The sequence below is a fragment of the Corynebacterium glyciniphilum AJ 3170 genome (genome assembly GCF_007673095.1).
GTDB lineage: Bacteria > Actinomycetota > Actinomycetes > Mycobacteriales > Mycobacteriaceae > Corynebacterium.
The window spans coordinates 1-44,818 of sequence record NZ_VDYZ01000019.1; the positions used below are offsets into that span (position 1 = coordinate 1).

A 44,818-nucleotide genomic window follows, 5' to 3' on the forward strand; every position below is an offset into this window, starting at 1 on the left:
CGGCTCGGGGTCAGCCACTTAGGGGGTCACACCGGCTCCCACACCAACCATCATCTACGCCACGTTCGCCACCTCTGCCGTCCCGGTGATATTGCCGGTGAAAGTGACGTAGGCTCAGGGAGTATGGAACGTCACCAGCACATCATTCCGCGCATACGCCTGCAGGCGGGGGACCACGGCGTGGTCGGTGCCGCCCGTTTCTACACCGACGTCTTCCGCCCCTTCGAGGAGGCGGGCCTGGAGCTCGGCGCGGCCGGGGTGGTGGGGACCGACGACGGGGTGGAACTGGCCGTCGCAGGTCTCCGACTCCACCTCACCGACGCCGCAGACAGCCCCGACGGGGCACCGGTCACACCGGCGACGAACTTCCTGGTGAACATCGACCCGGTGTTCTTCGGCTGGTCCGTGGACGGCAGCGAGGACGATCGCCGTGCTGCCTCGGCCCGGGCCCGGGCAGTCCTGGACACAGTCTGGGAAGGACTTGTCGCTGACGGGGCGACGGTGCTGATGCCTCTGGGGGAATACCCGTTCAGTGCCCGCTACGGGTGGGTGCAGGACCAGTTCGGGATGAGCTGGCAACTCATGCTCACCGATCCCGCTGGTGCACCCCGACCGGCCCTGATCCCGTCCTTCCTGTTCTGTGGCGCAGCACAGAACCAGGCGGGCGAGGCGGTGGAGACCTGGACGCGGGTCTTCGGTGAGGTCTTCGACGGTGACACCTCCGGACGGTCCCGCCCGGGGGCACTGGCCACCTACCGTGAGGACACCGGACCGGCCGTGTCAGGATCGGTGATGTTCAGCGACGCGCAGTTGGCGGGCGTCTGGGTGTCAGCGATGGACTCCGGTGCGGAGCAGCCCTTCACCTTCACCGACGCCATGACATTCCGGGTCTCCTGCGACACCCCCGTGCAGGCGGAGATGCTACGACGTGAGCTCGGTCTCGACGGTGCGGGCCTGGACCGCTTCGGGGTGAGGTGGGAACCGGTCCTGTCCGACGGCTGAGACGACTGAGATGGACGACTGAGACGGCTGGGAGGCCCGCAGCGTCACCGCACCGGCAGCGGTGAGGCCAGGTAGTCGGCGCCGAGCAACGTGTCGTCCGCTCCGAAGTGCAGTACCCACACGCTGCCCTTCTTCGTGCGCAGATCCTCGATCTCGAAGCCGGCGTCCTCCGCCAGCCCGGCGACGACGGTGGGAATGATCTCCCCCTGTGAGCACACCACGCTCACCGGGGCGGAACTGGCCTGGACCAGTGCCTCCATGACCGTACGGGCGGAGTGCTGCAGCGCGGAATCGCCGAGGTTGACATCGGTCTCGATCTCGAGGCCGAGCTGGTCCGCCGTCGGTTCCACCGTGGCACGGCACCGCTCGGGCGCTGCGGTGAACACGGATTTCGGCTGGTACCCCTCCAGCACCGTGGGAAGGGCGGCGGCCTGGCGGTGCCCCTTCTTCGTCAGCGGGCGGAGAGCGTCGTCCTCTTCCCAGTTCTCCCGGGACATCGCCTTGGCGTGACGCACGTAGAGCACCCGCCGGGTGCACCCCAGTGAGAGCACCTCCTCGGCGGCCGCGATGACATCCCGGTCCGCGTCGTGGCTGACCTTCGCCTTGGCCTCGTCGGGGGAGAGCCAGCTCAACTCGTCGACCTCGTTGTTGTCCTGGAAACGGCCGTCGGTGACCTCGGCGGTCCAGTAGTAGACGACCTTGGTCTTGCTGCCGAGCGGGTAGTGGATGTAACCGAGGAGCCATCCCAGGGTAGGGGTGTACCCGGTTTCCTCGGCGATCTCCCGGGTGGCGGTGGCGACCAAGTTCTCGCCGGGGTCGACCTTGCCTTTCGGCAGGGACCAGTCGTCGTAGTGGGGACGGTGGATCACGGCGATCTCGATCGCGGCACCGTCACCGTTGCCGCCGCCGGCGGTTTCCGGGGTGCCGGGCCCGGCGGGGCTCGTGCGGCGCCACAGGACGGCGCCGGCGGCGAAGACGGGACGCTCGAACTCATCGGCAGGTGTGCTGCCGATCCGGGCGACATGGCCGACCGGGGCGTCACCCGTCCCGGCGGTCTGATCGTACGTCTCCTTGTCGAGGTTTCTCGATGCCAGGGAGGTTGACAGGTCTCCGGTGCCGGTGTGGCTGATCAAGGGGGGACGCCTTCCCGAGCACACCGGTCCGGTCGAGCCGTCACCACGGACCGGGTGCGTCATGGTTCAATGTTGGGGAGCAGAAGTGCCGGAACTTTTTCCGTCCACCAGCGTAGCGGTGATGGTCGCGGAGAACGTAATAGACGAGACAGAGGAGCGCACAAGAATGGTTCGCGTAGCGGTGATGGGGTCGGGCTCCTGGGGGACGACGGTGGCCAAGGTCTGTGCCGACACCGAGATCGGGGTGCGCCCGGCACCGACAGGGTCCGCGGCCAGCCCGTCGGTGACATTGTGGGCTCGGCGGGCGGAGATCGCCGCGGAGATCAACGACGAGCACCGGAACTCGACCTACCTTCCCGGGACCGTCCTGCCGTCGTCGGTCACCGCCACGACGGACCCCGCTGCGGCGCTCGACGGCGTTGACGTCGTCTTCCTCGGTGTTCCGTCACAGTCCCTGCGGGAGAACCTGGAGCGGTGGCGCGACCTCATTCCGCAAGAGGCCACCCTCGTCAGCCTCGCGAAAGGCATCGAGCACTCGACAGGTAGACGCATGAGCGAGGTCATCGCGGAGGTGGCAGAGGTCGACCCCGGACGTGTCGCGGTGCTGTCGGGGCCCAACCTGGCTGTCGAGGTCGCCCAGCAGCAGCCCGCGGCGAGTGTGGTCGCCTGCACCGACGACCGTCGTGCACGGCTGGTGCAGTCCGCGCTGGCCACCGACTACTTCCGTCCGTACACCAACGACGACGTCATCGGCTGCGAGGTCGGTGGTACCTGCAAGAACGTCATCGCCCTGGCCTGCGGCATGGCCGCGGGGATGGGGATGGGCCACAACACCATCGCCACGGTGATCACCCGCGGGCTCACGGAGATCACCCGGCTGACCGTGGCGCTCGGCGGACAGGAACGGTCCATGGCGGGCCTGGCGGGCATGGGCGACCTGGTGGCGACGTGTAACTCGCCGCTGTCACGCAACCGCACCTTCGGTGAGCGTCTCGGCATGGGCGAGTCACTGGAGCAGGCCAGTGGTGCGACCAAGGGGCAGGTCGCCGAGGGCGTGATCTCGAGCATGTCCGTCGCCGAACTGGCGGAGGCACACGGGGTGGAGATGCCGATCACCCGGGAAGTTGTCCGGGTGTGCCATCACGGCGGGGACGTGCAGACCGCGATCCGGGCCCTGATGGGCCGTATCAAGAAAGCCGAGTGACCCGGGACCCGGGTGCGACCGCTACACTTGGTCCCCGTGAATCTCCCCGTGAATACTCCCGCGACCCCGGCCGGCGACACCCCCGCAGGACACAACCGCACCACGGTGGCGGTGCTCTACGGAGGCCAGAACACCGAACACAGCGTGTCCTGCATCTCCGCCGGTGCGGTGATCTCCCACCTGGATCCCGAGCGGTACACCATCGTGCCGGTGGGAATCACCCGCGACGGGGTCTGGGTCAAGGGGACCACCGACGTGGAGCAGCTGCGTGCCCACGGCCGTGAGCTCCCGGAAGTCTCCCGGGGGCGGGCCGTCACTTTCGACCTGGGAGGGAAACGTGGTGCTCAGCTACGCTTCGGCGACGGTTCCCTGTACGCCGAGGTCGACGTCGTCTTCCCCGTCCTGCACGGCGTCAACGGTGAGGACGGCACCGTCCAGGGGCTGCTGGAGCTGGCGAACGTCCCTTATGTGGGCAACGGTGTCTTCGCCTCGGCGACGTGCATGGACAAGCAGTACACCAAGGCCGTCGCCCGGCATGCCGGGATCCCGGTGGGTGACGAGGTGATCGTCACTGAACGTCGGATCCTCACCGACGACGAGAAAGAGTCGCTGGGTCTGCCGGTGTTCGTCAAACCGGCGCGGGGCGGGTCGTCGATCGGGATCTCGAAGGTCAGTGACTGGGGGGACTTCCCGGCCGCCCTGGAGACCGCCCTGGCCGCAGACAGCAAGGTCCTGGTCGAAGCGATGCTGCAGGGACCGGAGGTCGAGTGCGGCGTTCTGCAGTACCCGGACGGGACGATCCAGGCGTCCTACCCGTCGATGCTGATGGGAACCGAGGACGGGCCCGAGGGGTTCTACGGTTTCGACACGAAATACCTGGACGACATCATCACCTACGAGATTCCCGCGCCACTGCCGGACGACCAGGTCGCCGAGGTCCGTCGTCTCGCCGTGGAGACCTTCCGGGCGCTGGGCTGCTCCGGCCTGGCGCGGGTCGATTTCTTCGTGACACCCGACGGGCCGGTCCTCAACGAGCCGAACACCATGCCCGGCTTCACCCCGATCAGCATGTACCCGAAGATGTTCGCCGCCAGCGGCGTGGACTACGCCGACCTGCTGGACATCCTGATCGCCCAGGCACTGGCGACGTAACGCCGGGGGACACCGTCATGTGGACGGTGCTGGCGGACCCGGGCCCCGTCTACTGTTCGGCGGTGCGCTCCAGGTTGTCGTCGATGGCCTCGGAGACAGCGGTGAGCACGCTGTTTCCGGCGTCCAGCGGCAGGGACACCGCCACGGTATCGGCGTATCCCAGCGCGTACCAGACTCCCGCGGTCGACCCCTCCGCCAGGGCGGTGTCCTCGAACCAGGGGACCTCGTCGATCTGGGTCAGCTGTGCACCGGCTTCGTAGCTGTCCGGAAGTTCCGCACCGCACCGTAGGACGACCGGTTCACGGCCCTCAGCGACCCACACCAGAGAGCCTTCGACTGCGTCGGCGGTCTCCGGGTCCATGGTGTCCGGGTCAAGGCGGCGGTACTCGCCGAGATCCTCCGGCAGCGCGTCCTCCAGTGCCGAGCAGTCGGAGCTGTGTGCGGCGGGCTGGTTGGCCAGGGGGGCATCGCCGGGCGCGGGGGCGTTGTCGCTGTCGCCGTGACGGGCGATGACCTCGCCCAGGTCACTGAGGTCACTGGCGGTGATCCGGCCGTCGGTGGTGACGGCGACCACGGGGGAGTGCCCGACGGAGTACCACGTGGTCAGGTCGGACCCCGGCGTGGCGTCGGCGATCTGCAGCCACTGTTCGCCACCACTGTCCTCGACCGAACTCAGCAGGGTGTACTGGGCGGGGGCGTTGACGCCGCACCGCAGGGAGAGTTCTGTGCCGCCGCTGTCCCGGTAGCCGGCGGTCCCGTCCGGCGCAGGGTCGGCCACGCCGACGTCCCGGTAGTCCCCGAGACGGTCAGGCAGATCGTCGGTGATGTCGGTGCAGACGGACGCGTCGGCGTCTGGTGCATCCACCGGTCCCATGGCCACCGGAGTGTAGACGCTGCGGTCCACCAGGATCTTCGCGCCGACAAGAACGAAGACGACGAACACCACCGCGATCAGCAGTGCCAGGACGGCTCCCCTGCGTCGGACGATTCCGTGTCCGGCGGTGCTGCTACCCTGATCGGTGACCTTAGACCGTGAAGACATGCGGATGATTCTACGGCCCCCGGGGCGAAAGTCCTGATCCCCGGGGGCGGTGGACCGGTTCGCTGTCGGCCAGGCACGGTGCGTGACGATTCGAGGAGACCGATGACGGGAAAGGCACCAGGGAAGCTCACCGTGGCGCAGGCGGGCGAGGCGGCGACCATCGCGGCGATTCGTGAGGCGGCCCCCAGCGAGATCAACGGTGACGATGCGGCGGTGCTCGACCCGGCGCCACCGAACTCCCGCCACCTCGCGACCACGGACGTCCTGGTGGAGGGCGTGCACTTCCGCTTCGACTGGTCCAGCCCGGTCGAGGTCGGTGCGAAGGCGGTGACCCAGAATTTCGCGGACATCCAGGCGATGGGTGGACGGCCGACAGCTGTGCTGATGTCCCTGGCCGCACCTGCGGACCTGGAGCTGGAGATCGTCTCCGAGATCGCCCGTGGAGTCGGGGAATGCGCCGCACCGTGGGCCGTGGAGCTCGTCGGGGGCGACGTGGTCTCCTCGTCTCAGCTCGTGGTGTCGTTGACCGCGATCGGGGTGTTGGCGGGGCCGGATCCGGCAATGACCATTGACGGGGCACTTCCCGGTCACGAGGTGATTGCCAGCGGGGTGATCGGACATGCTGCCGCCGGGGAGGCGATCCTGCGCTACTTCGGCTCGCGGGACGCCGTCCCGGACAACGCTGTGCTGCAGGACCTGGTGCGTCGGCACTGTGCACCGGAACTCGTGGTCGGGAGAGGCTCGGTGGCGCGCGCCGCCGGTGTGTCATCGATGACGGACAACTCCGACGGCCTGCTGCGCGACCTGACGACACTCGCGACCCGTTCGGGGGTCGACCTGGACCTCGACGGGGCTGCCCTGACCCCGGACGCCCAGCTCTACTACGCCGGAGAGGTGCTCGGAGTGGACCCGTGGGAGTGGGTGCTCACCGGCGGTGAGGACCACACCCTGATCGGCACCACCGCGCAGCAGGTGCCGGCCGGGTACCGGACGCTCGGAACGGTGCGTGAGGCCGGGGAGTTACCGACGGTCACCGTGGACGGTCAGCCACCGATCTACACCGGAGGATGGGATTCCCTTGGCTGAATCCGACACCGTCGCCGGGCGGATCCTCGCGACGATCCACCCCTCCTGGCGCAACGTGCTCGACGCCTCGGCCGTGGAGTCCGCGGCGGAGTGGACCGCCGCCAGGCTCGCGGAGGGGGAGCCTGTCCAACCTGCCCCGGAGAACATCTTCCGGGCCTTGTCGCGTCCGGTGTCCGAGACCAGGGTGCTGATCCTCGGACAGGACCCGTACCCCACGCCCGGACATGCGGTGGGACTGTCCTTCGCATCGACACCGCAGACCCGGCCGCTGCCGAAGTCACTGGTGAACATCTACACCGAGTACGAGTCTGACCTGGGTCTGCCCCGGCCGGGGTCAGCTGACCTGTCACCGTGGACAGATGCCGGTGTCATGCTGCTCAACCGGGTGCTCACCGTGCGGGCCGGTGCCGCGAACAGTCACCGGGGCCACGGGTGGGAGGAGATCACCGGGGCGGTGGTGAAACATCTCGCGGAGCGTCCGATGGTCGCCATCCTCTGGGGTAAGCAGGCGCAGGACATGGCCGGTGTGGTCGGCCGTGACCGGTGCATCCTCTCGCCGCACCCGTCACCGCTGTCGGCGTACCGGGGTTTCTTCGGCTCCCGACCGTTCACCAGAGCCAATGAGCTTCTCGAGGCCCAGGGTGCCGCCCCGGTCAACTGGGACCTCTCCGGCCAACGTGACGTCGCTTCCTCCGGCGAGGGGGCGTCATGCTGACGGGAGCGCACGTCGCCTCCTGGGCGGAGCAGGCCGCAGCCGGCCTCGCCCGGCACAAAGACGAGATCAACGAGCTCAATGTCTTTCCGATCCCGGATTCAGACACCGGGTCGAACATGACCGCGACCATGGAGTCGGCGGTCGACCGTATGCACCAGGACCACGGAGACGCGCAGTCCGCTGCCGTGACCCGGACGACTGTCGCCGATATCGCCGGGTCCCTGGCAGCCGGGGCGGTCACCGGTGCCCGTGGTAACTCGGGTCTGGTGCTGAGCCAGTTCCTCCGGGCACTGGCGGATTCTGCCGCGGCCTCGCGCCGGGACGAACTGCCTGTGACGGCGCTCCCCGGAATGCTGCACCGGGCAGAGAAGCTCGTGCGTCGGGCAGTGTCGGTCCCGGTGGAGGGGACGATCATCACGGTTCTGCACGCAGCGGCGGAACAGGCCTCGAAGAGTCTGGAGACCGCCGACACCCAGGAAACGGTCACCGCCGCAGACGTCGTCCGTGCCACCCGTGACGCCGCCATGGAGGCGCTTGCCGCAACCACCTCCCAGCTTCCGGAACTCGCGTCCGCCGGGGTCGTCGATGCCGGCGGACGGGGACTGGTGGTGATCCTGGACGCACTGGTCGATGCGCTGTCCGGGAAGGAACCGGTGCCGTCCGACGGCGGAGACGGTTCCGGCAGGGACGGTGGCGATGCCGGTGAGGATGCCGGTGACGGGCAGGACGCGGGCCGTTCAGGCCGGGCTCCGGTCGCCGAGATCGAGGTCATGTTCACCTACCAGGCCGATGACCGTCAGCTCGATGAACTGCGTGAACAACTCAACCTGCGGGGAAACAGCGTGGTGATCGTCCCCGGAGAGGCCACCGGGACGTGGCGGGTGCATGTGCACACCGCGCACGGCGGCGCCCTGATCGAGTTGGCCTACCGTACCGGTGTGGTCAGTGACCTGGTCCTGGAAGTCTTGCCGGCGGTCAAGGAACCTGAGCCGCCCAGAGCCACGGCCCCTGTCCTGGCGCTGGCTCCGGAGGGCGGCCTGCGCGAGATGTTCGCCAGCGCCGGGGCGACCGCCGGTGACACCCAGACGATCATCGCCGAGTTCGAGCGTCGGGGTACCGGGTGCATTGTGTTGACGAACGGGCAGGACACCACCGAACTCTTCGGTCGTCTGTCCTCCTCGACCGGGGAGGCGACGGTGGTTGACACCGAGTCCTTCGTTGGTGGCCTGGCCGCGCTGGCGGTCTACAGCCCCACCGCCGACCTGGACGAGAACGCCGAGGAAATGGCCGATGCCGTGTCCGCACAGCGGTGGAGGGAGACCGACGGTGGCCCCGGTGCGCTCGGCGCGATCGTTGAAGATCTCCTCGCTGACGGAGGAGAACTCGTCACGGTCCTCTACGACGGGCCCCGGGACGCAGACGAGGGCTCCGCAGACGCCGGTGACTCGGCGGGCGACGGTGACTCTGCGGGCGACGGTGACCCTGTCACCGAACTGGTGGAGTCGCTCCGGTCGCTCCACCCGTCGGTGGAAGTGCACTGCTACCGCGTCCCCGGACTGGGCACCCGTGCACAGGTCGGGGTGGAGTAGATGCTCGGGTGGGACGATCCGCGGCCACTGAGCCTGGTCATCTCCCCGGAGCGGGCGCGCAAACTCGCGGGCAAACCCGGGTTGGAGACGCTCGGACAGGCGCTGATGAACTTTCCGACCGGATATGTCCACACCAGCGGCACCGGGACGATGACCGGCGACGACACCGACCCGGTGCACGGCGGGATCTGGACCGACGCCCTCATCGAGGGAGAGCTCCTCACCTGTCTCGGCGAGGTGACCTGGGCCCAGCTGCAGGATAACCGGGCGAGGAAAGGCCCCCGGGAGATCCTCGCGTTCCGCTTCAGGGTCAACGGCGAGGACTTCTCTTCCGTGCTGTTCGGGGCTGCCCGGAGTCACCAGCCGTTCATCACCGTCGGCGCGAAACTGATGCTCTCCGGCAAACTCAAGCTGTTCCGTGACGAGTGGCAGCTGCGTAACCCGAGCTACATCACCCTGCACCCCGGGCCCGGCCCGGACGGTCAACCGCTAGAGGGCGAAGCCTATGACGCGGCTTTCGGTGCCTTCGGCCCGCTGGAGACCATCGTCGAGGTCGCCGGGGGAATGCGCGCCGCGCAGGAGCTCCTGTCCGTCCCGTGGCTGCCGACCTATCCGCGCAGGAACGGCACCACCGGGGCGGAGGTTCTCGCCGTTACGGGACACGTCCTCGAGGCCATGGGACGCCCGTCGGACATGCTGCCCGCTCCGACGGAGGTCACAGGTGCACCCGCATGGCCAGCGGTCGACGGTGCCCCACTCGTGGACTTCGCCACGGCTCTCCACGACATCCACCGCCCGCCTGAAGACGGGCCGCAGGATGCACGGACCCGACTGATCTTCAATGAGGCACTCGCCCTGCAGCTCGTCATGGCGTTGCGGCGGGCAGACACCACCGCCCGGCAGGGACGTGCGGTCGTCGACATTGATGACGAGTCGCGTTACTCGACCCTGGTCAGAGCCCTTCCTTATGAGCTGACTGAGGCACAGCAGGCGGCGCTCGACACCATCGGGCAGGCGATGGGCACCGATGTCCCGATGAGCATGCTGCTACAGGGGGACGTCGGGTCAGGCAAGACGATTGTCGCCCTGCTGTCGATGCTGCGCGTCGTCGATTCCGGTGCCCAGTGCGCGTTCCTGGCGCCCACGGAAGTGCTGGCGGCACAGCACTACAAGACGCTGACCGGTCTGCTCCAGGGAACCGGGGTGACGGTGTCCCTCCTCACCGGGTCCCAACCGGTGTCCGAGAGACGTGACACACTGCTCGACATCATCTCCGGAACCACCGACATCGTCATCGGCACCCACGCGGTGATCCAGGACGCCGTGGAGTTCTACGACCTGGGCATCGTCGTGGTCGATGAGCAGCACCGCTTCGGTGTGCGGCAACGTGACAAACTACGCGAGGAGTCGCCGGTCGACCGGACCCCGCATCTGCTGGTGATGACCGCGACACCGATACCCCGCACTGTGGCGATGACGATGTTCGGGGATCTGTCGGTGTGCACGCTGGACACGTCCCCGGTCGGACGCGGTGTGGTGCAGTCCCACGTTGTCCCGATGTGGAAACCCGCCTGGGTCGACCGGCTGTTCGCCGTGATCCGGGAGCAGGTCGAGGGTGGGCACCGCGTGTTCATCGTGGTGCCGAAGATCGAAGGCTTCGGTGGAGTCGACAATGTCGCTGACCGACTGGAGGCCGGCCCCCTGCAGGGGCTGAGGATCGGACGTCTCCACGGAAAGATGTCGGAGAAGACCGAGGTCATGGATGACCTGGCCAAAGGTGAAATCGATGTCCTCGTCTCGACCACCGTCGTCGAGGTCGGGGTGGACATCCCCGAAGCGACGGTCATGGTCGTCATGGACGCCGAGAACTTCGGAGTCAGTCAGCTCCACCAGCTACGGGGACGGGTCGGTCGTGGATCGGATGCCTCGTTGTGCTTCCTGACCACGATGATCAACCCGGAGGCGGAGGAGACCACCCCGACGGCCGCGGCATCGTACCGACGGCTGGAGGCTGTCGCCGGGACGACTGACGGTTTCGCCCTGGCGGAACTGGATCTGCAGACCCGTACCGAGGGTGACGTCCTCGGTGAGAGTCAGTCGGGGGCACGGGTGCGCCGCGCCCGGTTGCTCAACCTGGCCACCGACGGTGAGATCGTCGCCGAGGCCCGGCGCTACGCGGAGGACCTCGTTGACTATGACGAGGCACTGGCCAGGGCCCTGGTCGCGGATTTCACCGAAGGCGACCAGGAGTACATCGAGCGGAGCTGACCGGCACGATAGAATCCGGGGCATGGACATTCACGCCCCCTTTGCCGGAATCGTCAGATTCGCTGTCACCGACGGCCAGACCGTCGCCACCGGCGACCGGCTCGCCGTTGTCGAGGCCACCAAACTCGAGAGCGCCGTGGACGCACCGGGCCCCGGTGTCGTGCACCGTGGCGCGGTCGACGATTTCGCCCGCGTCGACGGCGGCGACCTGCTGCTGAGCCTCGGGGAGGACTGATCCCCGGTGACACGCATTATCTCGGGCGCCGCCCGTGGACGGAAGCTCCGTGTACCTGCCGACGTCACACGTCCGACCGCCGACCGCGCCAGGGAAGGCCTCTTCTCTTCCCTGCAGGTTCGTTTCGGGTTCGAGGGGGAGGTCGTCCTGGACCTCTTCGCGGGCTCCGGCGCGCTCGGGCTCGAGGCAGGCTCGCGGGGGGCCGCCGAGGTGACCCTGGTCGACGACAACCACCGGGCCTGTGAGACGATCCGGTCCAATGCTGCCGTGGTGGGTCATCCCAACGTGCACGTCGTTGAATCGAAGGCCTCCAGCTTCCTCGCCACCGCCCCACACAACCGGTTCACCATGGTGCTGGCAGACCCTCCGTACGAGCTCACCGATGAGGCGGTCGACGAGATGGTTGTCGCGCTGGTGCCGACCCTGATGAAGGATGCCGTGGTCGTCGTCGAACGTCATGTCGACTCCGCCGAGGTCACGTGGCCGGACGGCTTCGAGAAGACCAACCAGAAACTCAAGAAGCGCACCTACGGGATCGCCCGCATGGACATGGCCATCTGGCGGGGGACCGCCTGAGGTGCAAGGTAGGATCAACCCCATGCGAGTCTGCTGCCCCGGGTCATTCGACCCCGTCACCAACGGTCACCTCGACATCTTCACGCGTGCTGCGCGGAACTTCGACGAGGTGACTGTCCTGGTCACCTACAATCCGAACAAGTCCGGCCTGTTCACCGCGGAGGAGAGGGTGTCACTGATCCGCGAAGCGCTCGACGCCAGCGGTGCGCCGGAGGCCGGGAGAATAACGGTGGATACCTGGGACCGGCTCCTGGTGGACTACCTCACCGACAACAACATCCCGGCGATGGTCAAGGGACTGCGCAGCTCCCTCGACTACGAGTACGAGTTGCCGATGGCGCAGATGAATCAGCGTCTCTCGGGGGTGGAGACCTTCTTCCTGTTGACGAATCCAGAGTACGGCTACGTCTCCTCGACGATCTGCAAGGAAGTTGCCAAGTACGGCGGTGACGTCAACGGTCTGCTGCCGGAGAACGTCGCCACCGCGGTGGCCACCAGGTACGGCAACTGACAGAGGCTGCGTCGACGCGTCTCGTCCCGGCTCTGCGTGTCACATCCGTACCGTCCGCCACATTTCTGGCATGCTGGGACGCATGTACAAGACTTTCCAGGGCCTCGATGATCTCCAGAACATGGTTGACCAGGCGTACGGCGTTCCCATGACGTCCAACTGCATGGTCCCGCGCCGCGAGGTCCAGGACCTGCTGGACGAGGTCCGCACCGCTATCCCGGTCGAGATGGACGACGCCCAGGACGTCCTCGACCACCGTGACGGCATCATCGCCAACGCTGAGGACGAGGCGGACACCCTGGTCCGCGACGCTGAGGCGCAGCGGGACCGTATCCTCGAGGAGGCACGTCGACAGGCCGAGGACATGGTCAATGACGCTGAGGAACGCGCCCACTCCACGGTGGCACGTGCCGAGTCCGAGGCAGACCGGCTGGTGTCCGACGCCCGCGCCGAGTACGAGCAGACCACCTCACGGGCCGAGGCCGAGGCCGAGCGTCTTGTCACGGCAGGCAACGAATCCTACGACCGGTCAGTCAACGAGGGCATCGCCGAGCAGCAGCGGCTTGTCGGCGAGTCGGAGGTTGTGCGCGTCGCGGAAGAGGAAGCCCGCCGGATCGTCGAGTCGGCACATTCCGACTCTGACCGGCTGCGGCGCGAGTGCGACCACTACGTCGACTCCACGCTCGCCCAGTTCGAGGAGTCGCTCACCGGCACACTGCGCACTGTTTCCCGTGACCGGTCGGCCCTGCGCAAGGGCGCCGGTGTGTCCGGGGTCCGCCACGGCGACAACGGGGGACGGGACACCGCGCGACGGGAGCCGCGCGGCGAGTACCGCGAGGAGTACCGGGACGGCTACCGGGACTGATTCGCACAACCCCCGGTGTCAAGGGTAGAAACATGGTGTGAGTAACGATCCTTTTCTCCTTGATGTCCGAGAGCCGCTCGTGTCCGTGGGCGCGCCGCACCATGTGACAACTTCCGGGGCAGCTCCCGTCCGCCTGGGCGGTGAAATGCTCGGCGTCGCTGAGGGGGCGCCGGTCGAGGTCGTGGCCGACATCACCAACCTGGGGGAGTCGCTGCTGGTGGACGCTACCGCGTATGCGCAGGTCAGCGGCCAGTGTTCCCGGTGTCTCAGCGAGATCAGCCAGGACGTCTCGCTCCATGTCAGTGACGTCTTCGGGACGACACCGGACTTCATCTCCGGTGATGATGCGGAAGACGGCGACGAGCCCCACATGGTGCAGGATGACCGGGTGGACATCACCCAGCTGCTCGTGGACGAGGCAGGGTTGAACCTGCCGTTCAACCCGGTGTGCGAGGACTACGGGCAGTCCTGTTCCGACGCGACCCCGGCACCTGACGGTGTCTCCGGTGAAGAGGAGGTCATCGACCCGCGGTGGGCCGCCCTCGCCGATAAATTCCCCGGTGCGGGGCAGGACACTCCGTCGGATTCGGAAGAGGATGCCTGATGGCACGCAAACGCCGTCTCACCGGTGAGGCAGCACTCGAGGCCGCTTACTCGAAGACCGACCACGCCCCACTACTTGAAGCGTGGGGTGTGGACCTGCCGGACGACATGCTCCGGCTGGCGCTCTCGCACCGCTCCTTCGCCAACGAGAACGGCAACCTGCCCAACAATGAGCGTCTGGAGTTCCTCGGCGACGCCGTGCTGGGGCTGAGTGTGGCCGAACAGCTCTACGTGCAGTTCCCGGAGCGTTCGGAAGCGGACATCTCCAAGATGCGCGCCGGCGTGGTCAACATGTACGCCCTGGCGGACGTTGCCCGCGAACTCGGTATGGGGGACAACATCCTGCTCGGCCGTGGCGAGATGCTCACCGGCGGCAGTGACAAGCACTCGATCCTCGCCGATTCGGTGGAGGCCATGCTCGGCGCGATCTATCTCGTCCACGGTTTCGAGACGGCTCGTCAGGCCGTGCTGCGAATCTTCGAGGACCGCATCACTACGGCACCGTCCACCGGTCTGACGATGGACTGGAAGACCGTGCTGCTGGAGAAGCTCAGCGATCTCCGCGTCTCCGGTGACCCGGTCTACACCTCCGAAGCAGAGGGGCCGGCTCACGACCAGACATTCCATGCCACGGTCACCATCGGTGACACCGTGCGTGGGAAGGGGGCCGGTCACACGAAGAAGGAAGCGGAACACAACGCCGCCCGCGAAGCCTACAAGGCCCTGAGCTGACGCATGCCTGAACTCCCTGAGGTCGAGGTGGTCCGGCGAGGCCTGGCTGAACACATCCTCGGGGCCGAGTTCGAGCATACCGAGGTCCTCCATCCGCGTGCGGTCCGCGGGCAGGACGGTGGGGCCGCAGCGGTCGTCGCGGGATTGAGCGGGGCCCGGGTGGGCGGTGTGTGCCGACGAGGGAAGTACCTGTGGTTGGATCTTGCAGGGCGGGGCAACCTGCTGGTGCACCTGGGCATGTCCGGCCAGATGCTGCTCGGGGAGCCGGGACAGGTCGTGTCGCCGCACGTCCGGATCCGGTCCCGGCTGATGACAGCACGGGAAGAGCCGCTGGAGCTGACGTTCGTGGATCAGCGGACCTTCGGGCGCTGGGAACTGACTGCGGCCGATCCGGTGCCCCATATCGCTCTCGACCCGATGGATCCGGCGTTTGATCCGGTCGAGACGGCCAGGTCGGTACGTCGCCGCCGGTCCGAGATCAAACGGGTCCTGCTCGACCAGACTGTGGTCTCCGGTATCGGCAACATCTACGCGGATGAGGCACTGTGGGCTGCCGGGGTACATCCCCGCAAGCGGGCGAGTGCGATGCGGCAGCAGGACGTCCTGCGGGTGCTCGATGCGGCGCGACAGGTGATGGCACGCGCTCTGGAGGCGGGCGGGACGTCCTTCGACGACCTCTACGTCAACGTCAACGGCGCATCGGGGTACTTCTCCCGGTCTCTGAACGCGTACGGACGGACAGGGGAGCCGTGCCACCGGTGCGGGACGCCGTTGCAAAGGCTCGTCATCGGCGGTCGCTCGTCGCACTTCTGCCCGAGGTGCCAGCGGAAGCGGTGACCAGACGTTCCGACTGGACGAGATCGCGACGCCCTTTGCTGGATACGGCGTCTGAGCCCGTCGTGGGACGCACTGCGAGCTGTACTCGACGGAGACGCGCTCCGGAGCCTGGCTGCGACAGGTGCTTGCCGGTACCCTGGAGACATGCCGAAGACCGTCCTGACGCCCGAGACGCTCGCTCTGCGCGAGCTCATTGAAGCGCGCCGAGACGATTTCCAGGCTCTGCTGGTCAAGTATGGCGCGACCAACCCGAAGCTGTTCGGCTCCGTTGCCTGTGGCACCGCGCACGCCGACTCGGACATCGACATCCTCGTCGAGATGGATCCGGAAGACGGCAATCTCCTCATGCGCGCCTCCGGGCTCATGGAGGAGACCCGCGGGTTGTTTGGCCGTGACGACATCGACGTGTTTCCGGCGCAACTGCTCAAGCGGCCGATCTCGGTCTCGGCCGTCGCTGACCTGGTCGAGCTGTGAGCCGCGACGCCGGCCAGCGCATCGCCGATGTTCTGATGGCCATCGAGCGGTGCCGTCGGTATGTCACCGCCCTTGACGGTGATGGCGATGTCGTGGACATGGCCGAGGATCCGGGGCTTTCGCAACATCCTCGTTCATCAGTACTTCGGGGTCGACGTCGATGTCGTCCGCGATGGTTGTCGACACCCACCTCCCTCCGCTCGCAGAGGCGCTGCGGAGTCACGTCCACGACGACTGAACCGAACCCGTCGCCCCTGATGGCTGGAAACGTGTCCATCACGACGAAGCACTTCAGTGCACCTTGCGTGAGAAGTCGGGATACTTCTCCCGGTCTCTGAACGCGAACGGACGGACAGGGGAGCCGTGCCACCGGTGCGGGACGCCGCTGGTGCGGGAACAGTGGATGAACCGATCCTCGCATTTCTGTCCGGTGTGCCAGACAATGCGCTGAGATGGCACAGAAAGTAAGATTTCGTTATTCCGTAATTACGTAAGTGTGCTATCATTCCGACCATGGCCGATCATGACTCCTTGAATGACAGGGTTTCCCAACTCGAAAGCCGGGTTCGGGATCTGGAACGCGCGCGTGCCGGCAGTAAGCAGGAACCGGGTGAGACCGTAGCACCACAGTCTGGCGCGGTGGGGCCCGATGACAACGAGACGTTCTGGGCACTCAACGGGCTCGTCGAACAGATGGGGCCGTCCGGCGGAGTGGCCTACACCGGCCACGTGACGCCACCAGGCAGCGACTCGCCGGTGTCATGGCAGATGGGGCTGGCGGCCGCTGAGCTCGAGGACGTTGATTTCTCGGGCGCGGCTGAGATTCTCTCTGCTGTCGGTCACCCAGTCCGTCTTTCGCTGCTTCAGGCGATCTACGAGGGGAAGACGACTACTGCCCAGCTCGGCGCTGATGAGCGCTTCGGCACAACGGGCCAGATCTACCACCATCTCCATGCCTTGTCGGGCGCAGGATGGCTGGAAAACGCCCGACGCGGGCACTGGAGGATACCTGCACAGCGGATCATCCCGCTTCTCACCCTCGTCCTCATCGGCATCCACTGATGATTCCGCACTCACCAGGCAAGGAGAAGACAACAATGAAGAAACTGACGGACGACCCGCGGCGCAGCTACCGTACGGACACCGGGGCGATGCAGTCTCCGTACCCGGGGAGCCGGAACTGGCCGCGGAGGTGACGTCATCCGTCGGACCAGGCCCCTGGGGCGGACGCTGCGGTACCGCGTGAGAACTTCGATGATCATGACGACATCGGCTGGGCATGGTTCACGACAACAACCACTCCAGCGGTGACGTGGCATAACGGCGGGACGGACGGTTACCGCTCCTACCTCGGTTTCGACCGGGATTCGGGAGAGGGCATCATCATGTTGTCGGACGCCGCCGTCAGCGTCGACGGAGCAGCCGATGTCATTTCGCAGCCCGAGGGCTCCTAGTCACCACGGCGGCGTGAAGATCCGCAGATTGCCGTCGGAGAGCCACAGTTCACCGTTGATCCACCGCGCGGCGACATCCGACTCATCGACAGGTACCTCCAGCACCACGTCGAGTGTGTCCGGATCGAGCAGCTGATACATGCCGGAGTCATCATCCTCGCTCCACCCCGGGTCAATGGAACTGAGTCGGAAGTGGAAAGCCCCGAACCACGGGCCGACCACCTCGAGCCAGTGATTCGATGCCGGAGCCCAGTACCGCTTGACCACGTCGAGGTTTCTGTCTCGCCGGGTCAGAGTCGTCTCGTCGCTGGTGAATATCCGGCCGTCAGTAACGAACACCTTCCAGCTTTCCAGGCTGTAGGTCTTCTCCGCCCAGTGGACTTCACCGTCGACCGCCCGGCCCAGGTGGTACACCAGCATTCTGGCGTCATCGTCCACCCGTTCATTGAGTACGATGTACCCGCCGTCCGGGTGTTCCTGCACGAAGTCATAGCCGGGCAACGGCATGCTTCCCTCTGGCGCAACCTCGCAAATATCACGGAAGACCTGTTCTTCCCCCTCGGTAGGACGACGCTCACTCCACTGCGTAAGCGGCCTTTCGTCTACAGGTTCTGGGGCGGGTTCGAGGACATCAGTCGTGCCATTGGATATGAGCGGCTGCCATGGTTCAGGCCGTCGGGCCGGCCCGTAGTATCGGTCATCCCAGGAGAAGACCGATGCGTCGAGAACGTCCGGAAAATCCACGTCGACGAGCTCACCGCCGCCGTCGCCGGTGCCCATGGCGAGGACCACACCGGTGACGGCGTCTACGTCGATCCATCGGGCGCGACCGGAGCTGTCCAGGTGGCGTCCAGGCAGACCGGGGATGCGGTAGGCACGCCGGCCCCGGACAGCGACGTCTTCCACCAGCCCGGCAGGGAAGACCTGGTCGAGAATCCGGAGAAGCTGACGTGGGTACAGAAGCCATGTGGCCGGCGTCGTAACGGAGAGGTTCTCCGAACCGTCCACCGGATCACCGTCTGTCATGACCACAGCCCCGTCGTCAGCGTCGAGGAGACGGGGCGTCCCGTCCATCTCAGTCACCTTGCAGCGGTGATGATCCCTGATGAGACGATAGTTCCCGGGGCCGAGGACCAGGCTCGCTATGCGTTCCCCTCCGACCATCCAACCGAACTGGGAACCGTCGAAGTCGCCGTGGAGTACCAGCGTCGCAGTGACCCGCGCTGCTACCTCACTATTCAGGCATATCTGTTCGTTAATATCTTCTTCGGCCAAGATAAAACAGGGTTATTCATCGTCTCTGTTCAGAGTGAACTACACTTACCGGTAGTCCCACGGGCACTTTCGGTGACTCTCTCCGACCCGCGGCCTACACAGTGCCTGGCCGGGTTGATGCAGGGGGACAGTCCTCACTCTCGATCATGATTCCCAGGAGAATTCTGCCGTGCGTTTGCGCCATCGTGTCACTGCCTTTCTCGCCGCCGTTGCGGCCCTGTTCACCGTCGCCACGTCGCCGTCGGTGGCAGGGGAGCTCCCACAGGGCGGCCCGGCAGGATCCTCAGCTTCCTCAGGCTCCCACGGTTCTCTCGGCTCCGGGGCGAGCGCGGCCGGATCCTCGGGTATCCCGTCGCTGGGCGCCCTGTTCCCCCTGGTGAACCCATACTCGGAGAACACTGTCGACAATCTGGTGGCGTTCGGAGACTCATTCACGGCGAACTCACACTGGCTGATCAACAAGCACCCTGCGCTGGGCTTCGCCTACCCGAAACGGGAGGGCTGCTTTGTCGCTCCGGACGCCTGGCCGGCGATCGTCGGACAGGAAACGGGCCGTCCCGTCCAGAACTGGGCGTGCAACGGGCACACCACCGTCGGGATGCTCGACCGCATTGACCGCGCCATCAGCGCCGAGGACATCAATGACACCTCCACGGTGGTGCTGGCGGCCGGGATGAATGACAAACGTCAGGGCTTGTCCGACGAGGTGATCCGGAAGAATCTCGTGACCGGGGTGGAGAAGGTGCGTGCGGTCGCTCCGGGCGCGGAGATCCTGTTGTTGGGTCGACTCTCCACCACCAGTCCTGACGGCATCTACTGCGACCGGAACATCATTCCGAACCTCCCTTTCGGCGAGTCTGACGCGACGACGGCGGCATTTGAGCGGGCCAACCAAGAGAATCACAAGGCCGCGGCGGAAACCGCCAGGGTGCCGTTCATCGATATCCGGGACATGACCGTCAACACCAACTCGACCTGCGCCCGGGACGCCGACCGCTATGTCTCGGGTCACTGGGACCTCACGACGCCCGGGTTCAACATGCGCGCGCACCCGTCCTTCGGGGGCAGTAGGTTCCTCGCGGAGCAGATCATCGCGGCATTCGGCACCGATGGAGCATCTTTCCTGTTGGGTGTCATCGACGACGTCGACCTTGACAACGATCCTGCTCTCGCGGATGTCGCCGAGGAGCTGACCGGGCTGCTGGACGACGGCCGCTGAGCCAGGAAACATCGCCGTAACATGGTGAGCCCGGCAAAGTGATGTGCGACACCTCGGCGCGTGTTGGTGCCGGAGTTTTCCCCACTGCGCAGTAACGTCCGGAAAATGACGGATTTCATCACCTCCATGAACGACGGCGTGTGGAGCGTCGTCGTCTGGGCTCTCGTCGGTGCCGGTCTGTACTTCGGCGTCCGCACGATCCTGGTCCAGCTGCGGTTGTTCCCCCAGATGTTCGGTGCGGTCGCCGAGGCACCCTACGAGGACGACGAGATGCTCAACCGCGATCCCGAAGCGGCAGAGAAGAAGGGCATCTCCCCGTTCAAGGCCTTCACTATCTCGGCTGCATCGCGGGTGGGCACGGGTAACGTCGCCGGAGTCGCGGTGGCCATCACCCTCGGTGGGCCCGGGGCAGTGTTCTGGATGTGGATCATCGCGATCCTCGGCGGTGCCACGTCGTTCGTCGAAGCCACACTCGCACAGCTCTACAAGACCCGCGACTACGAGAACAACGCCTATCGTGGAGGACCGGCGTACTACATCACCCGCGGCCTGAACAAACCCGTCCTGGCCGTCATCTTCGGTATCGTCATCACGCTCACCTTCGGGTTCATCAACAACGCCCTGCAGACCAACTCGATCGTCGAGTCCGTGGGGCGCTCTGCCGACAACGACGGCCTGACCCTCAAGATCATCATCGGTCTGGCAGTCGCGGCGCTCACCGCCGTCATCGTCTTCGGCGGCGTGCAACGCATCGCGTCCGTCACCCAGGTGATCGTTCCGTTCATGGCAGTGATCTACATCGGGCTCGGGGTCATCGTGGTGCTGATGAACCTCTCCGAGATCCCCGGTGTCATCGCCCAGATCGTCGGTCACGCCCTCGGGTTCCGGGAGGTCGCCGGTGCAGCCGTCGGCGCTGCTTTCATGAACGGGATGCGTAGGGGTCTGTTCTCGAATGAGGCAGGCCAGGGGTCGGCACCGAACGCCGCGGGCACCGCGGCGGTCTCTCACCCTGTCAAGCAGGGCCTTGTCCAGACCCTCGGTGTCTACTTCGACACCCTGGTCGTCTGTTCGGTCACGGCCTTCATCATTCTGCTGTCCAACCCTCCGTTCGGCGAGGACATCCAGGGCGCCAGCCTCACCCAGGACTCGGTCGCCGCGCAGATCGGCGACTGGGGAATCCACGTGGTCACCTTCATCCTGTTCTTCCTGGCGTTCTCCTCGGTGATCGGCAACTACTACCTCGCGCAGTCGAACGTCGAGTACTTCACGAAGAATCCGGCGGTCATGTTCTGCTTCCGTCTCCTCGTGGTCGTCTGCGTCTTCCTTGGCGCCATCGTCAACCTGCCGGTCATCTGGGCGTTGGCCGACACCTTCACTGCGATCATGGTCGTGGTGAACCTGTGTGCCATCGTCCCGTTGTGCCCGATCGCGCTGAAGCTGCTGCGCAACTACACCGACCAGAAGAAGCAGGGACTGGACCCTGTCTTCCGGCGCAGTATGCTGCCCGAGTTGAAGAACATCGAATGCTGGGACGACAAGGACGACACCTTCGATGCTGTTCCGGCGCGGACGCTCCGCGGCTAAACTGGCCCCATGAGTGACTCAGAGGTACCGACCACCCGATTGACCGCGTGGGTCCACGGTCACGTCCAGGGCGTCGGCTTCCGGTGGAAGACCCGGACGAAAGCTCTTGAACTCGGCCTGGTCGGTTTCGCCTCCAACTACCCGGACGGGCGTGTGCTGGTGGTCGCCGAAGGATCGGAGGACGCCACGGCCGCGTTAGTGGCGTGGCTGCGTTCGGGTGAGACCCCGGGACACGTGGACCAGGTGGTGGACTCGGTGACGGGACCGCGTGGCGAGTACACCGGGTTCGAGACCCGCTGAGGTAAAATCCACGCCCATGCACCTCAAGTCGTTGACCCTGAAGGGTTTCAAGTCCTTCGCGTCGGCGACGACCCTCAAACTCGAACCGGGTATCTGTGCGGTCGTCGGGCCGAACGGGTCGGGGAAGTCGAACGTCGTCGACGCCCTCGCCTGGGTGATGGGGGAGCAGGGGGCGAAGACCCTGCGCGGCGGCAAGATGGAGGACGTCATCTTCGCCGGCGCCGGCGACCGTAAGGCGCTGGGGCGCGCCGAGGTCACCCTCACGATCGACAACGCCGACGGTGCGCTTCCCATCGACTACACCGAAGTGTCGGTGACCCGCCGTATGTTCCGTGACGGCGCCAGCGAGTACGAGATCAACGGCACCAAAGCCCGGTTGATGGACATCCAGGAATTGCTGTCGGACTCCGGCATCGGCCGCGAGATGCACGTGATCGTGGGACAGGGGCGCCTGGCCCAGATCCTGGAGTCGCGGCCCGAGGAGCGGCGCGCCTACATTGAAGAGGCCGCCGGGGTGCTCAAACACCGGCGACGCAAGGAGAAGGCACAGCGTAAGCTCGTCTCGATGCAGGGCAACCTGGACCGGTTGCATGATCTCACCGACGAACTGTCCAAACAGCTCAAACCACTCGCACGACAGGCCGAGGCGGCCCAGCGTGCCGAGCAGGTGCAGGCCACCATCCGGTCGAACCGGCTGCTGCTGACGGCCGACAAGGTCCGTCATCTCTCTGATGAACTCAACGACGCCGATGCCCAGGCGAAGGTCCTGGAGTCCGACATCGCCGAGCTCAAGGAGGCACTCGAGGAGCACACCGGCGAACTGGCGGTGACCGAGGAGGAACTACGCACCGCCCTCGAGGAAGCGGAGGCGGCGAAGTCGCTGTGGTTCCGCTTGTCGACGATCGCCGAGAAGAACGCCGCAACCCTGAGGATCGCCTCCGACCGTGCCGAGGACTCCGGCGCAGACACCACATGGACAGGGCAGGACCCCGACGAACTGACCGCCCGTGCAGAACAGGCCGACGAAGAGCAGGCGGTGCTCGACGAGGAGGTCGAGGTCGCCACGGAGCGGTTGGAGAGCATCCGCGACGATGTCGCGGCCCGGGACGAGGCGGCGCGTGAGGCTGAACAGGAGCATCTCGCGCAGGTTCGGGCGATTGCCGACCGTCGGGAAGGCATCGTCCGTCTCCTGGCACAGCAGGAGGCGGTGGATCAGCGTCGCAGCGCGGCAGCCGAGGAGATCGACCGCCTCCAGCAGTCCGTCGAGGAACAGCGCGAAGCACTGGAGGCCACCACCGGCTCAGAGGAAGCCGATGCCGCCGACGCACTCGCCGAACTGCAGAATCAGGGTTCGGGCCTGGAAGACGCCGCTGCCCGGGCCGCCGAGGAGTCCACCGGTGCGGAACGACGCGTGGCTGAACTCCGCGCCGCTGAGCGCGACCTGGAGCGCACCGTCGCGTCCCTGGAGGCGTCAGTGGAGGCGTGGCGTGACCGACTGCGTCCGTCGGACGGGGCGGCGGTGGCGGTGCGCGCCGCCGAGGAACGGGGAATGGAGGCGCTCCAGCCCCTCGCCGAGCTGCTGACCGTGCGCGACGGGTGGGAGAAGGCGGTGGCCGCCGTCCTGCCGGCCGGACTCGCCGGCGAGAACTCAGAGGCACTCGACACCCTGGTTGACGCGCTCGTCGACGCGGCGGAGGGGCGAACCGTCCTGCTGGCCGGGGACGGTGCCGGCACGACCGCGGAGTCATGGCGTCTGGACCGTGGCGCGGGTGGCCCCGGAACCCCGTCCACCGACTGGCTCCTCGACCACATCGACATCGCCGATGCGGTTGTTCCTGCGGTCACCGCCCTGCTTGTCGACGTTGTCACCGTCTCCGACGTGGAGGAGGGGCGCAGGACGGTCTCGGCCGATGAGCGGCTCCGCGCGGTCACTCCCGCCGGAGTGGTCGTCGGTGCAGGATGGGTAGCGGCCGGGTCGGGTGGCACGACGCCGGTCGAGTTGTCCACCCGGATCGACCAGGCCGCTGCCGATATCAGCGCACGCACGGCCGAGTTGGCTGATCTGCAGGCGACTCTCAGCGGTGCTGAGCAGGCTGCGGAGGAACTGCGCACCGCGGCAGCCGGGGCGACGGCAGCCGTGCGGGACCACCGCACCAGGCTCACTGCCGCCCGGCAACGAGTGGATGCGGCCGAACGCACCGCAGGTCAGGCGCGTCGACTCCTGGACAAGGCGGTGGCCCAGCGTGATGAGGCGGAGAAACGGCGTGACGCCCTCGCCGTCGAGGCCGACGAGATCGCCGACCGGCTCGCCCGCCTGGACGCTGACGGCGACGAGGAGGGAAGCGGTGCTGAGCCGTCCACCGCCGAGCGCGACGCCACCGCCCAGGCACTCACTCAGGCCCGTGCCATGGAGATGGAGGCACGACTCGCACTGCGTACCGCGGAAGAACGTGCCGGCAACCACCGGGGGCGTGCCGAGGGGTTACGGCGCCAGGCACGTCAGGAGACCGCGGCCAGGGAAGAGTTCAACCGCGCCGCCGCGAAGCGACGGGCCGCCCGGGAACGCGCCCGCGTCGTCGCTGAGCAGGCGCGACGAGTGGACGTACGCATCCGGGACGCCCTGGACCGCGCCGAGGGAACCCGCGCCCGCACCGACGAGGCACACCGCCAATGGCAGGCGGCACTGAACGAACGCAAGGACAAGGTCAACACCCTGACACTGCGCCTCAACCACCTGACCAACACCGCACACTCCGCTGAGATCGCCCGCAGCCAGGCGCAGCTGCGCATCGAACAGGCGCTGGAGCAGGCCATGGACCAGCTCGGGATGACCGCCGCCCAACTGCTGGAGGAGGCCCCCGGAGACGACTTCGACCGAGATGCCGCCACCCGGGACCTCAAAGCCGCGGAAAAGTCACTGCGCTCCCTGGGCAAAGTCAATCCGCTGGCCCTGGAGGAGTATTCGGCACTCGAGGAACGTCACCGCTTCCTGGCCACCCAGCTCGACGACGTCGAGAAGGCCCGGGACGACCTCGAGGGGGTGATCAGAGACGTCGACGACACGATCCTCGCCCTGTTCACCGACGCCTGGAACGACGTCGAGGACGAGTTCCCCCGCGTGTTCAACACACTTTTCCCCGGCGGTGCCGGCCGACTGGTTCTCACCGAACCGGATGACATGCTCACCACCGGCATCGAGGTCGAGGCCCGACCGCCGGGCAAGAAGGTCAAGAGGCTCTCACTGCTTTCCGGCGGGGAGAAGTCCCTCACCGCGCTGGCGCTGCTCGTCGCGATCTTCCGGGCCCGCCCCAGCCCCTTCTACGTCATGGACGAGGTGGAGGCCGCGCTGGACGACGTGAACCTGCGTCGGCTCATCGCACTGTTCGAGGAACTCCGCGAGGATTCCCAGCTCATCGTGATCACGCACCAGAAGCCGACCATGGACGTGGCCAACGTCCTCTACGGGGTCACGATGCGTGGTGACGGGGTCACCAGGGTCATCTCGCAACGCATGGACCCCAAGCCAGCCGAACCCGCCGACCCCTCCTAGAATGGGATGACGTGAGCAACACCTCGAGCCCCGCACAGAGCCCCACACAGGGTCCCATCGCCGACCTGTCCGACAACCTCCTCGCCTGGGCATCCAGTACCGAGATCGACCTTTCCCGACGTCTGGGTGAACTGAGCGGTGACCCTGCGGTCTTCGTGGACCTCGACATCACCGGTGATGAGCTGGAACGCATCACCATCTTCTTCGGTGAGTTCCTCTCCCGCCAGATCCGTGCCGGCGCTGACGAGGACGCCCTGCTGCGGACCTGCCCTGCACTGACCGCGACCACACTGCTGTTCCGGGCGGCACGGCTCAACGTCGTCGGCGAACTTGAGTCGGAGTTCTGGACGGGGCTCGGACTGGAGCCGACGGACGCGCGCGTTTCACTGATCGACTACGCGGAGATCCTCACCCGTGCCGGGCTCGACCCCATGGACGCGGCCGCCGCCGGTTCCGACGGTGACAAGGGACGTCTGTTCGCCCATGTCGGCATCGCGACAGACTGGGTCCCCGAACTCATCGAGCTCATCGACACCCGCAGGCTCGCCGGTGATGCCCTGTCGACCCCCGCTGAGGAGGCTGGCGCAGTGGTTGCCGTCCTCGCCGAGGAATCGCTTCAGGCAGGACCCTTGTGTGCAGCACTGCCGGACCTCGCCGTCCGGCTGATCACCCCGGTGGTGCGGGTCGTGCAGCTCGCCGCGGAACACCCCGACCACTGGGTCAACTCCCTCGGGGACGCGGGCGAGGAAGCACAGGTGGCGCCACTGGTGCTCGAGGACGTCATCGAGGAACTGCGCGAACGCCCCGCCGGGACAACTGCGCGTCGGCACCGTGTCGGCGTGGGCACCCGTGAGGACCGTCCGCGTCTGGCCATCGACCTGGCCCGCCAACGCGTCGTCCTGCGACTGCCCGAGCAACCGCTGGAGTCGGTCCGCGGTGCCGGGGACGGACGAGACGACAGCGATGCTGCCGTGGGCGAGGTCCGCTGGCACGTGGACGTCGACGGACGACCGGCCGGTTTCCGGACCCGCCGTTCGGACGCGCCCGGACGCCCGGTCACGGAGACACTGGATCTGCCGGTGCGCCGGCCCGTGCGAGAGATCGGAGTGCGGGACCTGACCCACGGAGAGTCCTGGGTGCTGCCGGTCGTCGACGACGCGGACCCGGTCATGGTCTTCACCCGTCGGGGCAAGGAACTCACCGACCGGGTGTCCCTGCACCATTCCCGTGTGCTCGTCGTCTGCCCCGAGGACTCCACCGCCGTGGACCCTGTCGCCGACCGCGAACTTCCGGTGCTGGGGGAGTGGCAGGTCAAGGCCTGGGACGGCTGGGTCATCCGTGACCTGGACCTGTCCGCCGCCACGGCGCTGCACGTCGACCGTCCCGGTGTCGCGCGTCCGTCGATGGGCACGGTGCGCTGCGTGGACGCCCGTCAGCGTGTCTGGTTCCGCGAACCGGAGGACGTGCTGCCGGCCATCCGGACGCTCGGAGGCCTGCCCGTGCACGCCTCGAGTCTGCAGGCGGTGTTCCCGGCCACCGTGTCCGGGGCACCGGAGATCTGGTTCCTCTCGGTCAGCTCCTGGGCCGGCCCCGACGAGACCGGCGAAGAAGTCACCGAGGAGGAGCCGCTGGAGGTCCCTGCTGAAGGCGGGATGTTCGACGTCTTCGACCCGGAGGCCTATGAGACTCCGTGGGTAGGCGAGTACCTGGTCCGCCTCCGTGGACCCCGTAATGAATCCTTCCGGCACGAGTTCGCCATCGTGGAGGGCCTGGACATCGAAGCGCCGGCCAGCCCGCGACTGGGGCTGGCCGCCGGTCTGACGCCGGTGACCGTCTCCCTGTTCCCGGGGGAGAAGCAACTCTTCATCCCGAAGTCCGTGGACATCACGGCCGAGGAGAAGTCCGTCCAGGTCATCGCCGAGACCGACGCCGGCGACGCACTGCCGCTGGTCGTGGAACCGCCACGCCTGCGGTTCCAGCTTCCGCTGATCGGGGAGGACCCGATGTGGCGGACCGAGTCATTGGTCGCCCCGGCGGTGGAGATCAATTCTGCGACCCGGTTCCGTATCCGGCCGGGTATGCCGGTCGAGTCACCCAGGCTGGTGATCCGTGACCGCCACGGTGCGCCCGTACGCACCCTACGTCTGGGCACCGTCGACCAGGTGACGTGGTCCGTGTCGTTGTCCTCGGTCCGTGCATCATTGCCCCAGCTGACCGAAGGCTCCTGCGAACTCGAGTTCGTCGCCGACGGGCGCAGCCACAGTGTGCGGTTGGTCACCATGCGTCCCGCAGAGAAGCGGACGCTGAGTTACTCGGCCGCCTCCGATGACACTTCGGCCGCCACCCTGACGGTGGAACCGAAGACGGACTCGCCGGCATGGGTGTGGCCACTGACCGCGCCATGGATGTCTGCGCGGGTCCTGCCCTTCACCAACGGTGTCGCGGAACTTCCCGAGGAACTCACCGACGCCGGCGCCCTCAGTGTCCAGTTCTACAACCGCGACCGGTTCAGCCCGCTGCATCCGGCCGCATCGCCCGGCCCGGGCGCCTTGCGCGTCGACGTCCCGGGGCATGCCCGTCCGGACGACGGCGGCCCCTGGACCCAGCTTTCGGCCTATCTCGCCGGTGCGTCGGACGAACTGCCGGAGGATACCGACGTCCTCACCGTGCTGTGGGACGTTCTCGCCGGCTGGTTGACCGGGGAGGCCACCGCGGATGCCAGCGCGGCAATGCATGCAGCGCTGGCACGCCACCCCCGTGAGGCACTCCGGGCGATGTCCCGGTCGCTGGTGCCGTCCACTGACCGTCCTGCCCAGTTCATCCTGTCGGGGCTGGTCCACGCCTCGTTGCGCTCGTCCACACCGGACCCGCGTCCCGGTGTCGCCTGGATCGCCGCGCTGGAGATCCTCGGTGAACTCGCCGCGACCGATGACGAAGACACCGCCTCACGCCGTGAGATCGGGCGTCGGCTCTCCGCCATCGGCGGGCTGCCGCTGTCCCAGACCGTCGAGACCGGACGCGACGCGACCTTGGAGACGTCCTGCATTGACGCCACCACGGTGCAGATCGCCCAGTTGTCGCCGGAGCAGCAGGAAGCGGTGCTGAGCACGTTCTTCGCCGGGTCCCAGGTCGTCCCCGGTGCCCTGTCGGAGGAGAACTCCCGGCTGATCGCGGTGTTCGAGACCTTCCGTCACCGTGAAGAGCTCGGCCAGGTACTCGCCGACCCGGGGCTGCTGCGCGTGGCGTTGGCACTGCTGCGCCGGATCCGTCAGACCAACCGGCAGCTGTACACCTCAGCGCGGGTGCGCTTCGACAAGCTCGACAACGTCGACACCGACAACCCCGACAACCGCTGGGCCCTGACCCCGGTGATCAGCATGATCCTGGCGATCGCGGCGCGTATGCACGCACACGGACGGCTGGGCTCGACCGGCCAACTGTCATCGGCGTACCCGGGGTGGGCCGAGATCGCCCGCGTTGTCCCGGACCTGGTCACCGGCGACCTCGTGGCGGCCGACGCGATGGTGCTCGGTGTCTTCGGCCCCGACGAGGTGGAGGACGAGGTGGAAAACGAGGACCTGGCTGGAGGTACCGCAGGTGGTGACGGCGGAGCTGGCGCTGCTGAGGCTGCGATCGACTCCGTCGTGAGTGAGTAGCGTCCTCTCGCTCCGGGCCGATGTCCCAGAATGACCTGAACACTCAAGGGTTCGGTACCTTGAGCGTTCAGGTCATTTTTCGGGGTCCTGGGTGACTCGGGGGCTCAAGACGTCGACGGGCAGGAAGTCTCCGGGTGTGTCGAAGGATACGAGGTGGAGAAAAACCTCGCCCTCCGGCACACAACGGAGGGGACATTTGGTTCACTGGTGGGATGGACCCGATTATCTGGATAGTCATAGCCGCCGTCGCGGTCATTGTCATCGTCGCTCTCCTCATCGTCCTCGGCCTGCGCCGCGGGAAGCAGAAGGAGATCTCCTTCGAGACGAAGACGGAGATCGAGGAGAAGAAGCCGTCGTCCGGTGATTACCAGGCGCAGGGTGGATTCAACTTCAGTGCCGGTACCGCAGCTGGCGTACAGGAGAAGGAGCCGGAGGTTCTTCCGGGCCAGGAACTCGGCGGATCAGAGCCACCGACCCCGTCAGTACCGACGGAAGCATCGGAACCCTCGACACCTCCCGCAGCCCCGGCCCCTGAACCGGAGCCCACACCCGAACCTGTTCCAGAACCGGAGCGGGAGCCCACACCCGAACCGGAGCCCACACCGGAGCCTGAACCAGAACCGGAGCCCACACCGGAGCCTGAACCAGAACCGGAGCCCAGCCCCGAACCGGAGCCGACTCCCGAACCAGAATCCGCCCCGGAACCGGAGCCCACACCTGAACCTGCTCCAGAACCTGAGCCGGAGCCTGAGGCAGAGCCGGAGCTCACACCCGAACCGGAACCCACACCTGAACCGGAACCCACACCTGAGCCGGAGCCCGCGCCGGAACCTGTCGAGGACATCGCTCCGGTGGAGGGGCGTCTCGGCCGGTTGCGCGGCAATCTGTCCAAGTCGCAGAACGTCATCGGACGTGGCGTGCTCGGCATCCTCTCCGCGGGAGATCTGGATGAGGATGCGTGGGAAGAGATCGAAGACACCCTCCTCATGGCGGACCTCGGTACCAAGACCACGCTCGCGGTCGTCGAAGACCTACGGGAGCGCATCACCACCCAGGGCGTCTCCAGCGAGGCAGAGGCGCGGGCACTGTTGCGGTCCTGCCTGATCGATGCCTGCAAGCCTGATCTTGACCGGTCGATCCACGCCATGCCCTACGACGGAAAACCGGCTGTGATCATGGTTGTCGGGGTCAACGGGACAGGGAAGACCACCACCACCGGAAAGCTCTCGCGTGTGCTTGTCGGTATGGGCCACTCCGTCCTCCTCGGGGCCGCAGACACGTTCCGCGCTGCCGCCGCCGACCAGCTGGAGACATGGGGCCGGCGGGTCGGCGCGGAGACCGTGCGGGGCAAGGAAGGCGCCGATCCCGCCTCCGTGGCCTTCGACGCGGTGGCCAAGGGCGTCGACGACGGTATCGACGTCGTCGTGGTCGACACCGCGGGTCGACTGCACACCTCAGTGGGACTGATGGACCAGTTGGGCAAGGTCAAGCGTGTCGTCGAGAAGAAGGCCAAGGTCGACGAGGTGATCCTGGTGCTCGACGCCACGGTCGGCCAGAACGGGCTCGTCCAGGCGCGGATGTTCCGCGAGGTCGTCGACATTTCGGGTGTCGCGCTGACCAAGTTGGACGGCACCGCCAAGGGCGGCATCGTCTTCCAGGTCCAGGAGGAACTCGGAGTGCCCGTGAAGCTGGTCGGGCTCGGCGAGGGAGCCGATGACCTCGCACCGTTCGAGGTCGAGGGATTCGTCGACGCTCTGCTGGGCTGACCGTCCGCCGTCACCCCTGACACTGAAACACCGCCGTAATCTTGCGGCGGTGTTTTTCATGCACCGGAAATCATGCGGAATGAACAGGCGAAACATCGGGGCAGTTAACTACTCAGCGTGAGACACCGGCGCGAGGTGCCGGAGACAACCCCCACGCAACCCTGAGGAGTTCCCCGAAATGACACCCGAGGAAATGGCGGCGGCGACAGGTGACTCAGCCTGGATGCTCATGTCCGCCGCGCTGGTCCTGTTGATGACACCGGCGCTGGCCCTGTTCTACGGCGGTATGTCGCGCCAGAAATCCGCCCTGAACATGATGATGATGTCGTTCGGCACACTCGGCCTGATCGGCGTCATCTACGTGCTGTGGGGATGGTCGATGTCCTACGGTACCCAGACCGTCGGCGGACTGTTCTCGAACCCGTTCGAGTTCTTCGGACTGAAGGACTCCGTCACGGACGCGGAAGGTAACTTCATCGCCGGTGCCGAGGGCTACGCCAATGTCATCGACATCGGATTCCAGCTGACGTTCGCCGTGATCACCGTCGCCATCATCTCCGGCTCACTGGCCAACCGCGTGAAGTTCTCCACCTGGATGGTGTTCGCGGGTATCTGGGCCACCTTGGCCTATTTCCCGATGGCACACATGGTGTGGGGCGGTGGCCTGCTCTCCGACGGAGAGGACGGACTGGCTGCGATGATGTTCGGGACCGCGTCCGAGGACGGCGAGACCGTCGCGGCAATCGCTCCGATCGACTTCGCCGGCGGCACCGTCGTGCACATCAACGCCGGTGTGGCGGCACTGGTGCTGGCACTGATCATCGGACGGTCCCGCACGTTCATGAAGGAAGGCTCCAGGCCCCACAACCTGCCCCTGGTGATGCTGGGTGCGGCCCTGCTGTGGTTCGGCTGGTTCGGCTTCAACGGCGGCTCGGCCTTCGGAGCCAACGGCGAAGCCGGCCTGGCGTGGCTCAACACCACCGCGGCGACGTGTGCCGCGATGCTGGGATGGTTGCTGGTGGAGCGGCTGCGCGACGGCCACACCACGTCCCTGGGCGCGGCGTCCGGCGTCGTCGCAGGCCTGGTGTCCGTGACCCCGGCCGCAGGCGACCTCACCCCGCTCACCGCAATCATCCTGGGGGCGATCGGTGGTGCCCTGGCCGCTGTCGGCGTGGGACTGAAGTACCGCTTCAAGTTCGACGACTCCCTCGACGTGGTCGGCGTACACCTGGTCGCCGGTATCTGGGGAACGATGGGAATCGGACTACTGGCGACGGACCGCGGTCTGCTCACCGGCGGAGGAGCTGACGGATTCAAGCTCTTCATCGTCCAGATCGTCATCGCCCTGGTCGCGGTGGTCTTCTGTGCCGTGGTCACCGCTGTCATCGGGCTGGCACTGAAGTACACCATGGGGTGGAGGATCTCCGGCGACGACGAGAACGCCGGAATCGACAGCACCCAGCACGCGGAGAGCGCATACGCCTACACCGACGACAACGAGCAGGAGTTCGAGGAGGTCACCGACTTCGACTCCGCACAGGGAAACGCGCACCGGGCCAATGACCTTGCCGACGGTGCACACCAGAAGAACTGAGTGTCGTACCCTCGCAGGCTGAATCCGCCGGGCAGGTGACAAAGTCGGTCTCCGAACCATGTGTGAGTAGGCAGGCCCACGGACACCGGGTACGGTGGAGGGGTCAGAAGTCATTGTGTAAGGGAGATTTTCCACTGTGTTTGAGTCCTTGTCCGACCGCTTGTCCGGCGCCCTCAAGGGCCTGCGCGGGAAAGGACGGCTGACCGAGGCGGACATCAACGCCACCGCCCGTGAGATCCGTCTGGCTCTCCTTGAGGCGGATGTCTCCCTGCCGGTCGTCCGTGCCTTCATCAAGAGGATCAAGGAGCGCGCCAACGGTGTCGTGGTCTCCGAGGCGCTCAACCCTGCACAGCAGGTCATCAAGATCGTCAACGAGGAACTGCAGGGCATCCTCGGTGGCGAGACCCGTCGACTGAATCTCGCCAAGAACCCGCCGACCGTGATCATGCTCGCCGGCCTCCAGGGCGCGGGTAAGACCACCCTGGCCGGAAAGCTCGCGAAACACCTGGCGAAACAGGGGCACACCCCGATGCTCGTGGCGTGTGACCTGCAGCGTCCTGGTGCGGTACAGCAGCTGCAGATCGTCGGTGAGCGTGCTGAGGTGGCGACGTTCGCCCCGGACCCGGGTACCTCGCTTGATTCCCTCGACCATGAGATGGGGACCAGTCACGGAGACCCCGTCGCCGTGGCCCAGGCCGGTATCGAAGAAGCGGGGCGCACCAAGCACGACGTCGTCATCATCGACACCGCAGGCCGGCTGGGTATCGACGAGACGCTCATGACCCAGGCCCGCAACATTCGCGATGCGGTCAACCCGGACGAAGTCCTGTTCGTCATCGACTCGATGATCGGGCAGGACGCCGTGACCACCGCCGAGGCCTTCCGTGACGGTGTGGACTTCACCGGTGTCGTGCTCACCAAGCTCGACGGTGATGCCCGAGGTGGTGCGGCACTGTCGATCCGCGAGGTCACCGGCAAGCCCATCATGTTCGCGTCCACCGGTGAGAAGCTCGAGGACTTCGACGTCTTCCATCCGGACCGGATGGCCAACCGTATTCTCGGCATGGGTGACGTGCTCAGCCTCATCGAGCAGGCCGAGCAGGTCATGGACCAGAGGAAGGCGGAGGACTCTGCGGCCAGGATGGCCTCCGGTGAACTCACGCTGGAGGATTTCCTCGACCAGATGCTCATGATCCGTCGGATGGGGCCGTTGGGCAACGTGCTCAAGATGCTCCCCGGCGGCAAGCAGATGAACGACATGGCCGACATGGTCGACGAAAAGCAGCTTGACCGGATCCAGGCGATCATCCGCGGTATGACTCCCGCCGAGCGTGAGAACCCGAACATCCTGAACGCCTCGCGGCGTAAGCGTATCGCTGCCGGCTCGGGCGTGACCGTGGCTGACATCAACCAGCTGGTCAGTCGGTTCCACGAGGCCAAGAAGATGATGGGAAAGATGGCCGGACAGTTCGGCATGGGCGGTGGCATGGGGCGTTCCGCGACGAAGAAGAAGCCCAAGGGGCGGAAGGGCAAGAACGGTAAGCGTAAGCCAGCGAAGAAGGGGCCTTCGCAGCCGAAGACACCGCAGGGCATGCCTGGAATGCCTGGCATGGGCGGAATGCCGGGGATGCCCGGCGGTGGCGGAATGCCGTCGATGGCGGACCTGAAGAAGATGCAGCAGCAGATGCCCGAAGGCTTCGAGAACATCGACATGAACAACCTCGACTTCGGCAAAGGGCGTTAGCTGACCCGGTTGCCCGGATTTGTTCGGGTGGTCTGCTTCCCTGTAGTGTCGAACGGTCTGCGTAACACCGATCACGACCCCGGTCGTCCGGTGGTCACGCGCAGGATAAATCCAAGGGTTGAACCGGCCCGCAGCTATGCGCCCCCACCTGTGCGGGGTCCGTCGGATGCGGGTGTCCGTACTGCCCGGTGACCGTCAACAGGAAAGAGGACCTTTCATGTCCGTCAAGATCAAGCTCCAGCGCCTCGGCAAGATCCGCACCCCGCACTACCGCGTGGTCATCGCTGACGCCCGTACCCGTCGCTCCGGCAAGGTGATCGAGAACATCGGCATCTACGAGCCCAAGGCCGAGCCGTCCGTCATCAAGATCGACTCCGAGCGCGCACGCCACTGGCTGAGCGTCGGCGCACAGCCGACCGAGCCGGTCCTCGCCCTGCTGAAGGTCACCGGCGACTGGCAGGCCCACAAGGGTCTCCCGGGCTCCGAGGGAACCCTGAAGGCCCAGCCGGAGAAGGCATCCAAGCTGGATCTCTTCAATGCCGCGCTGGCAGAGGCTGCTGACGCACCGACCGCCGAGGCCATCACGGACAAGAAGCGGAAGGCCAAGGAAGAGGCGGAAGCCAAGGCTGCCGCTGAGGCTGAGGCGGCCGACAAGGCTGCTGAGAAGGAAGCAGACAAGGCCGACGAGGCCGCTGAGGCTGAGTAGTCTGTCTTCTATCGTCATGTGTCGGAGTGCTGTGAGACTCTGAGCATGATTCCCGGGGCACCGTCTCCACCGTTATGACCGGTGGGGACGGTGCTTTCGTCTGTCGTGACCGGACGGGGCTTGGTGATACCGATATGTACGGGCGGGGGTGTGTGGCGGGGGTGATATCAGGGGGCGCCGGTTGCCGGACATAGATTTCACAAGTGTTTCGACATCATTTCCTGTGCAGGCCGACCCTGAAACAAAGCAGGTCAGATGTTGTGTCCTGGGTCACTCATGTGGCGAACCTGTTAAGCGGACTGTGTCAGGCAGGTAAAATATCGACGGTACAGAAGTTTTCACCGAAGGGAGCACGATGGACGTCGATGCCACAGTCAAGACCTACTACGAGCAGATCCTCCAGCGGAACGCAGGTGAGCCCGAGTTCCACCAGGCGGTCTCCGAGGTCCTCGACAGCCTCACGCACGTGCTGCGCAAGGACCCCCATTACGCCGACATGGGGCTGATCCAGCGGCTCACCGAGCCTGAGCGCCAGATCATCTTCCGGGTTCCGTGGGTCGACGACCAGGGCAACGTCCACGTCAACCGTGGCTTCCGGGTTCAGTTCAACTCCGTGCTCGGCCCGTACAAGGGTGGGCTGCGTTTCCACCCGTCCGTGAACCTCGGCATCATCAAGTTCCTTGGCTTCGAGCAGATCTTCAAGAACTCGCTGACCGGCCTGCCGATCGGCGGTGGCAAGGGCGGGTCAGACTTCGACCCCAAGGGTCGCAGCGACCTGGAGATCATGCGTTTCTGCCAGTCCTTCATGACTGAGCTCGGCCGCCACATCGGCGACAAGATCGACGTGCCCGCCGGTGACATCGGAGTGGGCGGACGCGAGATCGGTTACCTGTTCGGCCAGTATCGTCGTATGGCTGGCCGTCACGAGTCCGGCACCCTGACCGGCAAGGGCCTGCAGTGGGGTGGTTCACTCGTGCGTACCGAGGCGACGGGGTACGGTGCCGTGTACTTCACACAGGAGATGATGACTGCCCGTGGTGAGCGACTGCACAACGCCAAGGTGATCGTCTCGGGTTCCGGCAATGTGGCGATCTACGCCATCGAGAAGGCCCAGGAGCTCGGTGCGACCGTCGTCGCCTTCTCGGACTCCTCCGGCTACGTCACCACGCCGGACGGTGTGGATGTGGAACTGCTCAAGGACATCAAGGAAGTCCGGCGCCTCCGGGTCGCCGACTACGCCAAGGAAGCCAAGGGTGCCGCCTTCCACAAGGGGGGCAACGTCTGGGAGGTCGAGGCCGACGTCGCCCTGCCGTGTGCCACCCAGAACGAGTTGGACGGTGAGTCCGCCGAGCTGCTCGCCGACAACGGCGTGAAGTACGTGGCAGAAGGCGCGAACATGCCGTGCACACATGACGCGATCCGCGTGTTCGGGAAGCGCAAGATCGACTTCGCGCCAGGCAAGGCTGCCAATGCCGGTGGTGTGGCGACCTCGGCACTGGAGATGCAGCAGAATGCGTCCCGCGACTCCTGGAGCTTCGAGTACACCGACAAGCGGCTGCGGGACATCATGGGCAATATCTTCCGGACGACGGCCAAGACTGCCACAGAGTACGGCATGGAGGGGGACTACGTGGTCGGCGCCAACATCGCCGGCTTCCGCAAGGTCGCCGACGCCATGGCTGCACAGGGCGTCATCTAGGGGCTGCGGAACTGTGCGGTTCCGTGCGGTACGCTGACCTCCATGTCAGGTACTGAACAACTCCAGATCGGCCGGGTGATCAAGCCGCACGGTGTGCGGGGGGAGCTGGTGGTCGACGCGACCACCGACGATCCGGCGGGACGGTTCGCCGTGGGGACCGTGTTGACCGGCCGACACCGGGGGACGGAGAGGACCCTCACCGTGACGTCGACGCGGCCACATCAAGGCCGGTTGCTGGTCACGGTCGAGGAGGTCACTGACCGTACCGAGGCTGAAACGTTGCGTGGTCTGCGTTTCTTCGGCGATCCCGTGACGGAACCGGGGGAGGACGGATTCTACGACCATCAGCTCGAAGGCCTCCGTGTGCTCGACTGCGGACAGGTCGACGAAGAGACCGCCAACGCCCGGGCGTACGACGGTGCCACCCCGGAACCGGTTGATATCGGCGTGGTCAGCGGGGTCACTCACGGTCCCGCCGGCACGTTGCTCGAGGTGGCGGTGGACACGGATGCCCCGTTGCCGACAGCGGGCGGGACGATCCTGGTCCCGTTCCGCCACGCCATCGTCCCGATCGTCGATCTGGACAACGGTGCGCTGGTGCTGACCCCGCCGGAGGGGCTGCTCGACCTCGGGTAAGATCAACCCCCATGCGTCTGGACGTCATCACGATCTTTCCCGAGTACCTGGACCCGTTGCGGCATGCTCTGCTGGGGAGGGCCATCGAGCGCGGAATCCTTGACGTCGCCGTCCACGACCTGCGCTCCTGGACCCATGACGTGCATAAGGCGGTGGACGACACCCCTTACGGCGGCGGCCCCGGCATGGTCATGAAACCCACGGTGTGGGGCCCCGCGCTCGACGATGTGGCGTCCCTTTCCGGACCGGCAGCCACGGTGAGACGGCTGGAGAGTGCACAACCGCATGTGCCCGCCGTCGCGTCGGATACCGGGCGGGCTCATGCCGGCCACGACGACCGTCCTGTGCTGGTCGTCCCGACTCCCGCCGGGGCACCCTTCACCCAGCACACCGCCGAACGGTGGGCGGCGGAGGAGCGGCTTGTCTTCGCCTGTGGTCGCTACGAAGGAATCGACCAGCGGGTCTTCGATGACGCAACGGCGCGGTACCGGGTGGAGGAGGTGTCCCTCGGCGACTACGTGTTGATCGGAGGGGAGGTCGCGGTGCTGGTGATGGCAGAGGCGGTGGTACGGCTCATTCCTGGTGTCCTGGGGAACCGCCGGAGCCATGAGGAGGATTCCTTCCAGGACGGTCTGCTCGAAGGCCCCAGCTACACCAAACCGAGGGTCTGGCGGGAGCGGGAGGTCCCTGAGGTCCTGCTCTCCGGAGATCACGCGAAGGTGGACCGGTGGCGCAGGGACCAGGCACTGTTGCGCACCGCGACAACCCGGCCTGAGCTGATCGAGGCACTGCAGCAGGAAGGCGCGCTGGACGCCCGGGACCGCAGCGTCCTGGAGTCGACGCCGGACACGCCGGGGGAGTAGCACGGCGGACGGACCCTGCGTCGAGGGCCGGTTGTCCCCAGGGAGCGTTCTGTCCACAACGTCCTGGTGCTTCTCCGGGGGTGCAGGACGGCGAGGGGACCATCGTGTCTACTGTTCTCCTGGACGGCCGGATACGTTTCCGGCCACGGGACAAGGGGGAGATCATGCCAGTCACCGAACCGGTGAACAGTCCGTCGGTGGAGGAACTCACCGTCTATCCGTTCAACAGAATGGAACTCAGGATGGCACAGAGCGGCCTGCGTGGTCGATCCGCGGCCGAGCGTGCCGCCATCTCAGAGATGGTGCGCACGCGTGGGGCAGCGTATGCGGCCCGGTTCCGGCACGCCGCAGAACTGTCGTGGAGGATGCCGGAAATGTACTGGTCGGCTGTCGAGGACGGCCGGATGACCCTGGAACACATGGACGCGGTCTGGCGCCGGATTGACCGCCATGCGGGGCTGCGGGCGAGGATCGAGGACCAGGAGGCTGAGCTGCAGCGGCAACGGGACCTCGCGGGCCGTGAGAACGACGGGGAGGACGGGGAGACCTGCGGTGCCGGTGGCTCCGGGGGAGAGGTTTTCTACGGGGAGCCCACGCCGTGGGAGGTCAACGATGCTCCGTGGCGACGTCGCTTCCCGGACGTGGAAAGCCCGTACTGCCCCTCGGCGGACCGGTCCGTGGAACAGGCGGTGACCGACTGGCTGCTGGCCTGTCCGCACCGGTTGATCACCTCCTCCGGTGCTGGCTCGCTGATACCGCGGTCCACCGTGACCATCCACCGGCTCCGTGAAGTCGTCGATGCGGCCGTGGACGACGACCTCGCCAGCCGGGAGGCTTATGAACAGCAGGGCAGTCCGGCGCATCCGGATCCCTCGGGGCATCCGTTCTAGGACGGACACATATCGGCGCGGGGCGGTGGACGCGACTAGCGTGGTGACCATGACAACACGCGGGCGAAACGGCACCACCGCGACGGACATGAATGTCCTCGTCCGTCCAGACCATGTCGTGGCTCTGGCTGACGCGATCAAACATGCGCTCGGCGACCACGGTGCCACTGGCGTCGAGGTGGTGTTGACCGGTATTGAATCTGCCTGCGAGCCGGACAACATGCTCGTGGCTGAATACCAGCAACGATTCGACACGCCGCCGATCGGCGAACAGGTCCACCGCCTGAGGGTAACTGCCTGCTGGCCGGACGCGCACGGGCAGGACAAGACGATGAGCACCGCCGATGTCACCCGCGTCATCGCAGCGTGTCTGCCGGGTGTTCCCGACGGGTCGCCCGGGCTCTGGTTCGGCCAGACGTCCACGCTACGATCATCCGAATGAGCGTCCGACACACCGCAGAAAACAGCGATTCAACGATCACCACGGCTCTTGCGAGGGAACTCGACGTCAGCGAGGCCCAGGTGCACGCCACCGTCGGGCTCCTGGATGAGGGAAACACTGTCCCGTTCATCGCCCGTTACCGCAAGGAAGTCACCGGGGGTCTGGACGATTCGCAGTTGCGCACACTGGAGACCAGGCTGCGCTATCTGCGCGAACTTGCGGAGCGGAAGCAGACAGTTCTCACGGCCATCGACGAGCAGGGCAAGCTCACAGATGAACTCCGCGACCTGATCCTCGGCTGTGACACCAAGGCCCGCCTCGAGGATCTTTACCTGCCGTTCAAATCCACACGCCGCACGAAGGCCACCATCGCCCGGGAGGCAGGTCTGGAACCGTTGGTGGAGCAGCTGCTCGGGGACTGCACCACCGACCCTGCCGACCTGGCGGCCGGCTTCATCACTGAAGGGTTCGCCGATGCCAAAGCGGTGCTGGCGGGTGCCAGGGCGATCGTGCTCGAGGAGATCTCCACGGACGCAGACCTGGTCGGGGAGGTCCGCGAGAAGTTCTTCACCACCGGTGCAATGACAGCCGGCGCCGTCGCAGGGAAGGAGAAGTCGCCCGAGGCGCAGAAGTACCGTGACTACTTCGAGTTCTCGGAGCCGTTCACGACACTGCCGAGCCACCGTATCCTCGCACTGCTCCGCGGCGAGTCAGAGGGCGTGCTGCAACTGACTCTCGATGCCGGTGACGATGAGATCTACCAGGGCATGATCGCACTGGCCCGTGGGCTGGAACCACGGGGAGACGCGGCAGACGGGTTCCGGGCGGAATGTACGAGGTTCGGGTGGCGTACGAAGCTGCAGGTCTCCTCCGGTGTGGACGTGCGCATGCGGCTCAAGGAGCGGGCGGATGAGGCGGCGGTGGAGGTGTTCTCACGCAACCTGCGGGACCTGCTGCTGGCGGCGCCGGCGGGGCAACGGGCCACGCTCGGACTGGACCCCGGCTACGCCCACGGCGTGAAGTGCGCGGTGATCGACCAGACCGGCAAGGTTCTTGACACGGCAGTGGTCTACCCGCACAAACCCCAGAACCGGTGGGATGCGTCGGCGTCCACCCTGGCTACGCTGTGTGCCCGGCACAACGTCGAGCTTCTGGCCGTGGGCAACGGGACGGCGTCCCGGGAGACCGAGAAGCTGGCGCGGGAGATCGCCGAGACCGTCTCCACCGCGACAGGCACCCGGCCGACCCCGGTGATGGTCAGCGAATCCGGGGCATCGGTGTACTCCGCCTCGGAGCTGGCCGCCGAGGAGTTTCCGGACATGGACGTGGCCCTGCGTGGCGCGGTGTCGATCGCCCGTCGACTGCAGGATCCGTTGGCGGAACTCGTGAAGATCGACCCGAAATCCATCGGCGTGGGCCAGTACCAGCACGACGTGAACCAGGCGCTGCTCGCCTCCGGATTGGATTCGGTGGTGGAGGATGCGGTGAACTCCGTCGGGGTGGACGTCAACACCGCGTCCGTCCCGTTGCTCCGCCGGGTGGCCGGGGTGAATGCGACACTGGCCGACAATATCGTCAGCCACCGTGAGAACAACGGTGCCTTCTCCACCCGTCGGCAGCTCAAGGATGTGGCCCGACTCGGACCGAAAGCATTTGAACAGTGCGCAGGCTTCCTGCGTATCCACGGTGCAGCGGATCCCCTGGACGCCTCGGCAGTGCACCCGGAGGCGTATCCCCTGGTGCGTCGAATCACCGAGGCCACCGGGGTGCCGGTGCCGGAACTCGTCGGAAATACAGCGGTGCTCACCAGGCTCAACCCTCGTGATTTCGCCGACGACACCTTCGGCGTACCGACCGTGACCGACGTCCTCGCCGAGCTCGACAAGCCGGGGCGCGATCCGCGTCCTGAATTCCGTACGGCGTCGTTGGCCGACGGGGTCGAGAAGATCTCGGATCTGACCCCGGGCATGGTGATGGAGGGGACGGTGACGAATGTCGCGGCCTTCGGAGCCTTCGTCGACGTGGGCGTACACCAGGACGGACTGGTCCATGTCTCGGCGATGTCCGATAAGTTCGTCTCCGATCCGCACGACGTCGTCAGCTCGGGCCAGGTCGTGAAGGTCAAGGTCATGGAGGTTGACGTCGACCGTCAACGTATCGGCTTGAGCCTCCGGCTCCAGGATGAACCGGGGGAGCCCACCCGCAGGAACGCCGGCGGTGGGAATCGTCGTCAGGCGAAGAAGGGGCAGACCGGTGGGCGTGACAACCGGGTGAAGAAAGGTGGAGGACAGCAACAGGGCGGGGCCGCCGGGTCCATGGCCGACGCGCTCAAGCGGGCCGGGTTTGGCCGGTAGGGTCCGGCGCTGGCATAATAGCCGGGTTGCGTGAACTCTGCCTCCTCACCGGGGCGGGGGAGCGCCAAAATTCAATGGTGTGGGCATGAACGCGCACCGCTCGTCCGAGCAGGTCGTGGGTCCTCTGTCCGATCGAAGACACAGCAAGGAAACTGAAATGCACTATCTCGACAAGGTCGACGCCGCACAGCTGCGTAGCGACATCCCCGACTTCCGTCCCGGCGACACCCTCGACGTCCACGTCAAGGTCATCGAGGGCACCAAGAGCCGTGTCCAGGTGTTCCGCGGCGTCGTCATCCGCCGTCAGAACTCCGGTATCCGCGAGACCTTCACGGTCCGCAAGGTTTCCTTCGGCGTCGGCGTGGAGCGTACCTTCCCGGTGCACTCCCCGAACATCGATCACATCGACGTCCTGACACGCGGTAAGGTTCGTCGTGCGAAGCTGTACTACCTCCGCGACCTGCGCGGTAAGGCAGCCAAGATCAAGGAGAAGCGCTAAGCTTCTGCTAGAAATAGCCTCTGACCTTCATTTCTGCTTTGTGCAGGATGCGGGCCAGGGGCCTTTTCTTTGTCCGAAAGCCCCGAACTACGGGGTACCGTGATAGGCCTTGTGGTTCGGCCTGCCGTGCCTCGCGCCGCTGTTGTCCTTCGTGAGACTGGGCCGAGGTCATTCTCGACACGACTAGACTAAGGCTGATGTTTACCTCGCTGCACCGTGCCCTCGGCATTGGCCCGACCGACACCTTCACTACCGAGATGCTCGACGAACTCGTCGAGATACGAGCTGTGGAGACTGCTGACCTCGACTTCAAGGCCAAGCTCGACTCCCGCCCGACGGACCCGCACAGCGATGTGAAGAAAGACCTTGCCGCCATGGCGAACTACGGCGGCGGGGTCATTGTCTACGGTATCGGTGAGAAGTCGGATATGAAGGACCATGCCGGTGAGCGCGTGGACGCCGGTTTGGTCGACGAGGGATACGAGCAGGCGTTCATGAGTGTGGCGGTTGGTCACATTGTTCCGCCGCTCTTCGGGGTTGAACTCCACCGGGTCGAGGAGGATGGCCGCAACGCACTCATTGTCGTAGTACCTCGCAGCCGGCAGGTGCCGCACATGTTCTTTACGGAGAGGAAGAACTCCCCGAGGGCGCTCTCGGTCCCTGTTCGCCACGGGGCGCACTCGGAGTGGCTGTCTGAGTCCGAGATCGCCAGGCTCTACCGTGAACGCTTCGACGGGCACCGCGAGTCGGCCAAAGCCCTCAACGAACAGTACAGAAGAGTCATGGAACTCCGCGGTGACGACGGGTATTGGATGGCAGGTGTGGCGCGGCCGACCCACCCGACGGTGGTGGGCAAGACTGGGCGGGACGAAATACGCCAGGTCGCTTTCAATGCTCGCGGTGACGCCTTGCGCGAAGAGTACAGCGGTGGGTTGACAGCGTTAAGTTCGGTATACGGGGACCTCCGGCCGGACTTTCGCAGTTGGAGATTCACTGCGGCCGACAAGACGACCGGAACGCCAGAGTTCTACGTCGAGTTCCACGACGACGGTTCAGTCTCCGTACTGTGCAGACTGGATGTGGAGCCAGGCAAGACAGATAAGGCCGACGTGTACACCTACCGCATGCCTGCCGTTGTCGGTGACCTGCTGGCTTGCCTGCATCATTTCAGCGGTTGGACAGGTTCACGGGAGTATGACGTTCTCTTTGGCGTGGAGTGGACTGGGGATGAACCGTTGACTTTGAAGCAAGAGACTAACCTGCTGTTCTCCTCTGAACCGGTCGTGCCTATCCGACGGTTCGTGCCGGTGGAGGCGACGGTGGACGTCGCCGGTGACGACGCGGAGCTACGGGAGACGGCACGCGGGCTTGCGCTCGACTGCCTGAACCAGGCGGGGGTTTCGCAGCTGACCGTATTTCGGTGATCCTGTCGGCCTCCACAGAGTTTTGCTGTCCCGAATGACGTTAAGAGGGCGATTCGCCCCGAGCGTCAGCAGCGATGACCTGCAGGCCGAGTGCGACGACTTCCCCTACTGCATCACTAAGTTCAGCATCACTCAGCTGCTGGAGCTTGGTTGATTGAGGGGCATTCTCCGTTTCTGTATACCGGAACCAAAGCTCCTTGAACTGACCGTTGAGAGATTCTGGCAGGTAGATGTCTAACCAGAGCTGGGCCAGATCGTTCTCCCATACGTTCTGCAGGCGGGGTCCCAGCGGTCCCGAGCTGACTGCGATACTAGTGTCGCGTGTCGTTAGTTCCTAAATGGTTCGTGGTGTGGGAGAATGAATCATGCCCAACAACCCCGCACCCGCCCTGATCCTGCGCGACGGCGACAAGGAGATTCTGGAGTCCTGGACCCGGTCGACAACGATCAAAGCAGGGCTGGTGCAGCGGGCACGGATTATTCTGCTGGCTGCCGACGGGATGGCCAACGCGCACATCGCCGAATCGGTCGGTACCACCACCACCTCGGTGTGGAAGTGGCGCAACCGCTACCGCGAAGTCGGTATTGACGGTCTTGGTGATGCGGCCCGCTCAGGCCGGCCAAAACAGGTCAGCGACCTGGACATCGTGTACGCCACCTTGGCCCGTCCTCCGAAGAAGTACGGGGTAACCCACTGGTCATCCCGGCTGCTGGGTCAGCATCTCGGATTGGGCAACGCGACAGTCTCGCGGGCCTGGCGGGCCTACGGAGTCCAACCCTGGAAGGCGGAGACCTTCAAGTTCTCCACCGACCCCGAGTTGGTCGCCAAGGTCACCGATGTTGTCGGACTGTATCTGGCCCCGCCGGACAATGCGATTGTGCTGTGCGTCGATGAGAAGTCCCAGATCCAGGCACTCGACCGCACCGCGCCGATGTTGCCGATGCGTATCGGGGATGCTGAGAAACACACCCACGACTACAAACGCCACGGTACGACCACCCTGTTCGCCGCACTGGAGGTTGCCACCGGGACTGTCACCGGTGCGGTGAAGCCGAAGCACCGCCGCAGCGAGTTCTTGAGCTTCCTGCGCCAGATCGACCGCGCCTACCCGGAACAGGATCTGCACCTGGTGATGGAC

At 65.9% G+C, this 44,818-nt stretch carries 39 protein-coding genes and 1 pseudogene; 37 read left to right on the forward strand and 3 right to left on the reverse strand.

Annotated elements, in window-relative coordinates; all coding sequences use genetic code 11:
• Positions 1-123: 123 nt before the first annotated feature.
• On the forward strand, positions 124-1,002 hold the full coding sequence (locus FS507_RS14890; protein ID WP_145943569.1) for a VOC family protein: 879 nt from the start codon (positions 124-126) through the stop codon (positions 1,000-1,002).
• A gap of 44 nt (positions 1,003-1,046) precedes the next feature.
• On the opposite strand, the gene FS507_RS14895 is transcribed toward FS507_RS14890, so the two are convergent.
• Positions 1,047-2,135: an NUDIX hydrolase gene (locus FS507_RS14895; RefSeq protein WP_145943600.1), complete on the reverse strand. Its 1,089-nt coding sequence runs from the start codon at positions 2,133-2,135 to the stop codon at positions 1,047-1,049.
• 166 nt (positions 2,136-2,301) lie between these two features.
• On the opposite strand from FS507_RS14895, the gene FS507_RS14900 reads away from it, so the two are divergent.
• Positions 2,302-3,339, forward strand: a complete 1,038-nt coding sequence (locus FS507_RS14900) for an NAD(P)H-dependent glycerol-3-phosphate dehydrogenase (RefSeq protein ID WP_145943570.1) — start codon at positions 2,302-2,304, stop codon at positions 3,337-3,339.
• A 36-nt stretch (positions 3,340-3,375) separates the two neighbouring features.
• On the forward strand, positions 3,376-4,491 hold the full coding sequence (locus tag FS507_RS14905; RefSeq protein ID WP_313958081.1) for a D-alanine--D-alanine ligase family protein: 1,116 nt from the start codon (positions 3,376-3,378) through the stop codon (positions 4,489-4,491).
• Positions 4,492-4,540: 49 nt separating this feature from the next.
• Here FS507_RS14905 and FS507_RS14910 read toward each other — a convergent pair whose 3' ends face one another.
• Positions 4,541-5,533 carry a DUF3515 domain-containing protein gene (locus FS507_RS14910; RefSeq protein WP_145943571.1) on the reverse strand — a complete coding sequence of 331 codons (993 nt, stop codon included), beginning with the start codon at positions 5,531-5,533 and terminating at the stop codon, positions 4,541-4,543.
• 102 nt (positions 5,534-5,635) lie between these two features.
• On the opposite strand from FS507_RS14910, the gene FS507_RS14915 reads away from it, so the two are divergent.
• The 16 genes and pseudogenes from FS507_RS14915 (at position 5,636) to FS507_RS17700 (ending at position 17,478) form a co-directional block, all read left to right on the forward strand.
• On the forward strand, positions 5,636-6,619 hold the full coding sequence (locus tag FS507_RS14915) for a thiamine-phosphate kinase (protein WP_145943572.1): 984 nt from the start codon (positions 5,636-5,638) through the stop codon (positions 6,617-6,619).
• Positions 6,612-7,334 (forward strand): uracil-DNA glycosylase, encoded by a 723-nt coding sequence (locus tag FS507_RS14920; protein WP_145943573.1) that lies wholly within the window; start codon positions 6,612-6,614, stop codon positions 7,332-7,334. The genes FS507_RS14915 and FS507_RS14920 overlap by 8 nt, the downstream gene beginning before the upstream one ends.
• Positions 7,328-8,923, forward strand: coding sequence for a DAK2 domain-containing protein (locus FS507_RS14925; RefSeq protein ID WP_145943574.1), 1,596 nt, complete (start codon positions 7,328-7,330; stop codon positions 8,921-8,923). Before FS507_RS14920 ends, FS507_RS14925 begins: the two co-directional genes overlap by 7 nt.
• On the forward strand, positions 8,924-11,191 hold the full coding sequence (locus FS507_RS14930; protein ID WP_145943575.1) for an ATP-dependent DNA helicase RecG: 2,268 nt from the start codon (positions 8,924-8,926) through the stop codon (positions 11,189-11,191). It abuts the gene before it with no gap.
• A gap of 22 nt (positions 11,192-11,213) precedes the next feature.
• Complete coding sequence (locus FS507_RS14935; RefSeq protein ID WP_145943576.1) at positions 11,214-11,426, forward strand: biotin/lipoyl-containing protein; 213 nt, start codon at positions 11,214-11,216, stop codon at positions 11,424-11,426.
• A gap of 6 nt (positions 11,427-11,432) precedes the next feature.
• Positions 11,433-12,002 carry an RsmD family RNA methyltransferase gene (locus FS507_RS14940; RefSeq protein ID WP_145943577.1) on the forward strand — a complete coding sequence of 190 codons (570 nt, stop codon included), beginning with the start codon at positions 11,433-11,435 and terminating at the stop codon, positions 12,000-12,002.
• A 22-nt stretch (positions 12,003-12,024) separates the two neighbouring features.
• Positions 12,025-12,513 carry a pantetheine-phosphate adenylyltransferase gene (coaD, locus tag FS507_RS14945; RefSeq protein ID WP_145943578.1) on the forward strand — a complete coding sequence of 163 codons (489 nt, stop codon included), beginning with the start codon at positions 12,025-12,027 and terminating at the stop codon, positions 12,511-12,513.
• A gap of 82 nt (positions 12,514-12,595) precedes the next feature.
• Positions 12,596-13,378 (forward strand): ATP synthase F0 subunit B, encoded by a 783-nt coding sequence (locus FS507_RS14950; protein ID WP_038551875.1) that lies wholly within the window; start codon positions 12,596-12,598, stop codon positions 13,376-13,378.
• A gap of 37 nt (positions 13,379-13,415) precedes the next feature.
• Complete coding sequence (locus FS507_RS14955; protein ID WP_145943579.1) at positions 13,416-13,982, forward strand: YceD family protein; 567 nt, start codon at positions 13,416-13,418, stop codon at positions 13,980-13,982.
• Positions 13,982-14,713 (forward strand): ribonuclease III, encoded by a 732-nt coding sequence (gene rnc / locus FS507_RS14960; RefSeq protein WP_145943580.1) that lies wholly within the window; start codon positions 13,982-13,984, stop codon positions 14,711-14,713. Before FS507_RS14955 ends, rnc begins: the two co-directional genes overlap by 1 nt.
• Positions 14,714-14,716: 3 nt before the next feature.
• Positions 14,717-15,550, forward strand: a complete 834-nt coding sequence (gene mutM, locus FS507_RS14965; RefSeq protein WP_145943581.1) for a bifunctional DNA-formamidopyrimidine glycosylase/DNA-(apurinic or apyrimidinic site) lyase — start codon at positions 14,717-14,719, stop codon at positions 15,548-15,550.
• Between the two features lie 144 nt (positions 15,551-15,694).
• Positions 15,695-16,024, forward strand: coding sequence for a nucleotidyltransferase family protein (locus FS507_RS14970; RefSeq protein WP_145943582.1), 330 nt, complete (start codon positions 15,695-15,697; stop codon positions 16,022-16,024).
• 87 nt (positions 16,025-16,111) lie between these two features.
• A complete protein-coding gene (locus tag FS507_RS18550) occupies positions 16,112-16,282 on the forward strand; it encodes a DUF86 domain-containing protein (protein ID WP_260853545.1) in 171 nt (56 codons plus the stop codon).
• Between the two features lie 52 nt (positions 16,283-16,334).
• Positions 16,335-16,475: pseudogene (locus FS507_RS14980) on the forward strand (zinc finger domain-containing protein); the annotation flags it as partial.
• A 62-nt stretch (positions 16,476-16,537) separates the two neighbouring features.
• Positions 16,538-17,086, forward strand: a complete 549-nt coding sequence (locus tag FS507_RS14985) for an ArsR/SmtB family transcription factor (RefSeq protein WP_145943583.1) — start codon at positions 16,538-16,540, stop codon at positions 17,084-17,086.
• A gap of 245 nt (positions 17,087-17,331) precedes the next feature.
• Entirely contained in the window at positions 17,332-17,478 is a 147-nt protein-coding gene (locus tag FS507_RS17700) for a hypothetical protein (RefSeq protein WP_186314716.1), read from the forward strand.
• Here the strand turns inward: FS507_RS17700 and FS507_RS14990 are convergent, their stop codons facing one another.
• Positions 17,479-18,753: a hypothetical protein gene (locus tag FS507_RS14990; RefSeq protein ID WP_260853537.1), complete on the reverse strand. Its 1,275-nt coding sequence runs from the start codon at positions 18,751-18,753 to the stop codon at positions 17,479-17,481.
• Positions 18,754-18,922: 169 nt separating this feature from the next.
• Here FS507_RS14990 and FS507_RS14995 point away from each other — a divergent pair, with 169 nt between their 5' ends.
• From FS507_RS14995 to FS507_RS15080, 18 genes are all read left to right on the forward strand, one after another.
• Positions 18,923-19,972 carry an SGNH/GDSL hydrolase family protein gene (locus FS507_RS14995; protein WP_145943584.1) on the forward strand — a complete coding sequence of 350 codons (1,050 nt, stop codon included), beginning with the start codon at positions 18,923-18,925 and terminating at the stop codon, positions 19,970-19,972.
• A gap of 105 nt (positions 19,973-20,077) precedes the next feature.
• Positions 20,078-21,556, forward strand: coding sequence for an alanine/glycine:cation symporter family protein (locus tag FS507_RS15000; protein ID WP_145943585.1), 1,479 nt, complete (start codon positions 20,078-20,080; stop codon positions 21,554-21,556).
• 9 nt (positions 21,557-21,565) lie between these two features.
• The gene (locus FS507_RS15005; protein WP_145943586.1) at positions 21,566-21,856 is read left to right on the forward strand and encodes an acylphosphatase; all 291 of its coding nucleotides are present in this window, start codon (positions 21,566-21,568) and stop codon (positions 21,854-21,856) included.
• A 16-nt stretch (positions 21,857-21,872) separates the two neighbouring features.
• Positions 21,873-25,406 (forward strand): chromosome segregation protein SMC, encoded by a 3,534-nt coding sequence (smc, locus tag FS507_RS15010; RefSeq protein ID WP_145943587.1) that lies wholly within the window; start codon positions 21,873-21,875, stop codon positions 25,404-25,406.
• 11 nt (positions 25,407-25,417) lie between these two features.
• A complete protein-coding gene (locus tag FS507_RS15015) occupies positions 25,418-29,062 on the forward strand; it encodes a hypothetical protein (protein ID WP_260853540.1) in 3,645 nt (1,214 codons plus the stop codon).
• Between the two features lie 212 nt (positions 29,063-29,274).
• The gene (gene ftsY / locus FS507_RS15020) at positions 29,275-30,828 is read left to right on the forward strand and encodes a signal recognition particle-docking protein FtsY (RefSeq protein WP_145943588.1); all 1,554 of its coding nucleotides are present in this window, start codon (positions 29,275-29,277) and stop codon (positions 30,826-30,828) included.
• A 178-nt stretch (positions 30,829-31,006) separates the two neighbouring features.
• Positions 31,007-32,422 carry an ammonium transporter gene (locus FS507_RS15025; RefSeq protein ID WP_145943589.1) on the forward strand — a complete coding sequence of 472 codons (1,416 nt, stop codon included), beginning with the start codon at positions 31,007-31,009 and terminating at the stop codon, positions 32,420-32,422.
• Between the two features lie 136 nt (positions 32,423-32,558).
• Positions 32,559-34,166, forward strand: a complete 1,608-nt coding sequence (ffh, locus tag FS507_RS15030) for a signal recognition particle protein (protein ID WP_145943590.1) — start codon at positions 32,559-32,561, stop codon at positions 34,164-34,166.
• A 217-nt stretch (positions 34,167-34,383) separates the two neighbouring features.
• Positions 34,384-34,872 carry a 30S ribosomal protein S16 gene (gene rpsP, locus FS507_RS15035; protein WP_145943591.1) on the forward strand — a complete coding sequence of 163 codons (489 nt, stop codon included), beginning with the start codon at positions 34,384-34,386 and terminating at the stop codon, positions 34,870-34,872.
• A gap of 355 nt (positions 34,873-35,227) precedes the next feature.
• Positions 35,228-36,571 (forward strand): NADP-specific glutamate dehydrogenase, encoded by a 1,344-nt coding sequence (gdhA, locus tag FS507_RS15040; RefSeq protein WP_145943592.1) that lies wholly within the window; start codon positions 35,228-35,230, stop codon positions 36,569-36,571.
• A gap of 42 nt (positions 36,572-36,613) precedes the next feature.
• On the forward strand, positions 36,614-37,207 hold the full coding sequence (rimM, locus tag FS507_RS15045) for a ribosome maturation factor RimM (protein ID WP_145943593.1): 594 nt from the start codon (positions 36,614-36,616) through the stop codon (positions 37,205-37,207).
• An 11-nt stretch (positions 37,208-37,218) separates the two neighbouring features.
• Complete coding sequence (gene trmD, locus FS507_RS15050) at positions 37,219-38,070, forward strand: tRNA (guanosine(37)-N1)-methyltransferase TrmD (RefSeq protein ID WP_145943594.1); 852 nt, start codon at positions 37,219-37,221, stop codon at positions 38,068-38,070.
• A 104-nt stretch (positions 38,071-38,174) separates the two neighbouring features.
• Entirely contained in the window at positions 38,175-38,960 is a 786-nt protein-coding gene (locus FS507_RS15055) for a hypothetical protein (protein WP_145943595.1), read from the forward strand.
• A 49-nt stretch (positions 38,961-39,009) separates the two neighbouring features.
• Positions 39,010-39,402: a hypothetical protein gene (locus FS507_RS15060; protein ID WP_145943596.1), complete on the forward strand. Its 393-nt coding sequence runs from the start codon at positions 39,010-39,012 to the stop codon at positions 39,400-39,402.
• Positions 39,399-41,756 (forward strand): Tex family protein, encoded by a 2,358-nt coding sequence (locus FS507_RS15065; protein ID WP_145943597.1) that lies wholly within the window; start codon positions 39,399-39,401, stop codon positions 41,754-41,756. Before FS507_RS15060 ends, FS507_RS15065 begins: the two co-directional genes overlap by 4 nt.
• Positions 41,757-41,913: 157 nt before the next feature.
• Positions 41,914-42,255, forward strand: coding sequence for a 50S ribosomal protein L19 (gene rplS, locus FS507_RS15070; protein WP_075812865.1), 342 nt, complete (start codon positions 41,914-41,916; stop codon positions 42,253-42,255).
• Positions 42,256-42,452: 197 nt separating this feature from the next.
• Positions 42,453-43,679, forward strand: coding sequence for an AlbA family DNA-binding domain-containing protein (locus tag FS507_RS15075; RefSeq protein ID WP_145943598.1), 1,227 nt, complete (start codon positions 42,453-42,455; stop codon positions 43,677-43,679).
• A gap of 365 nt (positions 43,680-44,044) precedes the next feature.
• Positions 44,045-44,818, forward strand: a 774-nt coding sequence (locus FS507_RS15080; RefSeq protein ID WP_145943599.1) for an IS630 family transposase, incomplete at its 3' end; no start/stop codon positions are given.

Coding starts and splice junctions, on each gene's coding strand:
- FS507_RS14890 (WP_145943569.1), top strand. CDS start 124: ATGGAACGTCACCAGCACATCATTCCGCGCATACGCCTGCAGGCGGGG.
- FS507_RS14900 (WP_145943570.1), top strand. CDS start 2,302: ATGGTTCGCGTAGCGGTGATGGGGTCGGGCTCCTGGGGGACGACGGTG.
- FS507_RS14910 (WP_145943571.1), bottom strand. CDS start 5,533: ATGTCTTCACGGTCTAAGGTCACCGATCAGGGTAGCAGCACCGCCGGA.
- FS507_RS14915 (WP_145943572.1), top strand. CDS start 5,636: ATGACGGGAAAGGCACCAGGGAAGCTCACCGTGGCGCAGGCGGGCGAG.
- FS507_RS14925 (WP_145943574.1), top strand. CDS start 7,328: ATGCTGACGGGAGCGCACGTCGCCTCCTGGGCGGAGCAGGCCGCAGCC.
- FS507_RS14930 (WP_145943575.1), top strand. CDS start 8,924: ATGCTCGGGTGGGACGATCCGCGGCCACTGAGCCTGGTCATCTCCCCG.
- FS507_RS14935 (WP_145943576.1), top strand. CDS start 11,214: ATGGACATTCACGCCCCCTTTGCCGGAATCGTCAGATTCGCTGTCACC.
- coaD (WP_145943578.1), top strand. CDS start 12,025: ATGCGAGTCTGCTGCCCCGGGTCATTCGACCCCGTCACCAACGGTCAC.
- FS507_RS14950 (WP_038551875.1), top strand. CDS start 12,596: ATGTACAAGACTTTCCAGGGCCTCGATGATCTCCAGAACATGGTTGAC.
- rnc (WP_145943580.1), top strand. CDS start 13,982: ATGGCACGCAAACGCCGTCTCACCGGTGAGGCAGCACTCGAGGCCGCT.
- mutM (WP_145943581.1), top strand. CDS start 14,717: ATGCCTGAACTCCCTGAGGTCGAGGTGGTCCGGCGAGGCCTGGCTGAA.
- FS507_RS14970 (WP_145943582.1), top strand. CDS start 15,695: ATGCCGAAGACCGTCCTGACGCCCGAGACGCTCGCTCTGCGCGAGCTC.
- FS507_RS18550 (WP_260853545.1), top strand. CDS start 16,112: ATGTCGTGGACATGGCCGAGGATCCGGGGCTTTCGCAACATCCTCGTT.
- FS507_RS14985 (WP_145943583.1), top strand. CDS start 16,538: ATGGCCGATCATGACTCCTTGAATGACAGGGTTTCCCAACTCGAAAGC.
- FS507_RS15000 (WP_145943585.1), top strand. CDS start 20,078: ATGACGGATTTCATCACCTCCATGAACGACGGCGTGTGGAGCGTCGTC.
- FS507_RS15005 (WP_145943586.1), top strand. CDS start 21,566: ATGAGTGACTCAGAGGTACCGACCACCCGATTGACCGCGTGGGTCCAC.
- smc (WP_145943587.1), top strand. CDS start 21,873: ATGCACCTCAAGTCGTTGACCCTGAAGGGTTTCAAGTCCTTCGCGTCG.
- ftsY (WP_145943588.1), top strand. CDS start 29,275: ATGGACCCGATTATCTGGATAGTCATAGCCGCCGTCGCGGTCATTGTC.
- FS507_RS15025 (WP_145943589.1), top strand. CDS start 31,007: ATGACACCCGAGGAAATGGCGGCGGCGACAGGTGACTCAGCCTGGATG.
- rpsP (WP_145943591.1), top strand. CDS start 34,384: ATGTCCGTCAAGATCAAGCTCCAGCGCCTCGGCAAGATCCGCACCCCG.
- gdhA (WP_145943592.1), top strand. CDS start 35,228: ATGGACGTCGATGCCACAGTCAAGACCTACTACGAGCAGATCCTCCAG.
- rimM (WP_145943593.1), top strand. CDS start 36,614: ATGTCAGGTACTGAACAACTCCAGATCGGCCGGGTGATCAAGCCGCAC.
- trmD (WP_145943594.1), top strand. CDS start 37,219: ATGCGTCTGGACGTCATCACGATCTTTCCCGAGTACCTGGACCCGTTG.
- FS507_RS15060 (WP_145943596.1), top strand. CDS start 39,010: ATGACAACACGCGGGCGAAACGGCACCACCGCGACGGACATGAATGTC.
- FS507_RS15065 (WP_145943597.1), top strand. CDS start 39,399: ATGAGCGTCCGACACACCGCAGAAAACAGCGATTCAACGATCACCACG.
- rplS (WP_075812865.1), top strand. CDS start 41,914: ATGCACTATCTCGACAAGGTCGACGCCGCACAGCTGCGTAGCGACATC.
- FS507_RS15075 (WP_145943598.1), top strand. CDS start 42,453: ATGTTTACCTCGCTGCACCGTGCCCTCGGCATTGGCCCGACCGACACC.